A 57,100-nucleotide genomic window follows, 5' to 3' on the forward strand; every position below is an offset into this window, starting at 1 on the left:
TGTCGATCAGCGCCCTGCCCTTCGCGCTCGACGGGCCGAAGGGGTTGATGTCGCCGGCGGCGATGCCTTCCAACAGCTTGTCGTACAGGACATAGCCATGCGTGTCGCGGTCCTTGACGACGTTGACGCTGTGGTTCAGGCCCACGTCGTAGTCCCAACCGCCCACGGTGCCGGTGGCGCCCACCACGAAGCGCTGGCTCTCGCTCGTCAGCTCGCTGGTGCGCATGCCCGCCTCGTTCAGGCGCATGCGCAATTCCAGTTCGCGCCCCGTCTGGTTGCCGTCTTCGTCGACGATGCTGTCCAGTCCCGTATTGGCCAGCTGCGGCACCTTGCTGTAATCGAGATAGCCGGTCACGCGCGCCGACGAGCCCACGTAATAGCTGCGCGAGCGGCTCAGCGCCACCTCCGCATACAGCTGGTGGTCGTTGTTCAGTTTCAGCACGCCGCGCGTGAGCAGGTTCTGCTTGTCCGTCTTCGGATACAGCTCCGTGTCGCCCATGTAGTCGTAGGTGCAGGCATCGACGCCGCCCGTGCCCGCCGGCAGGTACAGATTGGCCGGCGGCGCGCAATTCGGGATCGACAGATTGATCTGCCGGTTGGTGATGGGCCGGCCATTGAGCAGGAAGCCGTTATCCTGCAAATAGTCGCGCTGCTCGCCGGACAGGCGGATATTCGCCGGGCTGGTAAAGCTCGACAGCAAATGCCCGAGCCGCTGCGGCACCTGCAGGTTCGGAATGAACTTGCGCTGCGAGGTGCTCAGGCGGTCGGTTTTTTGCAGGTCGACGACGGCAAAGATATTGTAGCCATCCGTGGCCAGGTCGCCCGTACCGGCCGTGATGCTGGCCGTGCGCTTGCCGGCGCCGCCTTCATCGGTGGCGCTGCCATACGCGTTCAGCTCCACGCCCTGGTAATCCTTGCGCGTGATGAAATTGATGACGCCGCCGATGGCGTCCGTGCCGTACAGGGCCGAGGCACCGTCGAGCAGCACCTCCACGCGCTGCAGGGCCGCGGCGGGAATGTTATTCAGGTCCACGCCCGCGTCGTCGCCGGGCGAGGCGAAGTTGGCCATGCGCCGGCCATTGAGCAGCACCAGGGTCGACGAAGTGCCCACGCCGCGCAGGTTGGCGCTGTTGAAGCCGCGCTGGTCGCCGCCCACGTTGATGCTGGCGCCATCCGTCAGGCCGCCCACGTTGGCCGAGACGCGCGCCATCAGCTCGGCCGCCGTCGTCACGCCCGCCTTCTCGATATCGGCGCGCGTGATGACCTGCACCGGCAGCGCCGTTTCCGACTCCAGCCGCTTGATGGCCGAGCCGGTGATTTCCACGCGCTGCATCTTCTTCTGCGCCGGTTCCGCGTCCGTCCCCTGCTCCTGCGCCAGCGCCCCCGCACCCAGCATGCCCAGCGCCGCCGTGACGCCCATGGCCCCGACGGCCAGGCGCACGGCATGCGCCAGCACCGATACACGTGGCAGTGCGCGACTGCCGTCCTGTTTTTCTGCTTGCATTCCAACTCTCCCAGATGGTGTTAACCCTGATTTTTATAATGACTGCTTTTTATGCACTGCCTTGCGCTGCTTGACTGCTGTTTTCCGGGGTCCCTGCACTCCATGCTCGCCGCCGTACAGGTAGGCGGCGATCACCTCGCTCAGGCGGGCGGCTTTTTCAACGTTGTCCTTGTTCGACACCATCAGCGCCACGGCCAGCGCCTCGATCATGGCCAGCGCCGTGCTGGCGCTGCTGGGCAGGACGGGATGCGTGCTTTGCGCGTACAGCGCATGGTCGGCCAGGTCGGCCAGGGGGGAAGCGGGAGAGTCGGTGAGCGCCACGATGCAGGCGCCGCGGTCGCGCGCGAAGCTGGCCAGGCCGATGCAATCGAGCGTATAGCGGGGAAACGAGATCACCACCAGCACGTCGTGCACGGTCAGGTTGACCAGGTGGCCAGCCGCCACTTCCGAGCCGCCGATGCCCACCACTTCCACCACGTGCGGGCAAAATGGCTGCAAATGCTGCACCAGCATGCCGGCCAGGTTGGCCGACAGGCCAAAGCCCATCACATACACCACCTTGGCGCGCGTCAGGCGGCGCACCACGGCATGCATGTCGGGCAGCGACAGCGCGCCCGAGGTGGCGGCGATATTCGCGGCCGCATATTCCAGGCTTTGCGTGATGGGCGAGGTGGCGCGCGCGCGCCGCTCTATCGTATGGCGCAGTTTGTCGACCGGCTGCAACAGCGCCTGCAGGGTTTCCGCCATGGCGCTGCGCATGGCCGAATAATTTTTCTGGCCGATGTCGCGCGCGAAGCGGCTGATGGTGGCCGTCGACACCTGGCAGTTGTCGGCCAGTTCCTCGATGCCCAGCGCGATGACGCGCATCTGGTTGCGCAGCAGGTAGTCGGCGATCTGGCGCTGCGACGCCGAGCCGCTGCCCAGCACATGCATCAGGGCCTGTCCCAGCGGCGATTGCGCAAACGCGGCGTCCGGCGACGATGGCGCGGCAGGCGCTGACGTGCGCGGCGTACGGGTAGTGCTGCGGGCAGGACTGGCGGAGGTTTTCATATCACTGGCGGCCTGGGCTTTTCATGTGCGGCGGATCGTCGTCAAGGCGCGACAAATCAACGCCTGAACCCACTTTACGCATATCAAAAAGAAAACTCAACAAATTTTTGTAAAAGGATTTTCATTGATTTACTTCGTGAAAATAATGCTACATAATCGACCGAAATCCATCAACCGCGCCCCGTTTTGGGGCGAATCCCCATGCAAGTACAACAGCATCCCATCTCCACGCCACACGCCAGCGTGTCCTGCCAACTGAGCAGTTTTCATTTCGGCGGCGCGGCGGCCAATAGCCGCAGCGGCAAGAAGGTGTATATCCAGGCGGCCCTGCACGCGGACGAGGTGCCGGGCATGCTGGTGTCGCAATTCCTGCGCCGCGAACTGCTGCTGCTGGAGGCGGCGGGCAAGGTGCACGGCGAAATCATCCTGGTGCCGGCCGCCAATCCGCTCGGCCTGGCGCAAGCCATCCACGGCGCGCCGTTCGGCCGCTTCGACCTGACCACCGGCATCAACTTCAACCGCGCCTACCGCCACGTGGCCGACGAACTGAAAACCACGCTCGATGGCAAGCTGGGACAGGATGCGCGAGCCAACGTGGCCCTGATACGCGAGCATGCACGCGACGCCGTCGCCGCCTGGCAGCCGGGCACGGATGCGGAAACGCTGAAAAAAACCTTGCTGGGCATGGCCATCGACGCCGACATCGTGCTCGACCTGCATTGCGACAACGAAGCGGCCCTGCATATCTATACGGGCACGCCGCTGGCGGCGCAGATCGCGCCCCTGTCGGCGCTGTTGGGCGCGCGCGCCGTGCTGCTGGAACTGGCGGCCGGCGAAGAGCCGTTCGATGAAGCCTGCAGCCGCCTGTGGTGGGATCTCGACGCGCATTTCAAAGGCCGCTTCCCGATTCCCGCCGCCTGCCTGTCAACCACCGTCGAACTGCGCGGCGAAGTGGAAGTGAGCTATGCCCTGGCCGAACGCGACGCCGCCGCCCTGCTGCGCTTCCTCGCCATCGAGGGCGTGCTGGAGATCGATGGCGCCGGCGACGACCTGCCCGCGCCGCAATGCGAGCCGACGCCGCTGGCCGGCGTGGAACCGATCCTCGCGCCGCATCACGGCGTGCTGGTGTACCTGCGCGACATGGGCGACGTGCTGGCCGCCGGCGATGCGCTGGCCGACCTGATCGATCCCGTCAGCGGCGAAACGACGACGTTGCGCTGCACGGTCGCGGGTGTCTTCTTCGCGCGCAGCGCCCACCGCCACGTCCTGCGCGGCATGAATGTCGGCAAGGTCGCCGGCAGCGTCGCCTTCCGCGGCGGCAGCCTGCTCAGCCAATAGAGAACACTAGCCCCATGAGAAAATTCAAGCTCCCCAATACCTTCGTCCTGCTGTGCGGCATCCTGGCCATGATCGCCCTGGCCACCTGGCTGGTGCCGGGCGGGAAATTCGACACCCAGCTGGTGAATGGCAAGCAGCTGATCATTCCCGGCACCTTCCACTACGTCGACAACAAGCCGCAGGGCCTGGCCGCGCTGATGATGGCGCCCATCAAGGGCTTCGTCGACGCCAGCCTGATCATCGGCTTCGTGCTGATCGTCGGCGGCGCCTTCGCCGTGCTGCAAAAAACCGAAGCCTTCGATGCGCTGATCAAGGCCATCGCCAAGGCGCACACCAGTTCGCGCTTCGTGCGCGCGGCCATCATCCCCGTCTTCTTCACCATGTTTTCGCTGGGCGGCGCCACCTTCGGCATGAACGAGGAGGCGATTCCCTTCATCCTCATCTTCGTGCCATTGGCCCTGGCGCTGGGCTATGACACCATCACCGGCGTGTCGATTCCCTTCATCGGCTCGCAGGTGGGGTTTTCCGCCGCCTTTTTGAACCCGTTCAACGTCGGCATCGCGCAAGGCATCGCCGGCGTGCCGATCTTTTCCGGCATCGGCTACCGCCTCATCGTCTGGGCCATCGCCACGGCGGTCAGCATCGTCTTCTTGATGTGGTACGCGGCGCGCATCAAGCGCCACCCGGAAAAAAGCCCGACCTACCTGCTCGACATCGAAAAGCGCCGCGAACATACGCTGGAGCTGGACAGCTTCGCTGGCATGACGCGCACGCACCGCGCCGTGCTGTGGATCTTCCTGGGCACCTTGCTGACCATGGTCGTCGGTGTCGTCAAGTACGACTGGTTCATCGATGAAATCGCCGCCCTGTTCCTGCTCATGGCCATCGTCGTCGGCCTGGTCGGCCGGCTCGACATGGACAGCCTGGTGGCCGCCTTCGTGCAAGGCGCGCGCGACATGGTCAGCGTCGGGCTGGTCATCGCCCTGGCGCGCGGCACCATGATCCTGGCGCGCGACGCGCAGATCATCGACACCATGCTGCATGCGCTGACACCGCTGGTGGCATCGTCGAGCCCCGTCTTCGCCGCGCAAAAAATGTTCTTCATGCAGTCGGTGATCAACTTCTTCATCCACTCGGGCAGCGGCCAGGCGGCGCTGACCATGCCCATCATGGCGCCGCTGGCCGACCTGGTGGGCGTGACGCGCCAGACGGCCATCCTGGCCTTCCAGTTCGGCGAATTCACCACGCCGATGATCCCCACGTCCGGCATCACCGTGGGCGTGCTGGCGCTGGCGCGCGTGCCCTGGATCACCTGGGCCAAGTGGATGATCCCGCTGCAGCTGATCTACCTGGTGCTGGCATTGCTGCTCTTGATTCCGCCCTGCCTGATGCACTGGCAATAAAAAAAAGCCACGGCGACGCCTGTTCTCCGTGGCTTTTTCTTATTTGCGGTACGCTTGCCCGTAATGTCCTTCGACGCGGCCCCGTGCCCAGTCGGCCATCAGATCGTAATATCCTGGCGTGATGACGGTGGGCTTGCGCGTGCCGTCCGGCGCCTGCTCGTAGCTGCGCATGCCGTGATCGGCCTGCGGGAAGAGATAGACGGAGATGGCCTGGCCCTTGCCGCGCAATGCCGCCAGGCGCGCCACCGTGATGGCTGGCGGCGCCTGGCGGTCGTCTTCCGCCAATGCCCACAACTGCGGCACCGTGACATGACTCAATACCTGCATGGGCTCTTGCGACCAGTCGACACCGAGCTGGTCGAAGCGCGGTACGCCATGCTTGCGCAACTCTTCGACGGGCATCCCCAAAAGCACGCCCGTATAGCCGCCCTTGATGAGAGAAAACCAGGGTTCCCTGGCAAACTGCTGCTGGAACGCCGCCAGTTCATCCAGGCCATCGTGGTAAGCGGATTTCACCAGCCTTGCCGTGATATCCGTCGCGCTGCGGGCCTTGTCGATGATGTCCTCGCCATAGCCGCGGTCGCGCAATTCCATCTCCACCTGCGCCGCATCCTGCTGCGCGATATCGACAGCCAGGCCATAGCCGATGCCAATAAAATCCGCCTTGGCCCGCGCCTGCGCCAACGGGACAATCCAGCCGCCCTGGCTCACGCCAACGAGGCCGAGACGGCCGTAGCGTCCTTGCGCCAGCCGCCTGGCTTCGTGCGAGGCTGCCACCAGGTCGTCGGCCAGGCGCGGGAAATTCTGCGTATATTCGCCCTCGGACAGTCCACTACCGCGCTTGTCATACACGAACACCGACACGCCCCGTCCAACCATCTGGTATGGATCGCGCGCGCGGTCTATCCAGCCAGTGCCCTCGGAGCCATGCGCATACACGACCAGCGGCGTGTGCTGGTCCGCGCCCGGCGCCTCGATCAGCCGGCCCGCGAGCATCACGCCGCCGGATGCAAAGCGCGTATCCGATTCCGCCAGCGCCACCTTGGGCCAGCGCTGCGTGGCTCTGACCATCACGGCGTCCTTGCCACACACCAGCAGCGCGCCGGCATCCTGGGTATTCCCAACCGTCCCGTCGCTGAAGGTGTAGCTGTAGCCTTTCCCTCCTTTGGTGAGGGCGACGAAGGCCGTCTGGTCCTGGCGGAAAATACCGGTCTCGCACGGGGCGGCGCCAAAGGCACCGGGCGCGGCCTGTCCCTGCGCCAGCGAGGATTCGCCGGGCAGCGGTGCGCCAGTCGCCGTGAGCGACAAGGCAAGCAATGGCAAGAGAAAATAAGCGTTCATGGAGTACGGGTCCAGGGTTGGTATTGCGCAGTGAAGCGAATCACGCCAATGGTGCACGCCGATAACGTGCGGGGACAGTGCCGCGCCGGGGGAACCCTACGTCTCGCCCGGGCTGAAAAGAACCGGGGGCGCCGCCCGTTCTGCCTGTCCGTGATGCGGTGTTGCTGTTTGCTGCCGATGCTTCTTGAACTGCCGGCAATGCCATTGCCGCGCTTACAGGGCGGCCTTTTCCGCGGCGCTCAGGCGCTTGGCGCTGACATACACGGTGTGCATGGTGGCCTGGTCGGCGGGAGCGACGAGGGCGGCCGATGCGGCAGGCGCGGCGCGGAACTTCGGTACGGCGGCCGTGGCCAGGCTGGTGGCGGCGGCGATGGCGATGATGGCGACGAAGATGGCTTCCATGTTTTTGGCGATGTTCATGATGATGTCCTTTGGGTTGAAGTGGTGTCTGCTGTTTGTCCTGCGATGATGGAACTTTAGGCAAATCGCCTCTTCCCTGCCATCGGATTGCGACAAAACGCACGATTTGCGGGACAGAATACAAAAGCGCAGGATGGAACGCAGAAGAACGCCCGGCCAGCCGCATTTGACGCCTGCAAGCCCCATTCCACGCCATTTCGCCGCCTTGCCGCCCCCTAAAAGCCCTACCGCGGGCCAACCTTGTTTATAATCGCCGTACACTAAAGGACTTCTTTCATGACTGATCAATTCTCCAAAAAGGGCGAAGCCTGGTCGGCCCGGTTTTCCGAACCGGTCTCGGACCTCGTCAAGCGCTACACAGCTTCTGTATTTTTTGACAAGCGCCTGGCGCTGTTCGACATCGAAGGTTCGCTGGCCCATGCGGAAATGCTGCATGCGCAAGCCATCATCAGCCCGGCCGATTACGCGGAAATCGTCCGCGGCATGGCGCAAATTTCGCAGGAAATCGCCAGCGGCCAGTTCGAATGGCTGCTGGACCTGGAAGACGTCCACCTGAATATCGAAAAACGCCTGACCGAACTGGTCGGCGATGCGGGCAAGCGCCTGCACACGGGCCGTTCGCGCAACGACCAGGTGGCCACCGACATCCGCCTGTACGTGCGTGCCGCCATCGACGACATCACCGCCCTGCTGGGCACCCTGCGCAGCGCGCTGACGGACCTGGCCGAGCAGCACGCCGACACCATCATGCCGGGCTTTACCCACATGCAGGTGGCGCAGCCGATCACCTTCGGCCACCATATGCTGGCCTACGTCGAGATGTTTGGCCGCGACGCCGAGCGCATGGCGGACTGCCGCAAGCGCGTCAACCGCCTGCCGCTGGGCGCCGCCGCGCTGGCCGGCACCACCTTCCCGATCGACCGCCTGCGCGTGGCCAAGACGCTGGGCTTCGACGACGTCTGCCATAACTCGCTCGACGCCGTCTCGGACCGCGATTTCGCCATCGAATTCTGCGCCGCCTCCGCCGTGCTGATGATGCACGTGTCGCGCATGGCCGAAGAACTGGTGATCTGGATGAGCCCTCGCATCGGCTTCATCGACATCGCCGACCGCTTCTGCACCGGCTCGTCGATCATGCCGCAAAAGAAAAACCCGGACGTGCCGGAACTGGCGCGTGGCAAGACCGGCCGCGTCTACGGCCATCTGATCGGCCTGTTGACCCTGATGAAAGGCCAGCCGCTGGCCTACAACAAGGACAACCAGGAAGACAAGGAGCCGCTGTTCGACACCGTCGACACCGTCATCGATACCCTGCGCATCTTCGCCGACATGGCTGGCGGCATCACGGTGAAACCGGAAGCCATGCGCGCCGCCGCCCTGCAAGGCTACGCCACGGCGACCGACCTGGCCGACTATCTGGTCAAGAAAGGCTTGCCGTTCCGCGACGCCCATGAAGCGGTGGCCCTGGCCGTGCGCGCCTGCGTCGATGCCGGTTGCGACCTGGCCGACCTGTCTTTGGCCCAGCTGCGCGCGTTCTCGCCACTGACGGACGAAGACGTGTTCGCGGTGCTGACACTGGAAGGCTCCGTGGCCGCGCGCGACCACGTGGGCGGCACCGCGCCAAACCAGGTGCGCGCCGCGATCGCCCGCGTGCGCACGCAGCTGGAAAAATAAACGGGATCTCCCCGTCAGCGCCCCGCGGCAGCGATGCCGCGGGGCGTTTTTTATTGCGCGACGATTTTCGACAGCACGGAAAACGCCGCCCCCGTCTGCGACGCTTCCAGCAGCAAGGTCAGCTCCGTGTAGGTGCAGATGATGTTGATCAGGTTGATGCGCTCCCAGGCCAGGCGCTTGAGGATGGCGTGATACACGCCCGGCGTGTAGCAGGTTTCGGCGGCCAGGTGCAGGGTCACGGCCGTCACCCGTTCCAGGCGCGCCAGTTCCTGCTCGCTGCCGAACACCTCGTCCACCAGCGCGTGCAGGCTGCGGCTGCAGATCACCATCACCTCGTTGACGCCGCGCGTGATGGTGATGAAGGTGCCCCGCTGCGGCGCGGCCAGCGCCAGCAGTTGCCGCTGGCAGGCATAGGTCTGGTCGGAATAGCGGTAGGTAAATACCATCAATTCGCTGCGCGTGGACAGTTCTCCCGCGCGGTGCGCCAGCACGATCTCGCCGCTCTTCTGCTGCGGCATGCGTTCGGCCAGCCGGCGCAGCGCCATCACCACGGCGGCCTGTCCCACGGGTTTCCACATATCGGTCTGCAGCTGCGGCTGCAGTTGGCGCGCCAGCTCCGACAGGTTGAGCAAGCCGCGTCCCAGGCCCTCGCTGAGAAAGGCCGATTCCATCACGATCCGTTCCACTTTAGTCGCTATCGAAAGCATAGTTCTGTGGGCCGGTGATTCCGGTGCACGCACCAGGAGCCGGCAACCCTTCCTGAAAAAAAAGACGCACTGCGCCCACGGCCACGCCTGGAGGCGCGGCCGCTCACCTTGAAAAAAACCCTTGCGGGGGACGTTCCGGGCGATGGCAGCTAGGAAGGCGGATGCAGCATCAGCGCCGCTCCAGAGGGAAAGTGGCTGAAACCAACAGCAGAAAACAGTACTGACGTCATGTGAGACTCCTGATTTTTCTTCCCGATGCGCTGCATGAACGCGGTCATTGCCGCGTGCGCTTTTTTTGTCTTCGCGCGTACCGCTTGAGGCAACGCGCAGACCTAGTGTAGATCGCAACATTTAAAAAATGCAACAGTGTTTTGCCAACTGGGCAGGCAAGCAGAGGGAGTAGTCCAAAACCAAAGTTGCGACTTGCGGCAGATCAAACGATCTCTTCATAAATTGCCGATAAATGTTCAATTTTTAACAAAAAACAGCAGCGTGACCCATTTCTTGAAAATTTTGACATGGCGATATCGACAAGTTTAGTGTCGCTCTACCCGGCGTCATCCAGCACAAAAAACGGCAGGCTATCCGCCCGCCGCCAGGCCCGCCGGGGTGGCCATCAGACAATCGCGGCCAGCTCATTCACCATTTTCCTAACCGATACCATGGAGCAGAAATGAATTTACGTTTGACGATAGTTGCCGCATCCATCGCCGCCCTGCCGCTGATGGCCACCACGGCCGATGCCGCCACGCCGCTGCCACACACCCTGATGGCCGCCCCGGTCAGCCTGGCGTCGCCACAAGAGACAGCCAGCCTGGTCAACAAATTGGCGGCGCAGGCGCGCAGCCGCGGCCTGAACGCCGACCATGGCTTCGCCGTCGGCGCCCAGCATCCGGGCGTCAGCGGCACGCGCGTCAGCCGCGTGCAGCACACTTACAAGGGCTTGCCCGTCTTCGGTTCCGAGACGGTGGTGGTCAGCAACAGCGCCGGCGACATCGTCAGCGAATCGGTCTCGGACCGCGCTTCCGGCCTCGGTAGCGGCGGCGTCAACTCCGTCACGCGCAGTGCCACCACCGATATCGACACCACGCCCGCCATCAGCGCGGCCGCCGCCATCGCCGCCGCCGTGGACAACATCGGCGTGCGCGCCATCGACCACGTGCCGCCGCAGGCACAACTGCTGATCTACCCGGTCATGAAAACCGTGCGCGTGGCTGGCGCCGAAAACAAATCGGAAGCGGCCCTGAACGCCCTCGACGTGCAGGACGTCGTCGACCACTACGAGCTGGCCTACCTGGTGCAGACACGCATGATCAGCGGCAGCAAGCCCGTGTACTACGACACCGTCGTCAGCGCCAAGGATGGCCGCATCCTGCGCCAGTGGAAAGCCCTGAAGACCGTGGCCGGCATCGGCAACAGCCAGTACAACGGCCAGGTACCGCTGAACACCACGCTGACGGGCAGCACCTACACCATGAAGGACCCCAGCCGCGGCACGGGCGGCAGCTTCGGCGGCATGGCCATCACGAATGCCAACCACGGCACCACCTCGGGCAGCGTGTACAGCAGCACCAGCAATACCTGGGGCGATGGCCAGCAATACATCAGCGGCGGCAGCACCACCAACGCGAATGGCCAGACGGCGGCCGTGAACGCCATGTGGGGCCTGATGAACACCTACGACACGCACAAGAACGTGCTGGGCTGGTCCAGCCTGGACGGCAACAACACGGCCACCCACATCGCCGCCCACGTCAACACGGCGTACGACAACGCCTACTACGACAACAGCTGCAAGTGCATGTACATCGGCGACGGCGGCAGCTCGTTCAACAACCTCGGCTCCATCGACGTGATCGGCCATGAAATGGGCCACGGCATCACGGACGCCACCTCGGGCCTGATCTACTCGCAGGAATCGGGCGGCTTGAACGAATCGAGCTCCGACATCGCCGGCGAAATGGTGGAAGCGTATGCGCGCGCCGGCGGCACGGGCACCACGATTCCCAACACGGGCAACGATTGGATGACGGGCAAGGAAATCGCCAAGAATGGCCAGCCGCTGCGCTGGCTGTACAAGCCGAGCAAGGATGGCAGCAGCCCGAATGCGTGGAGCAGCACCATCAAGAACCTCGACGTCCACTACAGCAGCGGCCCGAACAACCGCATGTTCTACTTCCTGTCGCAAGGCTCGAACGCCACGTCCAGCAGCGACTACTACAGCTCCTACCTGAACAAAAGCCCGCTGGCCATGACCGGCATCGGCAGCGACAAGGCTTACCGCATCTGGTTCAAGGCAGCCACCACCAAGTTCACCTCGTCGACCAACTACGCCGACGCGCGCAACAAGGTGCTGGCCTCCGCCGAAGAACTGTATGGCGTGGGCAGCGCCGAGGCCACCGCCGTCAAGCGCGCCTATGCGGCCATCAACGTGGGCACCGACGTCGATGAAACCACCACGGGCGGCGCGGTGAGCATCACCAGCCAGCCAGCCAGCATCACCGTCGCACCGGGCGCCACCGCCTCGTTCGCCGTCGGTGCGGGCGGCGGCACGGCGCCATACACCTACACGTGGTACCGCAACGGCGCCGTGATCAGCGGCGCCACCGCGCCGACCTACAGCTTCACCACCGTGGCGGCCGACAGCGGCGCCGTCTTCAAGGCCACGGTGACGGATTCCTCGTCGCCCGCCGTGACGGCGACGTCGAACAACGCCACCCTGACGGTGGGCACCAGCTCGGCCACGGAAAGAGTGACGAATGGTGGCTTCGAATCCGGCGCCACGGGCTGGAGCGGCACGACGGGCGCCATCGGCACCTTCACGGGACAAGTCGCGTATGAGGGCACGAAGTACGCCTGGCTGGGCGGCAATGGCGTCACGGCCAGCGAATCGCTGACGCAAAGCGTGGCCATTCCGGCCGCCGCCACCTCCGCCAGCCTGACGTTCGCGCTGCATATCGACACGGCCGAAACCGGCACCACCGTCTACGACAAGCTGGTGGTCACCGTGAAGAACAGCGCCGGCACCGTGCTGGGCACTTTGGCCACCTACTCGAACGCGAACAAGGCGGCCGGCTACCAGATCCGCACGTTTGACCTGATCGCCTACAAGGGCCAGACCGTGCAGATCTCGTTTGCCGCCACCGAGGACGCCTCGCTGCAAACCTCGTTCGTGATCGACAAGGTCAGCCTGGTCACGCAGTAAGCGGGCAAATAGGTAAACACGTGCGGGCCAGCCATCGATGCCAAGGCCGGTCCGCACGCGCAGCACGCCACGATTGATTTTCTTGCAATTCCAGTCTACCCTGAGGCAGTGATTGCACCTTGCTGCCGGTACCCGCGACGAATTGAACTTTTTTAGATTGTTCCAGACCGATGCCTACTTCGACCTTGTCCGCACGCGCCGTCCCCTCCATCGACCACGCCATTATCACGCCCATCGCCATGCTCGCCTGACGCGGCCATGCAGTTCCACCTCCAGGTACAGGGCCCGGCGGGCAGCCAGGCGCTGGCCATCGACGCCGCCAGCGAGGCCGAGGCGATCCGCGCGGCCGTGCGCGGCGGCTGGCGCGTGCTGGCCGTCGACGATGGCGCCGCGCCGGACGCGGGCGCCGTGGTCCGCCCCGGCAAGCAGGGCCTGCCCCTGCTGCAATTCAGCCAGGAGCTGCTGGCCCTGCTCGAAGCGGGCCTGAACCTGGGCGAGGCGATGGCCACCCTGCACAACAAGGAAACGCGCACGGGCGCCAAGGCGACCCTGGCCGCCATCGTGCTCACCCTGCAGCAGGGGCAAAGCTTTTCCGACACCCTGGCCGGTTTCCCCGACATCTTCCCCGACATTTACATCGCCACCGTGCACGCGGCCGAACGCTCGGGCAACCTGCCCGAGGCGCTGGCGCGCTTCGTCGGCTACCAGCTGCAGTTCGACGCCATCCGCAAAAAGCTCATTTCCGCCGCCATCTACCCGTGCATGCTGCTCGTTGTCGGCGGCCTGGTCACGCTCTTCCTGCTCGGCTACGTGGTGCCGAAGTTCAGCGTCGTGTACGAAAGCTCGGGCCGCGAGATTCCGTGGATGTCGCAGATGCTGCTGGGCTTTGGCCAGACCCTGGCCGCCCATCCGCTGCTGTGCGCCAGCGCCCTGGCCGCCGCCGTCGGCGCCGTCGTCTTCGGCGTCGCCAATGCCGGCGCGCGCCAGGCCCTGGTGCTGCGCCTCTTGCGCCTGCCCGTGCTGGCGGACAAGGCGGCGGAATTTCGCCTGGCGCGCTTCTACCGCGCCCTGAGCCTGCTGCTGCATGCGGGCATCCCGCTGCACAAGGCGCTGGCCATGGTCGCGCCCATGCTGCTGCCGGCGCAGCAGGAGCAGCTGGCGCAGGCGCGCCGCGCGGTGCAGGAAGGCATGCCGTTTTCCACCGCGCTGGAAGCGGCCGACATGGCCACGCCGGTGGCGCAATCGCTGCTGAAGGTGGGAGAAAACACGGGCCGCCTGGGCGACATGCTGGAACGCTCGGCCAAGTTCCACGACGAGGAATTCGCCCGCTGGGTGGACTGGGCCTCGCGCCTGCTCGAACCGCTCCTGATGACCATCATCGGCGTCGTCATCGGCGGCGTGGTGGTGCTGATGTACATGCCGATCTTTGAACTGGCGGGGAGCTTATCTTGACGGTCTTACCATGAGGAGCTTGCCATGAACGCGCGCGAAGACGAACGGGCCGTGCTCGATGCGGCCATGCTGCGCCAGGCCCACGCCGGCGCGCTGGCGCAGGGCCGCCCGCAAATGGCCGTGCTGCAGGAAACGGCGGCCCTGCCGCCCGACGTCTTCGTGCGCCAGCTGGCCGCCCTGTTCCGCTATCCGGCGTGGACGATGGCCGCGCTGCAGGCCGCGCTGCCCGCCTTTGCCCAGCTGCCCTACACCGATTGCGCCCAGCGCGACTGCGTGCTGCTGCAACCTGGCGTTCCCGGCGCGCCGCCCGTGCTGGTGATCGGCAATCCGTTTGCCGAGGACTTGCTGCAGTGGGCCGACTTCGCCCTGCGCACGCCGTTCACGGTGGCGCTGGCGCACCCGGACGACCTGGCCGCCTATCTGCTGCAGCAGGAAAGCGTGCAGCAGGCGATGCAGGAAATGCAGCATGGCGATGACTTGCCGGGGCTCGACCAGAGCATCGAGGACATCTCGCTCATCCGCATCAGCGAAGACAGCAGCCCCGTGGTGAAACTGGTGAACTCCACCATCTACGACGCGCTGAAATTTCAGGCCAGCGACATCCACCTCGAATGCGACGTGGCCAGCCTGGTCATCAAGTACCGCGTCGACGGCGTGCTGGTGCAGGCGGGCCAGGTGCAGGGACTGGCGATGGCCGAACAGATCATCTCGCGCATCAAGGTGATGGCCGACCTCGACATCGCCGAGCGGCGCATCCCGCAGGACGGCCGCTTCAAGGTGCGCGTGAAGGGGGCGGAGATCGATTTCCGCGTCTCCATCATGCCGAACATCTTTGGCGAGGACGCCGTGCTGCGCCTGCTGGACCGGCGCGCGCTGACGGAAGCGGCGCAGGCGCTGCGCCTGGAAAGCCTGGGCCTGAACGAGGACGCCATCGAACAGATCCGCCGCCTGGCCGCCAAGCCGCACGGCATGCTGCTGGTAACGGGCCCCACGGGCTCGGGCAAGACCACCACCCTGTACGCGGCCATCACGGAAATCAACACGGGACGCGACAAGATCGTCACCATCGAGGACCCCGTCGAATACCGCTTGCCGCGCGTGCTGCAGATCCCCGTCAATGAAAAGAAGGGACTGACGTTCGCGCGCGGCCTGCGCTCCATCCTGCGCCACGATCCCGACAAGATCATGATCGGCGAAATCCGCGACGACGAGACGGCGCAGATCGCCGTGCAGGCGGCGCTCACGGGCCACCTGGTGTTTACCACCGTGCACGCGAATAACGTCTTCGATGTGGTCGGCCGCTTTTTGCACATGGGCGTGGACGCGTACAGCTTTACGGCGGCACTGAACGGCATCGTGGCGCAGCGCCTGCTGCGCCTCAATTGCGCCCATTGCGCCGTCGACGCCAGCGCCGAGGTGCTGGCCGATGCGCAGCAATTGCGCGACAGCGGCCTGGCCCTGCACCAGGTGCAGGACTGGCAATTCATGGCCGGCAAGGGCTGCGGCCACTGCCGCGGCACCGGCTACAAGGGCCGCAAGGCCGTCGCCGAGGTGCTGATGCTCAGCGACGCGATGCGCGAACTGATCTGCACGCGCGCGCCCCTGAGCCAGATGAAGGAAGAAGCGGCGCGCAACGGCTTTCGCCTGGCGCGCGAAGCGGGCCTGGACCTGGTGCGGCGCGGCGAAACCACCTTAGCGGAGCTCAATCGTGTCACTTATTGAACGTGTTGCCGGCACCACCGTGTGCCTGCACCTGGCGCCGCAGGCGCTCCACGGCGTGCAGCGCCGCGCCGGCCGTCCCATCGCGGACAGCGCCTTCCACCTGCCCATTGCGAATCCCGACGCCAGCTGGGACGTGGCGCTGGCCAGCCTGCGCGGCTGGCTGGAGCAAGACAGCGGCAAAAAGCTCCCGCTGGCCGTCAGCCTGGCCAGCCGCTGGTGCGCCCTGCTGATGGTGCCATGGAGCGGCGCCCTGCTGGAGAAAGGCAGCGCGCAGCGCTTCCTGCACAGCCAGTTCGGCGCCGTGTATGGCGAGGGCGCGCGCGCCTGGCGCCTGGCCGCCGACGACGCGCCCTATGGCCAGCCGCGCCTGGCCTGCGGCATCGACGCGGCCCTGCTGCAGGGCGTGCAGGAGGCGGCCGCCGCACAGGGCCGGCGCTGCCTGTCCATCGAACCGATCGCCGGGCCGGCGTGGCGCAGCATCGCCGTGGGCAAGCCTGCCGGCAGCAAGCCTGCCGCCTTCGCCCTGGTGGAAGCGGGCCGGCTGCTGCTGGCCACCAGCAGCGGCGGGCGCATCACGGCCCTGCACAGCCAGTCCTGCGACACGGCCTGGGGCGAGGAACTGGAACGGGCCTGGCGGCGCTGGAACCTGCGCGCGCCGCAGCTCGACGCCATCGAACGCGTGGCGCTGATCGACTTGAGCGGCGCGCCGCAGGCGAACGTGCCCGAACGCTTCGCGCCCATCGCCGTGGCCGGCCCCGCCCACCTGATGCGGGAGGCCGCATGGGCCTGAGCCGCCTGGAATTCCTGCCGCCCGGCGCCGCGCAGACGTTCAAGGGCTGGCGCCTGGCGCTGTGCCTGACGGGCACCTTGCTGCTGCTGCCGGCGGCCGTGTACTGGCTGGTGCAGGCGCAGGAAACGCGGCGCCTGGAAACGCAGCTGGCGCAGCTGCAGCCCGCGCGTCCCGTGCGCGCCCCCCTCTCGGCAAGCCAGCAGCGCGAACGCGACCTCGAACTGAAACAGGTGGCTATCGCCGTACGCCAGCTCAACCTGCCCGTCACGCGCCTGATCAAGACGGTGCAGGCGCCGCGCGACGTGCGCGTGGCCCTGCTGGGGCTGGACCTGAATGCGCAGCAGGGACAGGATGGCGCCAGCGCCCTGAAAATCGCCGCCGAAGCGGAAACGCCGCAGGACATGCTCAACTACCTGGCCTTCCTGAACCAGCAACCCATGTTCAGTTCCGTGTATCTGCTCAAGCACGAGATGAATATGAACACTCCCGAACACCCTTACCGTTTTCAGCTGGAGGCGCAATGGCGGCAATAAAACCCGTGCTGAAAGTCGCTACGCGCGCGATGCGTCCGCGCCTGCAACTGCGCCTGCCGCCGCGCCTGCAGTGGGAAGCGCGGCGCCTGTGGCGTACCCTGGGCTGGCCCAGCGCCATCGGCGCGGCCTGCCTGGCGCTGGCCGCCATCGCCGTGCAGCAGGGCGACGCGCTGGCGGGACGCCAGCAGCCATTGCGCGCGCAACTGGCCGTGATGGCGAAACAGGCGGCGCTGCCGCCGGCACCCGTCACCCTCGATGCGGATGCCGACAGCCTGGCCGCCTTCCACGCCTACCTGCCCGCGCACGACAGCATTCCCGAGCAGCTGAAAACCTTGCTGGAAGTGGCGCAACAGAGCGGCGTCACGCTGGCCAAGGCCGACTACAAGCCGCAGGAAGACGGCAACACGGCCTTTTTGCGCTACCAGATCACCCTGCCGGTAAAAGCCGAATACGCGCAGCTGCAAGCCTTTATTGTCGACGCCCTGCAGGCGCTGCCCACCCTGACCCTCGACTCCGTGCTGTTCAAGCGCGAGCAGATCGAGGCGGGCGAGATCGATGCGCGCATCCAGTTCATCCTGCTGGTGAAAAAGCCGGAGGTGCGTCCATGAAAAAAGCCGTACTGGGGACGGCTGCCGTGGCCACCCTGCTGGCCGCGCTCTTCGCGCCCGAGGATGAAGGCAGCATCGTGGGACCGGCCACGGCCACGCCGCGCCAGGTGGAACGGGTGGCGGTCGCGCCCCTCGTCGCCGCCGCTGCCGCTGCGCCAGCCAATCGCGCGCTGGCCATCGAACCGCGCCGGGGGCTCGATGACGAGGAGGCGGCCATCCTGTTCGCCAAGCAAAGCTGGCAGCCGGAGACGCCGAAAAAAATCATGCTCGACCAGCAGGCGGCCCAGGCCACGCGCACGGTCGCCACCGTCGACGCGAACGCGCCGCCACCGCTGCCCTTTCAATTCCTCGGCCGTTTCGTCGACGAAGGCAAGGCCGCCTATTTCCTGCAGGCGGGCGAACGCAACGTGGTGGCGCGGCCCGGCGACATGCTCGAAGAGCGCTACCGCTTCGACGGCGTGGTGCAGGGTTCCCTGCAATTTACCTATCTGCCGCTCAACCTGAAACAGACACTCGCCGTAGGGGACCTCAATTGAAACGACGCGCACCACGTACGATCTTCACCCTGCTGCCCATGCTGTCCCTGCTGGCTGGCTGCGCCGGCAACCAGGCCTACAACGATGGCCAGGCCATGCTGGGCGCGGGCCGCACGGAACAGGGCCTGGCCCTGCTGGAACAGGCGGCGCAGGCCGAACCGACGAATGCGAAGTACCGCATCGCCGTCACCAACGGCAGGATGCGCGCCCTGAACAAGCTGAATGGTGCTGCCGAGGCGCTGCGCCAGCAAGGCAATTTGCCTGAAGCGCAGGCGCTGTACCGGCAAGCGCTGGCGCTGGACCCCAGCGACGACGTGGCGCAGCGGGGCCTGGCCGGCGTGGCGCAGGACGAGCGCCACCGCAAGCTGGTGCAGGAGGCGCAGGCCAGCTACCAGCGCGGCGGCGAAGCGAATGTCGCGCAGGCGCAGGAAGCCTTGCGCCAGGTGCTGCAGGAGCGTCCCGCGCAGCGCGAGGCGCTGGCCCTGAAAGGCCGCATCGGCGACGAGCAGGCGAAGACCCGGCCGGCCGGCGGCAAGCTGGCGGCCGCCTACAGGAAACCCGTCACCCTCGAATTTCGCGATGCGCCGCTGCGCTCCGTATTCGACTTCATCAGCAAGGTCTCGGGCCTGAACTTCGTCTTCGACAAGGAGGTCGACCCGGCCCTGCGCGCCACCATCTCCGTGCGCGACACCAGCATCGAGGAAGCCATCGCCATGCTGCTGGGCGCGAACCAGCTGGAACAGAGCGTCACCAGCGACAAGTCGATCACGATTTACCCGAACACGCCGCAAAAGGTGAAGGATTACCAGCAGCTGGTGGTACGCACCTTCTTCCTCGCCAATGCGGACGTCAAGACGGTGGCGTTCTCCATCAAGACCCTGCTCAAGGCCAAGGACGTCGTCACCGATGAACGGCTGGGCATCATCATGCTGCGCGATACGCCGGAAATGGTGCGCATGGCCGAGCGCATCATCAACGTGCAGGACCTGGCCGACCCGGAAGTGATGCTGGAAGTGGAAGTGCTGGAGGTCAAGCGCACGCGCCTGATGGAACTGGGCGTGCGCTGGCCCGACCAGGCCAGCCTGACCCTGGCCGGCAGCGGCACTGGCCTGGGCGGCCTGAAGGTGGCCGACCTGCGCCGCATCAATGGCGAGAATATCAACCTGGGCATCGGCGGCGTGACCCTCAACGCCAACAAGACGGACAGCGACAGCAATATCCTGGCCAACCCGCGCATCCGCGTGCGTAACAAGGAAAAGGCGAAGATCCTCATCGGCGACCGCGTGCCCGTGATCACCGTCACGACGAACAACGGCGTCAGTTCCGACAGCGTCAACTACATCGACGTGGGCCTGAAACTCGACGTCGAGCCGAACGTCTACCTGGATGACGAAGTGGCCATCAAGATCAACCTGGAAGTGTCGAACGTCGTCAAGGAAGTCATCAGCAAGACGGGCACGCAGGCTTACCAGATCGGCACGCGCAGCGCCTCCACCGTACTGCGGCTGAAGGATGGCGAAACGCAGGTGCTGGCGGGCCTGATCAGCGACGAGGACCGGGGCACGGCCAACAAGGTGCCGGGCGTGGGCGAACTGCCCGTGCTGAACCGTTTATTTGGCAGCCAGAAGGACGACGCCATGCGCAGCGAGATCGTGCTGTCGATCACGCCGCGCCTGCTGCGCAGCATCCGCCGCCCGGACCTGCTGACGGCCGAATTCAATTCCGGCACCGAGGCGGCCGTGGGCGGGCGTGGCAGCGTGGGCGGCGCGCCCGAGGCCATCGCCGCGCCAGAACAGCCGCCGGCACGCGCCGGCTCGCCCATGACGGGCGGCGACGAGGCACCCGCCGGTGACAAGCCGGCCGCCAGCGATAAGGCCACGGTGAAAGGCGGCCAGTGAAACAACAAGGCTTTACCTTCATCGAACTGATGATCACCCTGGCGATCATGGCGACCCTGGCCACGGTGGCCGTGCCGATGGCGCAGGTGGCCTTGCAACGCTCCAAGGAACAGGCCTTGCGCAGCGCCCTGATCGAGATCCGCGAGGCGATCGACGCCTACAAGCGCGCCTCGGACAATGGCCGCATCAAGCTGTCGCTGGGCGCCTCCGGCTATCCGAAGAAGCTCGATGAACTGGTCGAGGGCGTGCCCGACCAGCGCAGCCCGTCGAAGCAGAATATTTATTTTCTACGCCGCCTGCCGCGCGACCCGTTCCAGCCCAGGGAAGCCGGCAGCGCGGCCGACAGCTGGAGCAAGCGCGCGTATGCCTCGCCGCCCGACAATCCCAGCGAAGGCGAAGACGTGTTCGACGTCGCCTCGCGCTCGACCAGGGCGGGCCTGAACGGCGTGCCGCTGAATCAATGGTGAACGCCATGCCGACAACAAGACTGCGCCGTGGCTTTACCCTGGTCGAACTGCTGGTGGTGCTGGCCATCATCTCGCTGCTGCTGACGATCGCCATTCCCCGCTATTTCGGTTCGGTGGAAAAGTCCAAGGAAGTGGCCCTGAAGGAAAACCTGCAGGTGCTCAGGAGCGGCCTGGATAAATACTATGCCGACAAGGGAGAATATCCGGCCGCGCTGGCCGACCTGGTCACGCACCACTACTTCCGCAGCGTGCCGCTCGATCCCGTCACGGAGTCCAGCGCCACCTGGCAATTGGTCCCTTCGCCGAACGGCGAGATCAGCGGCGTGGCCGACGTGCGCAGCGGCGCCAAGGGCAAGACGCGCGAGGGCATCCCGTTTGAGCAACTCTGATTTTCAACGCGGCGCACGGGGTTTCGCGTATATCTGGACCCTGCTGCTGGTGGCCTTCATGGGCGTGGGCCTGGTCGTGGCCAGCGAACTGTTTGCCACGGCCGCGCGGCGCGAGAAGGAGCGCGAACTGCTGTTCATCGGCCATGAATTCCGCAATGCGCTGGGCCGCTACTACGACAGCACGCCGGGCGACGGCCGGCCCCGCTATCCCTTGACCCTGCAGGAACTGCTGCGCGACCCGCGCTTTGCCAACGCCCGGCGCCATCTGCGCCGCGTGTATGCGGACCCCGTCACGGGCAAGGCGGAATGGGGGCTGCTGCGGCAGGAAGGGCGCATCGTCGGCATCCATTCGCTGTCGCCGCAGCTGCCCATCAAGCAGGACAACTTCCTCGACGAAGACGCCGGCCTGCGCCGCAAGCAGCGCTACGCGGACTGGCACTTCACGTATCCGCACGACCTGGTGCTGGCCCCGCCCGATGCCGCCGGCGGCGCGCCCGGCCTCAAGCCGAAAGGCGCGAACTGATATCATGCGGCATTCAGCAACACGCATCGGCATCACGCATCGAACAAGGAGCAGGCATGAGCATAGGTGGCACTTCCATCGAACAGGCATTGGCATCGCTGTCGGACATGACGTCCGGCATGGTCGCCATCGGCAAGGATGAACACGCGCAGCGTATCGCCAGGGCGCAGGCATGCATGCGCCAGCAGGGCATCGCCGCGATCTACCTGAACGCAGGCGCCAACCTCACCTATTTCACGGGCACCAAATGGTATGCCAGCGAACGCATGGTGGGCGCCATCCTGCCAGCCAGCGGCGACATCGAATACATCGCTCCCGCGTTCGAGGAAAGCACGCTGACGGGCTTCATGGTCATCGCAGGCCGTGTCAATTGCTGGGAAGAGCATGAAAGCCCGTACCAGCTGTTCGTCGACGTGCTGGCGCGCATGGGGATCGCCCAGGACGCGAATCAACCGCCGCGCGTGGGCATCTGCGAAAGCGCGGCCTTCTTCATCTACGACGGCATCAAGCCACTGGCCCCCGGCTATGCGCTGGAAAACGCGCGCACCGTTACGGCGTACTGCCGCAGCCGCAAGTCCGCTGCGGAAATCGCCCTGATGCAGCGCGTGATGGACATGACCCTGGCCGTGCACGTGGCCACGGCCAGCATGCTGCATGAAGGCATCACGACGGTGGAAGTGGAGGAATTCATCCAGCGCGCGCACCGCAAGGTGGGCGCACCGCGCTCGTACTTCTGCATCGTGCTGTTCGGCGAAGCGACCGCCTATCCGCACGGCGTCAATTACGTGCAGACCCTCAAGGCGGGCGACACGGTGCTGATCGACACGGGCTGCCAGGTGATGAACTACATCTCCGACATCACGCGCACCTATGTGTTTGGCGCCATCAGCGAGCGCCAGCGCGCCGTGTGGAACAGCGAAAAGGCCGCGCAGGCCGCCGCATTCGCGGCCGCCCAACTGGGCGTGCCGTGCGGCGACGTGGACCGCGCCGCCCGCGTGTCGCTCGAAGCGGACGGCTTCGGCCCCGGCTACAAGCTGCCCGGCCTGCCGCACCGCACGGGCCACGGCATCGGCCTCGATATCCACGAGTGGCCTTACCTGGTGGGCAACGACACCACGCCGCTGGACGTCGGCATGTGCTTCTCGAACGAGCCGATGATCTGTATCCCCGGCGAATTCGGCATCCGCCACGAAGACCATTTTTATATGACGGCAGACGGGCCGCGCTGGTTCACGCAGCCGGCGCACAGCATCGACGACCCGTTCGGCTTGCAGGCGTAGCTTGACGCCCTTGTGTTCGATTACGCTGCGCTGATCCAAGCTACGCCGAATCGAACCTGCGCCGCTCACGGAGATTGGGGTCAGACCCGACGGGTCTGACCCCGGAATTACCCCTGCGCCAGCTTGAACACGGCCAGCGCCGCCCCCAGCTGCACGGCCTGCTCCTGCAGCGATTCGGCGGCCGCCGATGCCTCTTCCACCAGCGCGGAATTTTGCTGCGTCATCTGGTCCATGCTGCCGATGGCCACGCCGATATCGCCGATGCCGGCGCTTTGCGCCTGGCTGGCGGCGCTGATCTCGGCCATGATGTCGGCCACCTTTTTCACGGAGTCGACGATCTGGCCCATGGTCAGCCCCGCCTCGTCGACCAGCTTCGAACCGACACCCACCTTGGCCACCGAATCGCCGATCAGTTGCTTGATCTCGCGCGCGGCGGCGGCGCTGCGCTGCGCCAGGCTGCGCACCTCGGACGCCACCACGGCAAAGCCGCGCCCCTGCTCACCGGCGCGCGCCGCTTCCACGGCCGCATTCAGGGCCAGGATATTCGTCTGGAAGGCGATGCCGTCGATGACGCCGATGATGTCGACGATGCGCTTTGACGAAGCATTGATCTCGCCCATGGTGGTGACCACCTGGCTGACCACCTGCCCGCCCTTCACGGCCACCGACGACGCCGACACCACCAGTTCGTGCGCCTGGCCCGCGTTGGCGGCGTTATCGCGCACGGTGGAGGTCAGGCTGTCCATGCTGCGCGCCGTCTGATCCAGGCTGCCCGCCTGCGATTCCGTGCGTGCCGCCAGGTCCGCATTGCCCTGCGTGATTTCCGCGCTGGCCACCTGGATGGTTTCGGCCGAGGCCTTGATGCCGGACACCATGCCGGCCAGCCGGCCGCGCATCTCTTTCAGCGCCGCCAGCAGGCTGGCCTGGTCGCCCGCCTCCGTGGCGATCGCCATCGAGAGGTCGCCATCGGCCACGGCGCGGGCGATCTGGCGCGCGTATTCGGGCTCGCCGCCCAGCTGCTGCCAGATGGCGCGCACGACGAAATGCGACACGGCCACCAGGCAGACGATGACGGCCAGCGCCACGGCAATGCTGGTATTGAGCGCATTGCGCACATTCGCCGCGCTGCGTTCGATGCCCTGCCTGAACTGCGCCTGCGCCTGCTCGTTGGTCTTCGCCAGGTCGCCGTTGAGCAGCGCCAGGGCGCCCTGCATGCGCGCCACCGTCGCCTGCGGGTCGCCCTCTTCCATTTCCAGCATGATGCGCGCCGCGCCCAGGGCGGGCGCATAGTAGGCGTCGAATTCCCTGGCCAGCCGCAGGCCATGCTCGCGCTGCCCGGGTATGGCCGCAAAGGCGGCCAGCTTGGCGCGCAGCTTGACGGCCTGGCCGTCGACCTGGGCGATGCGTTCCTTGTCCCCCTCGCTGACGGCATCGCGCAAGGCGTCGCCGACGGCCGCCACGTCGAGGGTCAATGACTTGGCCATGTCGAGCACCGGGTAGTCGGCGCTTTCGGTGGCGTGGATGGAATTGAGCGCGGCCGTGGACAGATAGGCGCTGATGGCCAGGCCCAGTCCGAAAATCACGGCCGAGACGACAGGCAGTGCCCATATCTTGCGTTTGATGCTCATTGCTGTCTCCTGATTTTTATGGGTAGGTGCACGGCCGCGTGCCCTTACGGCGTCGTCAGCACCACTTTGACGCTGGCGTCGACGGCGCTCTTCTCGATATAGCCGATGGCTTTCGGATCGGCGGCGACAGCCTTCTTCACATCGGCGCTATTCGCCATTTCCTTGGGCAAGGTGGCCTTGCCCGTGAAGACCAGCTTGGACCACAGGGCCTTGGCTTGCGACGGTTCCTTGTCCGTCACCTTCTTGTAGAACTCGGCGCGCACGGGGGCGCTTTCCGGCTGGTCGATCGGTGTCATGGCCGTCGATTTCCCGAGAAAGAACTGCGCCACCTGTTCATTCGTCATGGCGCCGGCGGCGCTCTTCGGATTGACCACCACAACCACTTCGGCCATGGCGGGAACGGCGCTCGACAAGGCCAGCAAGCCAGCCGCAAAAATAAAGGGGTTCATGCGGCGCTCCTTAGAAAACAAAATCGATGGCGGCGGCGGCCACCGTCACGGGACCGTGGAAGCCCGGCTTGGCTTGCACGAACAGGCCGGGGCCATTTTTCGGCTGGATGCGGTCGATCTGCACTTTCAATGCCGCCGAACGGTGGAAGTCCCAGCGCACGCCGATGCTGTGCGTCGATTGCTCCAGCTGGTTGCGCATATAGGCCAGGGTGTCGACGCCGGCCGACAGGGCGCGCAGGGTCGGCGTGCAGGCGGCGGGGTAGCCGGCCGGGCAGGCTGCCGGCACGGTGTTATTCACGCGCCCGTCGGCCTTCAGGCTGGCGTAGCTGTAGTACGGCAAAAAGGCGCCCATGCGGTAGCCGCCCATCACGTACCACGAAGTGCTGTCGCTGACATAGCTGTCCGTCTTGCGCTTCGCATATTCGGACTGCAGCAGCACGCTGTTCCAGTCCAGGCCCAGGCCCACGGACGTGAACGACGCCTTCTTGTCCTGCACTTCCAGCGCATCGGCCAGGGCGCCCAGCTGGGCGATCTTGTAGCCGCTGCCGGCCGCGCGCAGGCTGCCCATCAGGGTGTTCAGGCTGGGCGAGTCGTCAATGCTCAGTTTCGTTTCGGCGCGGCCGAAGCGCACGGTGAGGGGACCATGCTCGGCCACCACGTTGAGGGCGACGATGGACTTGCCTTCCACGTGCACGGTCGAATCGGGACCCGTGGCCAGGGTGGCCTTGGTGCGGCCCAGCGCCAGCTGCGTGGTGACGCTGGTGTCGCCCGCGCTGAACTGGTACGTGCCATCGATACCGTCGATGCTGTTCAGGGGCACCTGCGAATACATCTCGCCGGGCGGGCGCAGCATGGTGTTGGCGTAACCCACGTTGCGGTAATCGGAAATCATGAAGACGGGCAGTCCCATGCGGCCGACGCGCACGCTGAAGCTGTCCGACACCTTGGCCTTGGCGAAGGCCCACGCCAGTTCGGCGCCGAAATCATTTTCGCCATCCTTGCGCGCCAGGCCCTGCACGGTGGCCGACAGCCAGGCATTGACGGTGACGTTCGCCTGCACACCCAGGTTGGAATCGACGCCCGTGCGTGCCGTGCGGCCCGCGCCGCTGGCCTGGTTCGGGCGCGCAAACTGCGCGTTGTCCGTGTCGGCCACGGTCAACGCGGCCGTGCCGTAACCGCTGATCTTGACGGCGGGGCCGTCGACTTCTTCCGCATAAGCGTGGCTGATGGCCAAGGGCATGGCCAGCAGGAAAATCAGGACGTGTTTATTCATAGTAATTAAATACCCGTAGCGGTGAACAGTAATCGTGGAGTGGACTCGAGGTCGATGGTTCACCAGCCGTGACAGGCCGGGTCCGTTTTTTTCGCGCCGCCATTGCCTGGCTGATATGGACAGGCGTGCATGGCGGCGTGACCAGTGAGCAAAACCATGCTACAGAGAAAAGGTTTTACTTTGGAAAGTTTTCTGGTGGCAATGTGCCATTTGGCCCATTTTGAAGGAAAAAGCACGCGTTCTAGAGGGATTTATCTAAATAGCACGCTGCGCAAAACCACACTTTCGCCATACTTTTCATACACGGATGGATAGTTCAGCCGGTAAGAAAACCTGGCGCCCTGCCAGGCGCGCCAGGGTGATTCCAAGGCCTTCAGACGCACGCCGGCGGCGCCGGCAAGGGGCCGAACAGTGCCTCCAATGACAGGCCGATGGCCAGCAAACGGCTGTCGCTGCCCAGCGGCCCGTCGATCTCCATCCCCACCGGCAACCCTGCAGCCGTCATGCCCGCCGGCAAGGACAAACCGGGAATGCCCGCATTGCTGGCCGGGTCCGTATTGCGGATCAGGGTCGTAAACGCGTCACCAGGCGCACCGTCCGCCACCGCGATGCGCGATGAACCGTGTACGCCATCGATGGCCACGGCGCACACGGGCGTCGTCGGAAAAAAAATGGCATCCAGGCGGTGCCGCGCAAAATAGTCGCGGTAAAGCGCCTGCAAACGGGGCCGCTGCACCTGCACGGCATCGGGATACGCGGCGCCAAACGCGTCGCCCAGGATGGCGCCAAACGCGTGCCGCACATCCGGGCTGGCCACCTGCGCGGCGATATCGTCCAGCGTGAGCTGCGCGCCGCTGGCGGCCAGGTAGGCGGGGATCGCCTGGCGCGGCTCGTGCAGCGCCAGCGGGAACGACACCTTGCCGTTCGCCTCCATCACGTCCTGCATGCCGAGTTCGACCAGCACCACGCCCGCCTGCGCCAGCGTCTCCCTGGCTTGCGCCATGACGGCCGTCACGTCGGCATCCAGCGGCTGCCAGAAAGCGGCCGGCACGCCGAAACGCAAACCGGCCAGCGGCTCCGGCGACGGCACGGGAAGGCCGGACAGCACGCTGTCGAGCAGGGCCACGTCGGCCACCGTGCGCGCCATCGGGCCCACCGTGTCGCGCGTGTGGCTGATGGGGACCGTGCCGCTGGAATCGTAGCGGCGCTGACTGCCGCCATCGCCGACGGACGGGCGCAGGCCGACGATGCCGCACAGGGCGGCCGGCACCCGCGTGGAGCCGCCCGTATCCGTGCCCAGCCCTGCCGGCGCAATGCGCGCGGCGAGCGCCGCCGCCGTGCCGCCGGAAGAACCGCCGGGGATGCGCGCGCTGTCATACGGGTTTTTCACGTGGCCGGCGAAGCTGGAAAAATTCGTGCTGGTGGCGCCAAACGCCAGTTCATGCAGGTTCGCCTTGCCCAGGATAATGGCGCCCGCGTCCAGCAGGCGCTGCACGCTGGGCGCGTTCGTGGCCGGGCGCCAGTCGCGCAAGGCCGGCGTGCCGGCGGTCGTCGGCATGCCGCGCGCATCGATATTGTCCTTGACAACGATGGGCAAGCCGGCCAGCGGCGGCAAGGCGTGGCCCGCCGCGCGCGCCGCATCGACACGCGCGGCGGCATCCAGCGCCGCCTCCGCATTCAAGGTGATCAGGCTGTTCAAGCCAGCCTGCGCGCGGGCCTGCGCCAGCAAGGTATGCATGTAGTCGGCGGCGCCCAGGCTGCCGTTGGCGATGGCGGCCACGGCATCGCTGGCGCTCAGGGCCAGCTGCGCCTGCGCGGCGAGGGAAGGTTGATCGTCTGCCTTGCTCATGATGTCTCTCCAAAAAAAATGCGCCACCCACGCATACATCGCAGGCGGCGCCGGTCAAACCTGTCCTGCCCAAATGGCTTACTCGCGCTTGGAGACCAGGGTCAGGATATCATAGCTGGCCACCAGTTCCTCGTTCTGGTTCGTCACCTGCACGTCCCACGCGACCACGCCCTGGCCCACGCCAAACACGTCCTTGCGGTTGCGGTCGACCTTGCGCTTGCACGTCAGGCGCGCGCGGATGGTGTCGCCGATGGCCACCGGCGCGACGAAGCGCAGGTTGTCCAGTCCATAGTTGGCCAGCACGGGGCCCACACCGGGCGACACGAACAGGCCGGCGGCGGCCGACAGCACGAAGTAGCCGTGGGCGATGCGCTTGCCGAACTGCGATTCCTTGGCGGCGATTTCATCGAAGTGCATGTAGAAGAAGTCGCCCGAGATGCCGCCAAAGGCGACGATGTCGGCCTCGCTGACGGTGCGGCGGTGCGTCAGCAGCGAGTCGCCCGTCTTCAAGTCCTCGAAATGCTTGCGGAACGGGTGGATCGGGCTTTCGTTGACGTCCGCGCCGCGCACGTATTCGCCCGTGATGGCCGCCAGCATGGTCGGCGAGCCTTGCACGGCCGCCCGTTGCAGGTAATGGCGCACGGCGCGCACGCCGCCCAGCTCTTCGCCGCCGCCCGCGCGGCCAGGGCCGCCATGCTTCAGCTGCGGCAGGGGCGAGCCATGGCCCGTCGAATCGACGGAAGCCACGCGCTCGAGCACGTGCACGCGGCCATGCGTGGCCGCCACTTGCGGCACCACGCGCGCGGCGATCTTCGGATCGCGCGTCACCAGGGTGCTCACCAGGCTGCCCTTGCCGCGCGCGGCCAGGGCCAGCGCCTCGTCGATATCGTTGTAGCCCATCATGGTGCTGACGGGGCCGAACGCTTCCACGTCATGCACGGCGTCGTTGCCGAACGCATCGCGGCACAGCAGCAGGGTAGGCGAGAAGAAGCTGCCGTCCTGCGCGCCATCGCCCAGGGGATTGAAACCGTCGGCCGCGCCGAACACCACCTCGTTACCCTGCGACAGCGTGGCGACACGCTCGGCCACGTCGTTCTGCTGCTCTTTCGAGGCCAGCGCGCCCATGCGCACGCCTTCGATGGACGGGTCGCCCACCACCACCTTGGCCAGGCGCTCGCGCAGGCGCGTGCCGACGGCGTCCATCAGGTGCTCGGGCACGATGATGCGGCGGATGGCCGTGCACTTCTGGCCCGACTTGCCCGTCATTTCGCGCACGACTTCCTTCACGAACAGGTCGAATTCCACGTCGTCGGGCGTGACATCCGGCGCCAGGATGGCGCAGTTGAGCGAATCGGCTTCGCCGTTGAACGGCACCGACTGGGCGATCAGGTTCGGGTTCGTGCGCAGCTTGGCGGCCGTGGCGGCCGACCCTGTAAAGGTGACGAAATCCTGGCCATTCAGGCGGTCCAGCAAGTCGCCCGTGGAGCCGATCACCAGTTGCAGGCTGCCGGCCGGCAGCAGGCCCGATTCATGCATCATGCGCACGACGGCCTGCGTCAGATAGCTCGTCGCCGTGGCCGGCTTGGCGATGCAGGGCATGGCCGCCAGGAAGCTGGGCGCGAATTTTTCCAGCAAGCCCCAGATGGGGAAGTTGAAGGCGTTGATGTGCACGGCCAGGCCGCCGCGCGGCACCAGGATATGGGTACCGGCGAAACCGCCCTTCTTGCCCAGCGCGATGGCCGGGCCTTCATGCAGCACGTTCGACGACGGCAACTCGTTGCTGCCCATGCTGGCGTAGGCGAACAGGGTGCCCGTGCCGCCTTCGATATCGACCCAGCTGTCGGCGCGCGTGGCGCCCGACAGGTGCGAGATCGCATACAGCTCTTCCTTGCGCTCGACCAGGTACAGGGCCAGCGCCTTCAGGCGCGCGGCGCGCTGCTGGAAATCGAGCGCCATCAGGCCCGGCACGCCCGTCTTGCGCGCATACGTGACGGCTTCGTCGAAGTCGATCTTTTCCGCATGCGTGTGATAGATGACGCGGTTGTTCAAGGCGCTGTGCAGGGGCACGGCGGCGCTTTCGCCCAGCCAGCGGCCGGCGATCAGGCTTTGCAGGGTGGATATGTGAGCCATGTGATTTCTCCGTTAGGGGGCAGACCCGTCGGGGGAACGGATGCCAATGGCATCTATTCCGATCCTGAAAGGACTGACCCCAGCATTTAAAGGGTTAAAGGTTATTGCGCCGCGGCGTTCTTGTGCAGGTGCAGCGGCAATGCGGATTCAAAATTCAGGCGCTGGCGGTTCGCCTCGACTTGCGTCAGGGCCTCCACTTCGCGCATTGTCTGCATGGAGCGCACGGCCAGTTCGTGGTACTGGCCCGTGCCCGAGCTTTTCCATTGGATTTCATCATCGGTCAGCGCGCGGATGACCTTGGCGGGCGTGCCCACCACCATGCTGCGCGGCGCGACGAGCATGCCCGCCTTGACGAAACTCATGGCGGCGACGATGGATTCCTCGCCGATGACGGCGTTGTCCATCACCACCGCGTTCATGCCGACGAGTGCATTGCGGCCGATGCGGCAGCCGTGCAGCACGGCGCCGTGGCCGATATGGCCGTCGACTTCGACCACCGTGTCGCAGCCGGGGAAGCCGTGCATGACGCAGGTATCCTGCAGGTTCGCCCCCTCTTCCAGGATCAATCGGCCGAAGTCGCCGCGGATCGAGGCCAGCGGGCCGATATAGCAGCGCGGACCGACGATCACGTCGCCGATCAGCACGGCCGACGGATGCACGTAGGCGCTGGGGTGGACGACGGGGGTGACGCCGTTGATTTCGTAGACTTTGACCATGTTGTTCTCCTATTCATGCATTGAGGGGACGCTTCCCTGCCCCCCAAACCTTGCACTGCCGGGGTCGGACCCTGAGGGTCCGACCCCAGTATTTGCCCTTCGGGTTACATACCCAGATACGCGCTTTGCACCTGCTCGTTATGCAGCAATTCGGGCCCGGGCCCGGACAAGGTGATGGCGCCCGTCTCGATCACATAGCCCACGTCGGCGATCGACAGGGCCGCGTGCGCGTTCTGCTCGACGAGGAAGATGGTGATGCCCTGGTCGCGCAGTTCGGCCACGATGCGGAAAATTTCCGCGATCAGGAGCGGCGCCAGGCCCATGCTGGGCTCATCGAGCAGCAGCAGTTGCGGGCGGCCCATCAGCGCGCGCGCCATGGCCAGCATCTGCTGCTGCCCGCCAGACAAGGTCCCGGCCAGCAGCAGGCGCTTTTCCTTCAAAATCGGGAACAGGCCGTACATGCGCTCCATGTCGCCCGCCACGTCCTGCGCCGGGCGTGTAAACGCGCCCAGGCGCAGGTTGTCTTCCACCGTCATGGGGCCGAACACCTGCCGCCCTTCCGGCACCTGGCAAATGCCGCTGCGCACGCGCTTGTCGGCGCTCATGCGGCTCACATCCTGGCCGGCGAAGGCGATGCTGCCGGCGCTGATCGGCTGCACGCCGGAGATGGCCCGCAGCAGGGTCGTCTTGCCGGCGCCGTTCGCGCCCACCAGCGCCACCAGCTGGCCCTGGCGCACCTGCAGGTCGATGCCGTGCAGGGCCTGGATGCGGCCGTAATGGCTGGTCAGGCCGGCGATATCGAGCACCAGCGGCGTTTGAGGTTTTTCCATCTTCATCATGCCGCCACTCCCAGATACGCCGCCACCACGTCGGGATTGGCGCGCACTTCGGCGGCGGTCCCTTCGGCCAGCTTCTTGCCATAGTCGAGCACCAGGATATGGTCCGACAGATTCATCACCAGTTTCATGTCATGCTCCACCAGCACCACCGTCACGCCAGACTGCGCCACCTTGCGGATCAGGGTTTCGATCTCGCCCGTCTCCGTGTGGTTCAGGCCCGCCGCCGGTTCGTCGAGCAGCAGCACCTTCGGCTTGGCCGCCAGCGCGCGGGCGATTTCCAGGCGTTTCAATGCGCCATACGACATCTGACCCGCCTCGTCGCCGATGTGGCGGCCGACGCCGACAAATTCCATCAGACCCGCCGCCTCGTCGCGGCAGGCCGCGTCCGCGCGGCGCACGGACGGCAGGCGCAGCATGGAGGCGAACAGGTTCTGGTTCAGGCGCAGGTGCGCGCCCACCATCACATTGTCGATGGCCGTCATGTTCATGCACACTTGCAGGTTCTGGAAGGTGCGGCTCATGCCGCGCCGCGCCAGCGCATCGGGCGGCATGGCGGCCACGTTCTCGCCATTGAGCAAAATCTCGCCCTTGCTCGGCGTGTAGACGCCCGTGATCAGGTTGAACAGGGTCGTCTTGCCGGCGCCGTTCGGCCCGATCACGGAATGGATATTGCCTTCCTTGACAGTAAAACTCACGTCCTGCACGGCGTGTACGCCGCCGAAGCTCTTGCTCAGGTTCTTAATCGTCAGCATCTCACACCTCCTGTGCCGGTTTGGCCGGCGCCTTGGGCGCGCTTGGCGTGCTTGCCCGCTTGCGCGAACGGCTGGCCAGGCTGGGCACCAGGCCCTTGGGCATGAAGATCATGGTGGCCATCAGGATCACGCCAAACACCACCGTTTCCCAGCCCTCAAAGCTGGACAGCAGTTGCGGCAAAATCGTCAGCAAGGCCGCGCCGATGATGGAGCCGAAGATCGACGCCATGCCGCCCACCACCACCATCGTCACCAGCTCGATCGAGTGGAAAAAGCCGGCCAGGTTGGGCGTGATGAAACCGATGTAATGGGCGCTGATGCTGCCCGCGATGCTGGCAATGACGGCCGACAGCACGAACACGCGCACCTTGAAGCGCGTCGTGTCGACACCCACCACGCGGGCCGCCACTTCTGAACCGTGGATGGCCTGCAGCGCGCGGCCGACGGGCGAATCGATCAGGTTCAGGGCCAGCCACGTCACCAGCAACAGCAGCACGGCGCACACCAGGTACCACGATTTTTCACCGGCGATTTCCAGCCCGGCGACACTGAAGGCCGAGACGCCGATGCCGTCCGGGCCGCCCGTCCATTGCGTCTCGTTGTTGATGACGATGGAAATGATGATGCCCAGGCCCAGGGTCGCCATGGCCAAGGTATGGCCCTTGAGCTTCAAGACGGGACGCGCCAGCAGCAAGGCCAGCAAGCCCGTGGCGACGGCCCCGGCGGCCAGGGCAGCCAGCGGCGGCCAGCCATAGTGCGTGGTCAGCACGGCCGACGCATACGCGCCCAGGCCATAGAAGCCCGCGTGGCCCAGGCTGATCTGGCCCGTGTAGCCCATCAGCAGGTTCAGGCCGATGACGACGATGGCGTTCAGGGCGATGCGGATCGCCACGTCATAGTAAAACGCGTTGCTGAGGAACAGGGGCAGGATGGCCAGCACCAGCGCCAGCACCAGCAGCCCGCCGTGGCGCGAGCGTGTCAGGAAGTTGCTCATACACGCTCCGAATTTTTAGCGCCAAACAAGCCTTGCGGCAGGAAGAACAGGATCAATAGAATCAGTACGAACGGTACCGCATCCTTGTAGGCCGAGGAGATATAGCCGGCCGTCATGGCTTCGGCGATGCCGAGGATCAGGCCACCGGCAATCGCGCCCGCGCCGCCACCGAGGCCGCCGAGGACGGCGGCGACAAAGCCTTTCAGGCCCAGCATGATGCCGGCGTCATACGAGGTGTACGTGATCGGGGCGACGAGGATGCCGCCCGCCGCGCCCAGCAGGGCCGACAGGCCGAACGAGAACAGCAGCACCTTGCGCGTGTTGATGCCCACCAGTTGCGCGGCCAGCTTGTTGTGCGAGGTGGCCAGCATGGCCTTGCCCATCAGGGTGCGGCCGAAGAACCAGCCCAGCACCAGCACGATGACGACCGTCACGCCCAGCACCCACAGGCTTTGCGGCAGCAGGCTGGCGCCTAAAAATTCGATCGGCGCATCGCCGGAAAAGGCCGGCAGAGAATGCGTATCCTTGCCCAGCCAGATTTGCACCAGGCCGCGCAGCACGAGGGATGCGCCGATGGTGATGATCAACAGGGTGATGACCTGTGCGTTCTGCGCCGGTTCGATCACGGTTTTTTCCATCAACAGGCCCACCAGGCCGGTGGCGATGACGGCCAGGATGATGGCCAGCGGCAGCGGCACGCCGGCGGCCGACATCACGGCGGCCAGCATCCCGCCCAGCATGATGAACTCGCCCTGGGCGAAGTTGATCACGCCGCTGGTGTTGTAGATGATGGTAAAGCCCAGCGCCGCCAGCGCGTAGGCGGAACCGACCGTCATCCCCGAATACAAAAATTGCAGAAATTGAGCGACTTCCATGGTGTCTCCATTATGTTCGGCGATGCGCGGGCCGCCTTCGAGGGCGGCCTCGCGCAGCTACTTCAGGCTTGCATCATTTCGACAATTGCCATTCGCCGTTCTTCACTTCGACCATGCGGAACGCCGACAGGTCCAGGCCCATGTGGTCCTTCGCCGACATGTTGAACACGCCCGTGGTGCCCACAAAGCCCTTGGTCGACTCCAGCGCCGCGCGCACTTTTTCGCGGTCCGTGCCGCCGGCGCGCTTGATGGCGTCGACAGACAGGTTCAGGGCGTCGAGCGCATAGCCGCCGAAGGTCGACGGATCGATCTTGTAGCGTTCCTTGTACGTCTTGTCGTAGCCGACGACGACGGCCTTCTGCGCGTCGCTGTCGGGCAGCATGGCGCCGATCAAGAGAGCCGGCGTCGGCAGGCGCACGCCTTCGGCGGACTTGCCCGACAATTTCAGATACTCGTCCGAGGCCACGCCGTGCGACTGGTACAGCGGCAGCGCGGCCATGCCCAGCTGGCCGTAGTTCTTGGTGACGACGGCCGGGCCCTGGCCCAGGCCGAAGACGAACACGGCCTGCACGCCCTTGGTATTCTTGATGCGCGTCAGCTGCGCCGTGATGTCCGTGTCCTTCGGACCGTAGGTTTCATCGGCCACCAGGGTGATGCCGTATTTGGAGGCGACGATCTGCGATTCCTTGCGGCCCGAGGCGCCGAAGCCGCTCGTTTCCGACAGCAGGCCCACCTTGCTGATGCCGCGCTTCTTCATGTCCTCGAACACCTTCTCGGCCGCCATGCGGTCCGTGTGCGGCGTCTTGAAAACCCATTTCTTGACCGGATCGATGATCACCACGGCGCCCGCCAGCGAAATGAAGGGCATGCTGGCGCGGTCGACCAAAGGCGCCATCGCCATCGTCGCACCGGTGGTGGTGCCGCCGATCAGCACGTCGACCTTGTCCGACTCGATCAGGCGTTTCGTGAAACCGTTGGCCTTGGCCGCGTCGCTGCCGTCGTCGTAATGCACGAGTTCCAGCTTGCGTCCCAGGACGCCGCCGGCCGCGTTGATCTTCTCGATATACAGCTGCAGGGTTTTCAGCTCCGGATCGCCCAGGAAGGCGGCAGGGCCCGTGACGGACAGCACGGAGCCGATCTTGATGTTATCGGCCGCATACGCGCCCGCGGCGGACATGGCCAGCACGCCGGCGATCAGGGTTTTCTTGAAGATATTGGCAATCATTGTGGTCTCCACCAGGTTGGCACTACGGTCAAATTGGATGGTGCTATCTTGCACCTTGGTTTTTTATTATTTAACTATCTACTGCTTTGATACGCGTTCAATCACCACGGCGATCCCCTGCCCCACGCCGATGCACATGGTGCACAGCGCATAGCGCCCGCCCGTGCGTTCCAGCTGGTTCAGCGCCGCCATCACCAGGCGCGCGCCCGATGCGCCCAGCGGGTGGCCGATGGCGATCGCGCCGCCATTCGGGTTCACGTGGGCGGCATCGTCAGCCAGGCCCAGGTCGCGCGTGACGGCCAGCGCCTGCGCGGCAAACGCCTCATTGAGTTCGATCACGTCCATCTGCTCGATGGTGAGGCCGGTCTGCGCCAGCACCTTGCGCGAGGCTGGCGACGGGCCAAAGCCCATGATGCGCGGCGCCAGGCCGGCCGTGGCCATGCCCAGCACTTTTGCGCGCGGCGTCAGTTTATATTTGTCCACGGCGGCGGCGGAAGCCAGCAGGATGGCGCAGGCGCCATCATTCAAGCCCGAGGCATTGCCGGCCGTGACGCTGCCATCGGGCTTCACCACGCCTTTCAGTTTGGCCAGCATTTCCAGCGAGGTGTCCGGGCGCGGATGCTCGTCGCTGGTGACCATCTTCGGCTCGCCTTTTTTTTGCGGCACGGCGACAGGCACGATTTCGCGCTCGAACACGCCGGCCGCGTGGGCGGCGGCCCAGCGCTGCTGGCTGCGCAAGGCCAGGGCATCCTGGTCGGCGCGGCTGATGCCAAATTCCACGGCCACGTTTTCCGCCGTTTCCGGCATGGTGTCGATGCCGTACTGCGCCTTCATCTTGCCGTTCACGAAACGCCAGCCCAGGGTCGTGTCTTCGATTTTCGCCGCGCGCGAGAAGGCGCTGTCGGCCTTGCCCATCACGAAAGGCGCGCGCGTCATGCTTTCCACGCCGCCGGCGATGATCAGTTCCGCCTCGCCCGCCTTGATGGAGCGGGCAGCGAGACCCACGGCGTCCAGGCTGGAGCCGCACAGGCGGTTGATGGTATTGGCTGGCACGTCGGCCGGCAAGCCGGCCAGCAGCGCGGCCATGCGGCCCACGTTGCGGTTGTCCTCGCCCGCCTGGTTGGCGCAGCCATAGAACACATCGTCGATGGCGGACCAGTCGACGGAGGGATTGCGGGCGATCAGCGCGGCGATCGGCAGCGCGCCCAGGTCGTCGGCGCGCACGCTGGAGAGCGCGCCGCCATAGCGGCCGAAGGGAGTGCGTACGGCGTCACAGATAAAGGCTTCGTTCATGTTTGCTTCCTTGTTCGGGCTATCAGGAGAAAATCTTCGGGCGCTGGTCGATCACGCGGCGGGCCTTGCCCGTCAGGGTGCGTTCAATGCCGGATGCGGCCACCAGGCGCACGCGCGTGCTCACGCCCACGTGCGTCTTGATGCGGTGTTCCAGCTCGCGCGCCAGGGCGTCCGTCTCGCTGGCCGAGATGGTGGATGTCAGATCGATGCGCAGTTCGGCCACCACTTCGAGCTTGTCCAGGTGGCCGTCGCGCGTGACCACCAGCTGGTATTGCGGCGACAGGCGCGGCATCTTGAGGATCAGTTCCTCGATCTGCGTGGGGAAGACGTTCACGCCGCGGATGATCAGCATGTCGTCCGAACGGCCCGTGATCTTGCCGATGCGGCGCATCGAGCGTGAGGTCGGTGGCAGCAAGCGGGTCAGGTCGCGCGTGCGGTAGCGGATGATGGGCAGCGCCTCCTTCGACAGCGACGTAAACACCAGTTCGCCCTCTTCGCCGTCCGGCAGCACTTCGCCTGTTTCCGGATCGATGATCTCCGGGTAAAAATGGTCTTCCCAGATGACGGGGCCGTCCTTGCTCTCGATGCATTCGGACGCCACGCCAGGGCCCATCACTTCGGACAGGCCGTAGATGTCGACCGCGTCGATGCCGGCGCGCGCCTCGATTTCCGAACGCATGGCGTCCGTCCACGGTTCGGCGCCGAAGATGCCCACTTTCAGCGACGATTCCGCCGGGTCCAGGCCCTGACGCGTGAATTCCTCGATGATGTTGAGCATGTAGGACGGCGTGACCATGATGATCGATGGCTTGAAATCCTGGATCAGCTGCACCTGCTTTTCCGTCTGGCCGCCGGACATCGGAATGACCGTGCAGCCCAGGCGCTCGGCGCCGTAGTGCGCGCCCAGGCCGCCCGTAAACAGGCCGTAGCCATAGGAGATATGCACCATGTCGCCGGCGCGGCCGCCGCCCGCGCGGATCGAGCGCGCCACCACGTTGGCCCAGGTGTCGATGTCGTTCTGCGTGTAGCCAACCACCGTGGCCTTGCCCGTGGTGCCGCTCGATGCGTGGATGCGCACCACCTGCTCGCGCGGCACGGCGAACAGGCCGAACGGGTAATTGTCGCGCAAGACCTTTTTATCGGTGAACGGGAATTTCGACAGGTCGGACAGGGATTTGAGGTCGTCCGGATGCACGCCCGCTTCATCAAAAGCGGCGCGGTAATGGGGCACGTTGTCATACGCGTGCTTGAGCGACCATTGCATGCGTTCGAGCTGCAGTGCCTGCAGTTCATCCTTGCTGGCGCGCTCGATCGGCTCGAGGTCATTCGGTGCTGGGGTTCTCTGGACCATCTCTGTCTCCTGATTCGGTTCTATCACTATGTAAATCGTTCCGGCAGTTCAAGCCTGCTCTTGTATCTTTAATTGCTGATGACTTCACCCGCCACGCGGATCGACTTGCCACGGAAGAGCGCGATGGCGCGGCCTTCCTGGTTGCTGACCTTGACGTCATAGACGCCGCTCTTGCCCGCCAGCGCCTGTTCGACGGCGTGCGCCGTCAGCACGTCGCCCTCACGGCCCGGCGCCAGGTAGTCGATGGTGCAGCCGGCGCCCACGGTATTCATGTTGTAGCTGTTGCAGGCAAAGGCGAAGGCGCTGTCGGCCAGGGCAAAAATGAAACCGCCATGGCAGGTCTGGTGGCCATTGAGCATGTCGGCGCGCACCGTCATGGTCATGCACGCATGGCCGGGGCCCACGGCGGCCAGGGCGATGCCCATGGCGGCGGTGGCGTTGTCGCGCGACAGCATGGAGGCGGCGGCCGCTTCGGCCAGCGCTTGCGCGCTCAGCTTGTGGTTCTTGTCTGACATATCATTCGGCATGAAAGCTTGCTCCATTGGCGAGTTTGCGGCGCAGCAGCGGCGAGACCCGGTAGCGATCTTCGCCGTAGCCCTGCGCCAGGTGGTGCAGCACGGTGACGATGTGGGGGATGCCCACCTGGTCGGCCCAGGCCAGCGGCCCGCGCGGATAATTGACGCCCTTCTGCATGGCGATATCGACGGCGGCCACCGTGCACACGCCCTGGTTGACGGCGTCGGCCGCCTCGTTGGCCAGCATGGCCACCGTGCGCATGACGGCCAGGCCAGGCACGTCGTCCAGGCGCGTGACGATGAAGCCGGCCGCCTGGAACAGGCCGACGACGGCCGCGTAGGCGGCGTCGCCGCACTGGTCAGCGCGGGCCACGGCGATGCGTTTGGCACCGGCGTAATCGAGCGCCAGGTCGAACAGCACCGTGTCCGGATGCTGGTTGTCGTGCGCGCGCTGGGTGGCGCTGCGCCCATCGGTCAGATAGATCGCGGCACCGTTGCAATGCAGGGCTGGCGCCTCGTCATGCGCCTGGCCTTCCTGCATGACGCGGCGGCTGACGGTGATGCCGGCCTGCTCCAGGCGCTGCACCAGGCTGCGGATGATGCCGCTGTGGCCCCGCCCGTCGCCGCCGATGGCGGCCGACAGGGCGACGAATTCCGGCTTCAGCTGCGCGCCTTCCGCCTGCGCGACAGGGGCAGGCGCACCTTCGCCATAGGGGTAAAAACCGCGGCCCGATTTGCGGCCGAGGAATCCCGCGTTGACCATTTCCTGCTGCAGCACCGACGGCGTGAAGCGCGGGTCGTTGAAATAGGCACCGAACACGGACTGGGTGACGGAGAAATTCACGTCGTGGCCGATCAGGTCCATCAGTTCGAATGGGCCCATGCGGAAACCGCCCGCGTCGCGCAGCACGGCATCGATGGTGGCGGCATCGCCCGCCTGTTCATTCAGCAAGCGCCAGCCTTCCGCATAGAAGGGACGGGCGACCCGGTTGACGATGAAGCCTGGCGTCGATTTCGCATGCACGGGATTCTTGCCCCAGGCGATCGAGGTGTCGTAGACGGTGGCGGCGACCTGCTCGCTGGTGGCCAGCCCACTGATCACTTCCACCAGCGCCATCAGGGGCACGGGATTAAAGAAATGCATGCCGACCAGGCGTTCCGGGCGGCGCAGCTTGGCGGCGATGGCCGTCACGGAGATCGACGAGGTATTCGTCGCCAGGATGCAGTCGTCGGCCACCAAGGCTTCGAGTTCGGCGAACAGGCCGCGCTTGACGTCGAGGTTTTCCACGATGGCTTCCACCACCAGGGCGCAATCGCTGACATCGGCCAGGCTGCCGGCCGCCTGCAGGCGCGCCGTGGCGGCGGCCGCTTCGTCAACGCTCATGCGACCCTTTTCGGCCAGCTTCGCATACATCTTGCCGATATCGAGCAAAGCCTTGCTGACGGCTTCCGCGCGCGTGTCGTACAGCTTGACTCGGTAGCCGGCGGCGGCGGCCACCTGCGCGATGCCGGCGCCCATGGCGCCGCTGCCGATGACGGCGACGATACTGTTGTTGTCCAAAGCTGCCATATCAGTGTCCCTTGAATTGCGGTGCGCGCTTTTCCATGAAGGCGGCGACGCCTTCGCGGTAATCGTCGCTGTTACCGAGATCGCTCATCATGCGCGCTTCCAGCGCCAGCTGCTGCGGCAGGGTATTCGCACCGCTGGCGGCCAGCGCCTGCTTGGCGTAGGCCAGGCCCTTGGTCGGCGCCGTGGAAAAGTGCACGGCCAGCTTGCGGGTTTCCTCGGCCAGCTGGGCATCCTCGACGCATTTCCAGATCAGGCCCCAGTCTTCCGCTTTTTCGGCCGTCAGTTTTTCACCCAGCATGGCCAGGCCCATGGCGCGCGCGGAACCGATCAGACGCGGCAGGAAGAAGGTGCCGCCCGTGTCCGGGATCAGGCCCAGCTTGCAGAACACTTCCACGAAGCTGGCCGACTTGCCGGCGATGACGATGTCGCAGGCCAGCGCCAGGTTGGCGCCCGCGCCGGCGGCCACGCCGTTGACGGCGCAGATCACGGGCATAGCCAGGGCTTTCAAGGCCAGCACCAGCGGCGCATAGTTTTTTTCCACCGATTCGCCCAGATCCACGCCCTGCGAACCTGGCTCCACGGCGCGGTCGGACAGATCCTGGCCCGCGCAAAAGCCGCGGCCCGCGCCCGTCAGCACGAAGACGCGCACGCTGCTGTCGGCGTTGACCTTTGAGATGGCGTCGCGCACTTCCTCGTGCATGGCTTGCGTAAAGCTATTGAGCTTGTCGGGACGGTTCAGGGTCAGCGTGGCGATGCCCTGCTCGATGGTGAAGAGGATGTTTTGATAGGTCATGGCGTCTCGCTATTTTTATTTATTGGCCCGCAGCGGAAATCTGGGGTCAGACCCGGCGGGTCTGACCCCGGCAGTGGCAGTTGGGTTATTCGGCTTGGTCAAAGTCCACCACGACTTTGTCAGTAACCGGAAAACTCTGGCAACTGAGCACAAAGCCGCGCGCCACTTCGTAGTCTTCCAGCGCGTAGTTGACGTCCATTTCGACTTTGCCGTCGAGGATCTTGCAGCGGCAGGTGGAGCATACGCCGCCCTTGCACGAGTAGCGCATGTCGATGCCTTGGCGCAGACCCGCGTCGAGGATGGATTCCTTGTCCTTGTCCATCGTGAAGGTGGTGTGGTTGCCGTCCATGATGACGGTCACTTCCGTTTCCTGCACGGCATCGGCCGCCAGCTGGGCGCGCGGCTTGTGGGCGTTTTTCGGGATGCTGGCGGCGAACAGTTCGATCTTGATGTTCTGCTTGGGCATGCCGGCCGCCTGCAGGGCGGCGGACACGCCCAGCATCATGTCTTCCGGGCCGCAAATAAACGCGTTGTCGTAGTCTTCGACCTTGATCCAGTGCTGCAGGAACTGTTCGCATTTTTCCTGCGTGATGCGGCCGTTGAACAATTCGATGTCCTGCTGCTCGCGGCTCATCACGTAGACGAGATTCAGGCGCTCCAGGTACACATCCTTCAAATCCGTCAATTCTTCCTTGAAGATGACGGAGGACGAGGCGCGGTTGCCATAGAACAGGGTGAAGCGGCTCAGGGGCTCCGCCAGCAAGGTCGTCTTGATGATCGAGAGGATGGGCGTGATGCCGCTGCCGGCGGCGAATGCCAGGTAGTGCTTGCGGTTGACGCAGTCGAGCGGCACATTGAAGTGGCCCATGGGCGGCATCACGTCGATGGTGGCGCCGGCTTTCAAGGTGTCATTCGCCCAGGTGGAAAAGGCGCCGCCCGGCGTGCGCTTGATGGCCACGCGCAGGCTGCCGTCCTGCACCGCGGAACAGATGGAATACGAGCGGCGCACGTCTTCGGCATTGATGTGGGCGCGCAGGGTCAGGTGCTGGCCCTGCTGGAAGCGGAACTGCTGCTGCAGCTCCGCCGGCACGTCGAACGTGACGGCGATGGTGTCGCGCGTTTCGTTGCGCACGTTGGCCACGGACAGCGGATAAAATTTACTCATGCTTCATCTCCAGTTTCTTCGGAACGTGTGCCTGGTTTTTTTAGTGGCACTTGAAGTAATCAAACGGTTCGCGGCAATCGATGCATTTGTACAGGGCCTTGCACGGCGTGGAGCCGAACTGGCTGGTCAGCTGCGTATGCGTCGAACCGCAGTTCGGGCAGATCACGTCCAGCTTGGGCATCGGTTGCCGTTTCACTCCACCACGCAAGCCGCTGATGTCGATCACCTGCTGCTGCGGCGGGGCGATGCCATAGCCTTTCAGCTTGGCCTTGCCCGTCTCGCTCATCCAGTCCGTGGTCCAGGCGGGCGACAGCTGGCTCACCAGAGTCACCTTGGCCACGCCATGGCTGCGCAAGGCCTCCGTGACGGCGTCGGCGATCACCTGCATGGCCGGGCAGCCCGAATACGTGGGCGTGATCGTCACGGTGCAGGCGTCGCCCGCCGTGACGTCGACGGCGCGCACGATGCCCAGGTCCACCACCGAAATGACGGGAATTTCCGGGTCGGGCACGTCGCCCAGCCAGGCCCATACCTGGGCGGCATCCAGCGCGGCGGCGCCAGCGGCCGTGTTCATTACCACTCCGCCCCGGGATAGGCGCGCTGCAGGAACTGCATCTCGGCCAGGATAAAGCCCAGGTGTTCCGTATGCGTGCCCTGCTTGCCGCCCTTTTGCATCCAGGCGTCGGGCGCCGGCATGGTCAATGTCGCTTCGGCGAAGATCTCGGCCACGTGTTCGAGGAAGGCCTGGCGCAGGATATCCGATGGCGGCGCGATGCCGGCGGCGACCATGGCCTGGTCGACGGCGTCGTACTTGAACATCTCGCCCGTATACATCCACAGCTTGTCGGCGGCGGCCTGCGTCTTCGCGTGGCTGTCCGCCGTGCCGTCGCCGAGGCGCACGACCAGGTCGCCGCTGCGGCGCAGGTGGTACGTGACTTCCTTGATCGATTTTTGCGCCACTTCGACGATGCGCGCATCAGTCGATTTCGCCAATTCCAGCAGCTGGAAGTAGTGCCAGCTATCGAAAAAGAACTGGCGCATCATGGTGTCGGCATAATTGCCGTTCGGCTGCTCGACCAGCAGGCAGTTCTTGAAATCGTGGGCGTCGCGCAAAAAGGCGATGTCGTCCTCGTCGCGGCCCGCGTTTTCCAGTTCGGCCGCATAGCTGAACCACAGGCGCGTCTGGCCCAGCAAATCGAGCGCCACGTTGGTCAGCGCCATGTCTTCTTCCAGCGCCGGCCCCTTGCCGCACAGCTGCGACAGCTGCTGGCTGAGGATCAGGGCGTTGTCGCCCAGGCGCAAAAGGTAGTTGACCTTGTCATCCATTGCAGGCGCTCCCATCACAGGTTCTTGACTTCTTCCGGCATCGGGAAGAAGGTGGGATGGCGGTACACCTTGCTGTTCGACGGTTCGAACAGGGCGCCCTTGTCGCCGGGGCTGCTGGCGACGATATCGGCCGCGCGCACCACCCAGATGCTCACGCCTTCATTGCGGCGCGTATAGACGTCGCGCGCATGGTTGACCGCCATGGTGGCGTCGGAAGCGTGCAGGCTGCCCACATGCTTGTGCGCCAGGCCGTGCTGGCTGCGGATGAAAACTTCCCACAATGGCCATTCTTTGCTCATGTTGCTCTCCCCTATCTGTCTTGTCTGTTTACGCTGCCGCTTTGTTAGCGGCTTGCTTGTCTGCATACGCGACCAATGCATCGCGGAACCACGCGCCGTCTTCATACGCCTTCACGCGCGTTTGCAAACGCTCGCGGTTGCACGGGCCATTGCCCTTCAGGACATTGTTGAACTCGGACCAGTCGATCTCGCCGAATTCATAGTGGCCCGTTTCGGCGTTGAATGTCAGGTCGGGATCGGGCACGGTCAGGCCCAGGTATTCGATTTGCGGCACGGTCTGGTCGACCATGCGCTGGCGCAATTCGTCATTCGAGAACAGCTTGATGCGCCATTGCGCCGACTGGGCGCTGTTGACGGAGGCGGCGTCGGACGGGCCGAACATCATCAAGGATGGCCACCACCAGCGGTTCAAGGCATCCTGCGCCATGGCTTTCTGCGCCGGTGTGCCCTTGCACAGCGACATCATGATGTCGTAGCCCTGGCGCGCATGGAACGATTCTTCCTTGCAGACGCGGATCATGGCGCGCGCATACGGGCCATACGAGCAGCGGCACAGGGGAATCTGGTTGATGATGGCGGAACCGTCGACCAGCCAGCCGATGGCGCCCATGTCGGCCCACGACAGGGTGGGATAGTTGAAGATGCTGGAATACTTGGCTTTGCCCGAGTGCAAGGCGGCCAGCAAGTCATCGCGCGACACGCCCAGGGTTTCCGCGGCGCTATACAGATACAGGCCATGGCCTGCTTCATCCTGGATCTTCGCCAGCAGGATCGATTTGCGTTTCAGGGTCGGGGCGCGCGTGACCCAGTTACCTTCTGGCAACTGGCCAACGATTTCCGAGTGCGCGTGCTGCGAAATCTGGCGGATCAAGGTCTTGCGGTAGGCGTCCGGCATCCAGTCCTTGGCCTCGATCTTGATGCCTTCGTCGATGCGCGCCTGGAAAGCGCGTTCTTCCTGGCCCATGTCGTCGATGGAGCGGACATTCTTGAGGCCGGTTTCAACCATTTGTGCGTACATGATGTGTCTCCCATGTCGGTGATGTGCGCAGCAGCGCAGCGCGATGAACAGATAATACGATACAAAAAACGATTTGCATACACTTGATGTGAATCATTTTAAAATTTCGTATCTTGTGCCGCTTTTTTGTGCGTATGATATTGCTTATGAGAAAACACCCAGCGGACGCCACCAGCGTCCCGGCAAATTATTGCCGCGCTACCCGCGCAGCCAAGTAAACTGCTGCTTTTATTGAATCGACCGCAACACGGCCAGACCGGAACCACATGAAGAACACCCGCTGCACGGCATGGATAGCCGATTTCCTGGAAAGCGACCCACCGCGCTCGAAGTCCCTGGTGATGACGATTTTTGGCGACGCCATCGTGCCGCGCGGCGGCGCCATCTGGCTGGGCAGCCTGATCGAACTGCTGGCGCCGTTCGGGGTGAATGACCGGCTATTGCGCACCAGCGTGTTCCGCCTGGCGCAGGAAGGCTGGCTCAGCTCGCAAAGGGATGGCCGCCGCAGCGCCTACACGATCCGTCCGGAGGCGCTGGCCCGCTTCGAGCGCGCCTACCGCCGCATCTACGCGCCGCTGGTGGTGCACTGGGATGGCAGCTGGACCCTGGTGATCGGCCCGGCCGGCAGCATCGGCGCGGCCGAGCGTGGCGCGCTGCGCAAGGAATTATTGTGGGCCGGCTATGGCTTGATTTCTCCCGGCATCTTCGGCCACCCGGCCAGCAATGCGGAAACGCTGGAAGACATCCTCGCGCGCAACGAGGTACAGGGCAAGCTGTATGTCTGCCACACAACCGAGTTGCCGGGCGTCAGCACGCGTCCGCTGCGCGACATGGTGGGCGAATGCTGGGATCTGTCGGAAGTGATGGCCGGCTACGAAAAATTCATCGCCAGCTTCCAGCCCCTGTTGACCGTGTTGCAGGAAGAACCCGTGTTCGATGCGGAGCAGGCGTTCGTCATCCGCTCGCTGCTGACGCACGCCTACCGCCGCGTGCAGTTGCACGACCCGCAACTGCCTGTCGAACTGCTGCCCGAACCGTGGCCGGGCACGCAGGCCTACGCCCTGGCCCGCGACCTGTACCGCATCACGTATGCGGCGGCCGAGGAACACATCCTGGCCACCCTGCGGCGCGAGGACGAGCACGCGCCGGACGTGGAGCCGTGGTTCTACGAGCGTTTTGGCGGACTTAATACCTGAACCCAACGGCGTAGTACCGGGGTCGGACCCTTGAGGGTCCGACCCCAGCCTTTGCGTTTAGGGTAAGAGACTAAACCCACCTCAAGCTACTGTTTCACCACCACTTGCTTGGCGCCTGCCAGCAAATCCTGCCCCAGCTTTTCCAGCGCGTTGACCTGCACCAGCATGGTGTCGAGGATGGCGACATTGAAGGTGAATTCGGCCGGCGTGGTATAGCCGGGGAAACGTATGATGCGCAGCAATTCCTGCAAGGTGGTGCCCTTGCCCAGGTGCGCCAGAGCGTCGCTGAGGGCGCTGACTTTTTTTTCCAGCTCGCGTATGTGGTTGCCGTTGTCGTCCATGATGCTCTCCCCGTGTTCAAGCTATCACGTTAGCAAAGCATGCCCTGCGTCGTTTGCGCCAGCACAAAGGCGCGGCTAAAACGGGTATCATCGCGCCATTGCACACGATGCAAAACCCATACGTTTTTATCAGGAACACTCATGACCATTAAAATCAGCCAGCAATTCGACGCCGGCGCGATCGAGGTGCTGCGCGCCGACGATGCCCACTCCATCGAGCTGAACATCCGCAAGGATTCCCACGCCGACATCACGCAGTGGTTTTACTTCCGCCTGCAGGGCGCGCAAGGCGAGGCGTGCACGATCCGCTTCATGAACGCGGGCAAGTCGGCCTATCCGGACGGCTGGAAGGATTACCAGGCGGTGGCCAGCTATGACCGCGAAACGTGGTTCCGCGTGCCGACCAGCTACGACGGCACGGTGATGACCATCGAACACACGCCGGAAGAGGAAAGCGTGTACTACGCCTACTTCGAGCCGTACCCATGGGACCGCCACCTGGCCCTGATCGACAGCGCGCAAGCGTCGCCGCTGGTGCGCCTGCTGGACCTGGGCAGCACCGTCGAAGGCCGCGACATGAACCTGCTGGTCGTCGGCGACGCCGATGCGGAGAAAAAAGTCTGGGTCATCGCGCGCCAGCATCCCGGTGAAACGATGGCGGAATGGTTTGTCGAAGGCATGCTCGAAGCGCTGCTGGACCAGGCCAACCCGTTTGCCCGCCAGTGCCTGCAGGACGCCGTTTTCTATGTGGTGCCGAACATGAACCCGGACGGTTCCGTGCATGGCAACCTGCGCACCAACGCGGCCGGCGCCAACCTGAACCGCGAATGGATGACGCCGACGATGGAGCGCAGCCCGGAAGTGTTCCTGGTGAAACAGAAGATGCATGAAATCGGCTGCGACCTGTTCCTCGACGTGCATGGCGACGAAGGTTTGCCGTATGTCTTCGTTGCTGGCAGCGATGCGCTGGAAAACTTCACGCCGGCGCAAAAGGCCGAGCAAGACCGCTTCATCGCCGACTTCAAGGTAGCCAGCCCCGACTTCCAGGATGTGTACGGCTATGAAGACGGCCCGTTCACGCCGGAAGTGCTGACCATGGGTTCGCCGCACATCACGCACGCCTTCGGCTGCCTGTCGCTGACGCTGGAACTGCCATTCAAGGACAACGCCAACGATCCCGACCCGCAAACGGGCTGGAGCGGTGCCCGCAGCGCCGCCCTGGGCGCGGCCGTGCTGCAACCGATCCTGGCGACCCTGCGCGCCTGATCCGCGCATGACACCGGCCCATCACGCATGACGTGACGAGCCGCGCCGGCGGCGCCCTGCCGCCGGCTGTTTCCCGGCAAGTTTGCCTGCCTGCTTCTTGCGCAGCGCAACATCATAAAGCGTTGCCATGCCGCCCATTGCTGCCTATACTGGCCCCAGCATTCCTGTGTTCCCCCTTGCCAACAACCCATCCAGCCTATGACCAGCCAAGACCAGCCCGGCGCCGTGGCGCACTTTTTCAGGACCCAGTTTGCACACGTGTGCATATGTGCCGTTGCCAGCCTGCATGGCGCCCTGTGCCTGGCGGCGGAACTCAGCCCGGCCGCGCAGCTGGGGCGACAGATTTTTTTCGATGCCAGCCTGTCGGCGTCGGGCAGACTCTCCTGCGCCAGCTGCCACGACCCCGCCCATGCCTACGCGCCTGGCAACGGACTGGCCGTGCAACTGGGCGGCGCCGATGGCAACATGGCCGGCTACCGTGCCACGCCCTCCTTGCGCTACCTGGAACACACGCCAGCTTTCCGCTTTGACGAGGAAGGCGCGCCCAACGGTGGCATCAACCGCGACGGCCGCGCCGCCAGCCTGGCGGAACAGGCCGAGCGGCCCTTCCTGGCGCCGCACGAAATGGCCAACGCCAGCACGGACGAGGTGGTCGAAAAGCTCGGCCGCAGCCCCTATGCGGCGCAGTTCCGCCAGGTATTTGGCGACGCCATCTTTGCCAAGCCGCAACAGGCATTCCGCCGCCTGACCCATGCCTTGCAGCAGTATCAGCAGGAGGAGCCGGACTTCCACCGCTACGACTCCAAGTATGACCTCTACCTGGCCAACAAGGTTCCGCTGGACCTGGCGGAATTACGGGGGCTGGCCCTGTTCAACGATGAGCGCAAGGGCAATTGCGCCGCCTGCCATCCCAGCGTGCGGGGAGAACGGGGCGCGCCGCCGTTATTCACGGATTTCAGCTATGACAACCTGGGCGTGCCACGCAATGCGCGCATCCCCGCCACCGCCGATGCGGCGTATTTCGACCTGGGCTTGTGCGGCCCCGACCGCACCGACCTGGCCGGCAAAGGCGCGCTGTGCGGCGCCTTCAAGGTGCCCAGCCTGCGCAATGTCGCCACGCGCCAGGTATTTTTCCATAACGGCGTGTTCGACAAGCTGACGGATGCCCTGCGTTTCTACGTGCGGCGCGATACGCATCCGCAAGAATGGTATCCGCGCGACAAGCGGGGGAAAGTGCAGAAATTCAACGACGTACCGGCCCGCTATCGCGCCAACGTCAACACCACGGAGGCGCCATTCGACCGCAGGCGCGGCATGGCGCCCGCCCTGACGGCGGGCGAAATCGAGGATATGGTGAAATTCCTGGCGACCCTGACGGATGGCTACCAGGTGCAGCAATGATGCCAGGGGGCACGCCATCGCTGGCGCGCCCCACCGTCTCACCGGCAGTCAGCCGCGTGCGACGTCATGCAAGGCCTCCACCAGCCGGTCCAGGTGCGACTCCGGCGTAAAGATGCCCGGCGTCACGCGCACGCAGGCACCCGACGCGAGGCCATCGCGCGGCACGGCAAAGATGCCGTGCCGCTGCACCAGCTGTTTCGACAAGGCATAACTGTCGGCCACGCTGCTCTTGCCCTTCAACCGGAACGAGGCGATGGCGCTCGTCAAACGCGGATCGCTGGACGCCAGCACCTCGATGCCATCGATGGCGCGCGCCGCGTCCACCCAGCGGTTGCGCAGCAACCGCAGCCGCGCCTGCTTGTTGGCCACGCCGATCTGCGCATGCAATTCCAGCGCCTTCGGCAAGCTCAGGTAGGCGGCGAAGTTGAGCGTGCCCGTGTGCACGCGCGTACGGATATCGTCGCCGATCTTTTCGCCCAGCCAGGGATCGATATCGGCCACCCTGCCCCGCTTGATGTAGGCGGCGCCCACGCCCACGGGCGCGCCTATCCATTTGTGCAGGTTGATGCCGGCAAAATCGGCCTGCAGGTCCGGGATCGTCATGTCCAGCTGGCCAAAGCCGTGTGCCGTATCGACGATCACATCGATGCCCCGTGCGCGCGCCAGGCGGCTGATGTCCGCCACGGGCAAGACCATGCCGTTGCGGTGGTTGACGTGCGTGAGCAGCATCAGCTTCAGCTTCGGATGGCGCGCCATGGCGGTGGTATAGGCCGCGATGACATTCTCATGCGTAAATGGTTCCGGCATGGCGATGTTGACGACCTCGGCGCCGCGCCGCTGCTGCAGCCAGCGCGTGACGGTGATCATGTTGTCGTAGTCGATATCCGCGTACAGCACCGTGTCGCCGGGCCGCAGGCGGTTGTAGCCGGCGAGCAGCACTTGCAGCGCTTCCGTGGCGCCCCGCGTCAACACGATTTCATCGGTGGCCACGCCCAGCGCCCTGGCCGCCGCCGCGCGCGCCGCCTCGAAGTCGGCGGGAAAGCGCATGCGCGCATACCAGGCGTTGTCGCGGTTGACCATCGCCAGTTGCTGCTCGTAATGCGCCAGCACGGGCCGGGCCATCGAACCCCAGAAGGCATTGTCGAGCTGCAGCACGTCCGTGGGCTGATCGTACTGCGCGGCCACCGCCTGCCAGTAGGCCTGGTTGCTGGCGAGTATTTCTGGCGTGGCGCCGGACGGCACCGCCGGCAATGGCAGCGCCTGCACTGCATCGGCCGCACCGGTGGCCCCTGCCGAGAAAGGCAGCGCCGCCGCCAGCGATCCCGCGCGCAGCAAGGCGCGGCGTTGTGGATTCATGTTCAACATAGTCCCCTAGAATTTCACTTTGTATTCGACGTACAGGTTGCGGCCGTCCGTATCGTACGGCGCGTTGCGCGAATAGATCAGACCGCGGCTGGCCTGGAAGGTTGCCTCGTCAGGATATTTGTCCAGCACGTTGTCGACGCCGGCGCGGATCGATTGCCTGTCGCTGATCTTGTAGCTGACGGCCAGGTCGAGAAATTGCATGGCGCCGAAGCGCTGGAAGATATCGCCCGTGGCATTGCCGGAATTGTCCGTCCAGGCGCCGTAGTAGCGCACGCGGGCCAGGGTATTCCAGTTGCCCAGATCATAGTTGCCGCTGATGGTGGCTTTCTGGCGCGGCAAGCGTTCCTCGAAGACCTGGCGCTGAGCCGGGTTCGTCACCAGGCTGGAATTGCCGCCATCAACTTTGGTCGTGTTGTAGTTGTAGGCCAGGGTCAGGTTCAGCTTGCCGTCGCCGATGCGGCTCAGGTGGCTGCCGACGACATCGATGCCGCGCGTGGTGGTGTCGAAGTCATTCGTGAAATAGCTGACCGAGGTGTAGCGCAGCGGATTCGCCACGCCGGCCGGCACGGCAAACGCGGCGGACGTGCTGAAGCGGTCGCTGACCTTGATGTCATACACGTCGACGGAACCGGAGAAGCCGGCCGGCGTCTTCCACGTAAAACCCAGCGACAGGTTTTTCGATTTTTCCGGCTTCAAGGCCTTGGCGCCCAGCAGCATGGCCAGCGGATCGTTGTTGGCCAAGCGGCCACTGGTAAACAGCAGCAGGGTCTTGGTGTCGAGACCTTGATTCGTGCTGTTGGTATTCGACTGGCCTGGCGTTGGCGCGCGGAAACCGGTCGAGTAGGAGCCGCGCAAGGCCATGTCTTCGCTCAGCGCGTAGCGGGCCGACAGCTTGCCGTTGACGGTGCTGCCAAACTCGGAGAAATGTTCATAGCGGGCCGCCCCGCCCAGGCTCAAAGCCTTGCTGACGGGCACTTCCACGTCCAGGTAGGCGGCATAGCTGTCCTGGCCCCAGCTGCCGGCCTGGCGGTCGCTGAAACCGGGGGCGCCGTTCGCGTTCGCATCGAGGCCGATGGCCGCGCCAGGGCCCACCAGGTAGGAGGCCGCATCGCCCGCCTTCACGCCATAGGTTTCATTGCGCGCCTCGGCGCCGAAGGCGATGTTGACCGGTTGCGGCAGGGACGCCACGGGCAATTCATAGTTGAAGTTGGCGTTGAGGATCTTTTCCGTCTGCGACAACTGGCCCAGGTAGAACGCCGTCGGGCTGCCCGGTCCCATCGAGGCATTGATGGAATTGGCCAGCTTGTAATCGATGCGGTTGCGGCCCCAGGAGGCGCTCACGTCCCAGCCGAAGCGGTCGTTGACATGGCCGCGCACGCCCGCCACCACCTGGGCATCATCCTGCTCGTTCGAATAGCTGGGGCTGAAGCCGAGCGGATAGATGCTGCGCAAGTCCCAGCCGGGGAACAGGCTGCTGGTCTTGTACGCGCCCGTGCTGGTGTCCGGATTGCGCCAGTTGAAATCCGAGGTGCCGTCGCTGCGGCTGAACAGGCCGAAGCCATACAGTTCCGTCGTGTCGGACAGGGCCATGCTGGCATTGAAGCCCACGCGCTTGCTGTCGAGTTCAGGCTGGCCCCAGCGCTGCACGGGATTCGGCACCTTCAGTTCCGGATGCGCTTGCTGGAAGGCGATCGCGTCGGCGCGCTGGCGCGTGCGCGAGGTGGGATCGGACTGGGCCAGGGCGCCGAAAAGCGTCGCCTTGCCCGTCTCGCCAAAGGCAAAGCCCGTCTTGAGGTTGACTTCATTGCCCTTGCCATCGCCTGCCGAATATTGCGAGTGGTGCACGGCGATTTCCGTGCCCACCGTGTCGTCGAGAATGATGTTGATGACGCCGGCGATCGCGTCGGAACCGTACTGCGCCGAGGCGCCATCGCGCAGCACTTCGATGCGCTTGATGGCGGAGACGGGAATCTGCGCCAGGTCCGGCGCCTGCGCGCCGCGCGCGCCCAGCAGGGCGCTGCGATGGAAGCGCTTGCCATTGACCAGCACCAGGGTCTGGTCCGGCGACAGGCCGCGCAAGGTTGCCGGGCGCACGAAGACTTGCCCGTCGGCCATCGGCAAACGCTGGACCACATACGAGGGAACCAGTTGCGCCAGCACGTCGTTCAAGTCCGACGATTCGACGGCGCCGATATCGTCGCGGTTGAACACATCCACGGGCGCCATGGTATCGAATTGCGTGCGGTTGCTGCCGCGCGTGCCCGTGACGATCACGGCTTGCGGGGCGTCAAGGGAGTCGCCGGCGGATGCGGGAGCGGCGGGCGCCTCGCCATGGGCTTGGGCAGGATTGGCGAACACGGCGGTCATGGCACACATCAGGGCCACCGCGCGGGCGATGCGGGTACGGGAACAGGTCATGGGGAAAGTCGCTTGGCAGGTTGGATCAACAACGACGCGTCACTGCAAGACTCGCATCTTGCATGAAATATCACGAAGTTCGGCTTACTTACATTAAAAGCATCTAATTTGCGCAGATAACGTCCGATGGCCACATCATACGAAGGCAATATTTCACCCGTATGACGTGCTGATCACTGCGGGACAATACCGCAGGCACATTGCCGAAGGGACAGGGCCAAGCGGCACGCTGCCTCACCCAGGCATCCTGGATTTCATTCAGGCGTACAGAGCCGCATGGCAGCGGTTTCAGAGGAGACATGCAGCGAAGCAAGAGACAATTCGATAGATTTCCTACAATCAACACTCCCTATAATGCGGCGGCGCAACGACACGCATTCTTGTCGCTATATTAGGTTGTGAAGATGAAGAAACAGACCATATTGTGCGCTCTTGTCAGCTTGCTCGCCGCTTGCGGTGGCGGCGGTGGCGGCGGTGGTAACGGCGGCAATGGCAGCAGTCCGGATCCTAAACCGGTGGTGCCACCCGCACCGGTGCTGGCATCCATCAATGCAGCTGATGCATTAAAGAAATTCCTGGGCAGCGATCTGACCATGACGAATCTGGAATCCAATGATGGCTATCTGGGAATGGCAACCTTGATCGTCAGTCAGGAATTCGGACAGCCTGCGCCATTCGTGACCAATGGCGTATCGCAGCAAGCAGCGTCCGTCAAAGTCATTTCACTGTTGCGTAGTAATGCCAGCGGCAAGCTGCTATACCGAAACACCTGGAAACTGCACCTGGACGCGAATATGCAGCCCATCGGTATGGCACTCGGCTATGCCGATGCCGGCTACAAGGCATGCATGTCCGTCACAAGCAGCAATACCTTGCCCACTCTCAGCAATGCGTCCGGCACGTATTTTTCGGGTGTCCAAACGTCGGCGTATGTCGAGGGTTTCAAGGCGGGAAAATACGCGAATTACTGCGATCCAAGCGCCACGACGCTCACCAACGTAGAGTGGTCAGTTGCCGCGGGTGCGCCGAATCCCTATTTCTGCCTGAGCATGCCTGGCAGCATGTCCACGGCCAAGACGAGAATGTGCATACCGGTCGATGCGGCGGGCACGCAGAATAATTCCGCATGGATTCGACTCTACAACCCGGATGGCAGTGTCGCCATCGACTACAAGAACACGGCCCTGAATAAGCCGATTGAACAGCTGGGCACCGCCGTCGATGCCAACAATTATTGGTACGGCGCCGTTTGGCGTCCGCTGGACGGCTATGTCTACCAGCGCTACCAGGACAGCAAATTTGCATCCGAGCAAGCGTGCAGGGACCAGACCACGATTAACTGGAAAGCCACTTGGGACGCCACGAATATTGCGTGGATGTGCGTCAACGTCAAATCGACGTAAGACGGTAAAGTAGTATCCCCCATCCTGCCTGCAACCATGCCGGCAGGATGGGGCGACTCAGGGCAGGTTTCAACCGCCCGCCACCACCATGCTCTCGATGAGGATGGACCCGGTCTGCTTGGTGCCACGGCGCAACACGTCGGCGCCGACTGCAACGATGTTGCGCAGCATGTCCTTCATGTTGCCGGCGATGGTGATTTCTTCCACCGGATACTGGATCACGCCGTTTTCCACCCAGAAACCAGAGGCGCCGCGCGAATAGTCGCCCGTCACGTAGTTGGTTCCTTGTCCCATCAGTTCCGTCACCAGCAAGCCCGTGCCCAGCTTTTTCAGCATGGCAACGAAATCATCGGTGGCGGCCGTCTCGGTCGAGGTCAGGTACAGATTGTGCGAGCCGCCCGCGTTGCCCGTGGTCTGCATGCCCAGCTTGCGCGCCGTGTAAGTCGACAGGAAATAGCCTTGCACCACGCCATCTTTCACCACGTCGCGGCTGACGGTTTTCACGCCCTCCTCGTCGAACGGCGCCGAACCGACGCCGCCGATCACGTGCGGGTCTTCGAAGATCTGCACGTGCGACGGCAGCACCTGCGTGCCCAAGGAATCCAGCAGGAAAGTGGACTTGCGGTACAGGGCGCCGCCCGACGTCGCTTGCACATAGGTACCCAGCAAACCGGCGGCCAAGGGCGCCTCGAACAGCACGGGACAGGTGCGCGTGCCCAGCTTGCGCGCGTTCAGGCGCGACAGGGCGCGCTCGGCGGCGTAGCGACCGATGGCTTCCGGACTGGACATTTTGGACGCATCGCGCACGGACGAATACCAGTCGTCGCGCTGCATCTTCGCGCCCTTGCCGGCGATGGGCGCCACGGACAGGGTGTGGCGCGAAAACGGATAGCCGCCGATGAAGCCGCGCGAATTGGCGGAAACAAAGTGCGATTGCTGCACGTGCACGCCCGCGCCTTCGCTGTTGGTGATGCGCGGATCGACGGCAAAGGCGGCCGCTTCGGCGCGCTGGGCCAGCACGACGGCTTCCTCGGCGGAAATGCGCCATGGATAAAACAGTTGCAGGTCGCGGGGCGCCATTTCCAGCAACTCGGCGTCGGCCAGGCCCGCGCAATCGTCCTCGGCCGTGAAGCGGGCGATGTTGTAGGCGGCGTCCACCGTGGCGCGCAGGGCCGACGGGGAAAAGTCGGAGGTGCTGGCATTGCCGCGTTTCTTGCCGACAAACACGGTCACGCCCATGCCCTTGTCCTTGTTTTGCTCGATCGTCTCGATCTTGCCTTTTCGGACAGACACGGACAAGCCGCCCCCTTCGCTGACTTCGACGGCGGCATCGGTGCCGCCCGCTTCCCGCGCAAAAGACAACACATCACGGGCCAGTTGCTGCAATTGCTCTTGACTATGGGTAAATACGGAGTCGTTCATGCGCTGTTTTCTTCGGAAAGCCGCTAAAACGGTTATCATAGCAGTCGTTTACAGTTTACAGGAGCGGTCCACAAGTCCTCTCCCGCCTTATATATCATGCCAAATCCAAACCGGGGAGCTTGCGGCTTCCAATCCACCGAATTCGAACAGGAATATGAACGTCCTTCGAAGTCGGAACTCAAGCGCCAGATGACCGTCCTGCAAAAGCTGGGCGAAGAACTTGTCAATGAGGCACGTGACCGCGTCAAGCGCGTCCCGATGCCGGAAGACGTGCGCGACGCCATTCTCGAGTGCCAGCAGATCAAGGATCACGAAGGCCGCCGCCGCCAGCTGCAATACGTGGGCAAGAAAATGCGCACCCTGGACGAGGAAGAAGTGGCCGCCATCCAGCGCACCATCGATAGCTGGAAAGGCTTGTCGAAAGCCGACACGGCGAACATGCACGCGATGGAACGCCGCCGCGACAAGCTCTTGACGGACGACAAGGCATTGACCGTCTTGTTGTCGGAAAACCCGGAACTGGACGTGCAGCACCTGCGCACCCTGATCCGCAATGCCCGCAAGGAGCAGGCCGAGAACAAGCCGCCGAAAGCCTACCGTGAAATCTTCCAGATCTTGAAAGAGATCGCCAAGAAGAACAACAGCGGCAAGAAAGACGCCGATGAAGATGACGTTGAAGGCGACGAAGACGAATAAACCCCAGCCAAAGACTGGGGTCGTACCCTGAGGGTACGACCCCGGCTTTTGCACTTGGGTTGGCAAAAACCGGGATCATCCCGGTTTTTTTACGACATAGACAGGTGCCCCATGACCACTCTCGAAGACGAATTGATTATCGGCCTCGTGTCGATTTCGGACCGCGCCAGCGGCGGCGTGTATGAAGACCAGGGTATCCCGGCCCTGGAAAGCTGGCTGGCCGCCGCCATCCGCACGCCGTTCCGCCTGGAAAAGCGCTTGATCCCGGACGAGCGTTCGCAGATCGAAAACACCCTGATCGACATGGTCGACCTGAACCATTGCCACCTGATCCTGACGACGGGCGGCACGGGGCCGGCGCGGCGCGATGTGACGCCCGATGCCACCCTGTCGGTCGGGAGCAAGGAAATGCCCGGTTTCGGCGAACAGATGCGCCAGATCAGCCTGCAATTCGTGCCGACGGCGATTCTGTCGCGCCAGGTGGCCGTGATCCGCGAGACGCCCGAGCGCGCTTGCCTGATCATGAACCTGCCGGGCCAGCCGAAAGCCATCAAGGAAACCCTGGAGGGCTTGAAAGACGCCGACGGCGTGCAACTGGTGAACGGCATCTTTGCCGCCGTGCCGTATTGCATCGACCTCATCGGTGGCCCCTACATGGAAACCGACCCGGCCATCTGCAAGGCCTTCCGTCC

51 protein-coding genes (2 of these 51 running past the window's edge) are annotated in these 57,100 nt (G+C 64.6%); 21 read left to right on the plus strand and 30 right to left on the minus strand.

Going from position 1 to position 57,100, the window contains the following annotated elements; genetic code table 11:
- Positions 1 to 1,504 carry the 5' portion of a TonB-dependent receptor gene (locus BM193_RS13410; RefSeq protein WP_092796496.1) on the minus strand. Its footprint begins 1,292 nt before the window's first position, so the window shows 1,504 of its 2,796 coding nt (coding positions 1-1,504); the start codon lies at positions 1,502 to 1,504; its stop codon lies beyond the left edge, outside the window.
- 33 nt (positions 1,505 to 1,537) lie between these two features.
- Positions 1,538 to 2,554 (minus strand): MurR/RpiR family transcriptional regulator, encoded by a 1,017-nt coding sequence (locus BM193_RS13415; protein WP_254786112.1) that lies wholly within the window; start codon positions 2,552 to 2,554, stop codon positions 1,538 to 1,540.
- A 201-nt stretch (positions 2,555 to 2,755) separates the two neighbouring features.
- On the opposite strand from BM193_RS13415, the gene BM193_RS13420 reads away from it, so the two are divergent.
- Positions 2,756 to 3,892, plus strand: a complete 1,137-nt coding sequence (locus BM193_RS13420) for a succinylglutamate desuccinylase/aspartoacylase family protein (protein ID WP_092796498.1) — start codon at positions 2,756 to 2,758, stop codon at positions 3,890 to 3,892.
- 14 nt (positions 3,893 to 3,906) lie between these two features.
- The gene (locus BM193_RS13425) at positions 3,907 to 5,295 is read left to right on the plus strand and encodes a YfcC family protein (protein ID WP_092796500.1); all 1,389 of its coding nucleotides are present in this window, start codon (positions 3,907 to 3,909) and stop codon (positions 5,293 to 5,295) included.
- A 39-nt stretch (positions 5,296 to 5,334) separates the two neighbouring features.
- On the opposite strand, the gene BM193_RS13430 is transcribed toward BM193_RS13425, so the two are convergent.
- Together BM193_RS13430 and BM193_RS13435 are read right to left on the minus strand one after the other, a co-directional pair.
- Positions 5,335 to 6,636, minus strand: a complete 1,302-nt coding sequence (locus BM193_RS13430; protein WP_092796502.1) for an alpha/beta hydrolase family protein — start codon at positions 6,634 to 6,636, stop codon at positions 5,335 to 5,337.
- A 213-nt stretch (positions 6,637 to 6,849) separates the two neighbouring features.
- Positions 6,850 to 7,056 carry a hypothetical protein gene (locus BM193_RS13435; protein WP_092796504.1) on the minus strand — a complete coding sequence of 69 codons (207 nt, stop codon included), beginning with the start codon at positions 7,054 to 7,056 and terminating at the stop codon, positions 6,850 to 6,852.
- A 276-nt stretch (positions 7,057 to 7,332) separates the two neighbouring features.
- On the opposite strand from BM193_RS13435, the gene argH reads away from it, so the two are divergent.
- Positions 7,333 to 8,730, plus strand: a complete 1,398-nt coding sequence (gene argH / locus BM193_RS13440; RefSeq protein ID WP_092796506.1) for an argininosuccinate lyase — start codon at positions 7,333 to 7,335, stop codon at positions 8,728 to 8,730.
- Between the two features lie 50 nt (positions 8,731 to 8,780).
- Here argH and BM193_RS13445 read toward each other — a convergent pair whose 3' ends face one another.
- Complete coding sequence (locus BM193_RS13445; RefSeq protein WP_254786164.1) at positions 8,781 to 9,401, minus strand: hypothetical protein; 621 nt, start codon at positions 9,399 to 9,401, stop codon at positions 8,781 to 8,783.
- Positions 9,402 to 10,110: 709 nt separating this feature from the next.
- Here BM193_RS13445 and BM193_RS13450 point away from each other — a divergent pair.
- The 12 genes from BM193_RS13450 (at position 10,111) to BM193_RS13505 (ending at position 22,840) form a co-directional block, all read left to right on the plus strand.
- Positions 10,111 to 12,642: a M4 family metallopeptidase gene (locus BM193_RS13450; protein ID WP_092796510.1), complete on the plus strand. Its 2,532-nt coding sequence runs from the start codon at positions 10,111 to 10,113 to the stop codon at positions 12,640 to 12,642.
- Between the two features lie 258 nt (positions 12,643 to 12,900).
- On the plus strand, positions 12,901 to 14,094 hold the full coding sequence (locus BM193_RS13455) for a type II secretion system F family protein (RefSeq protein WP_092796512.1): 1,194 nt from the start codon (positions 12,901 to 12,903) through the stop codon (positions 14,092 to 14,094).
- A gap of 24 nt (positions 14,095 to 14,118) precedes the next feature.
- A complete protein-coding gene (locus tag BM193_RS13460; protein ID WP_092796514.1) occupies positions 14,119 to 15,816 on the plus strand; it encodes a GspE/PulE family protein in 1,698 nt (565 codons plus the stop codon).
- On the plus strand, positions 15,803 to 16,606 hold the full coding sequence (locus BM193_RS13465; protein WP_139176045.1) for a hypothetical protein: 804 nt from the start codon (positions 15,803 to 15,805) through the stop codon (positions 16,604 to 16,606). Before BM193_RS13460 ends, BM193_RS13465 begins: the two co-directional genes overlap by 14 nt.
- Complete coding sequence (locus BM193_RS13470; RefSeq protein WP_092796518.1) at positions 16,597 to 17,139, plus strand: hypothetical protein; 543 nt, start codon at positions 16,597 to 16,599, stop codon at positions 17,137 to 17,139. The genes BM193_RS13465 and BM193_RS13470 overlap by 10 nt, the downstream gene beginning before the upstream one ends.
- On the plus strand, positions 17,127 to 17,747 hold the full coding sequence (gene pilO / locus BM193_RS13475; RefSeq protein WP_139176047.1) for a type 4a pilus biogenesis protein PilO: 621 nt from the start codon (positions 17,127 to 17,129) through the stop codon (positions 17,745 to 17,747). The genes BM193_RS13470 and pilO overlap by 13 nt, the downstream gene beginning before the upstream one ends.
- Positions 17,744 to 18,283, plus strand: coding sequence for a hypothetical protein (locus BM193_RS13480; RefSeq protein WP_092796520.1), 540 nt, complete (start codon positions 17,744 to 17,746; stop codon positions 18,281 to 18,283). Before pilO ends, BM193_RS13480 begins: the two co-directional genes overlap by 4 nt.
- The gene (locus BM193_RS13485) at positions 18,280 to 20,181 is read left to right on the plus strand and encodes a tetratricopeptide repeat protein (RefSeq protein WP_254786114.1); all 1,902 of its coding nucleotides are present in this window, start codon (positions 18,280 to 18,282) and stop codon (positions 20,179 to 20,181) included. Before BM193_RS13480 ends, BM193_RS13485 begins: the two co-directional genes overlap by 4 nt.
- Positions 20,178 to 20,648, plus strand: a complete 471-nt coding sequence (locus BM193_RS13490) for a type II secretion system protein (protein ID WP_302847636.1) — start codon at positions 20,178 to 20,180, stop codon at positions 20,646 to 20,648. Before BM193_RS13485 ends, BM193_RS13490 begins: the two co-directional genes overlap by 4 nt.
- A gap of 5 nt (positions 20,649 to 20,653) precedes the next feature.
- Positions 20,654 to 21,037 (plus strand): type IV pilin protein, encoded by a 384-nt coding sequence (locus BM193_RS13495; RefSeq protein WP_217638419.1) that lies wholly within the window; start codon positions 20,654 to 20,656, stop codon positions 21,035 to 21,037.
- The gene (locus BM193_RS13500; RefSeq protein WP_254786115.1) at positions 21,024 to 21,560 is read left to right on the plus strand and encodes a type II secretion system protein; all 537 of its coding nucleotides are present in this window, start codon (positions 21,024 to 21,026) and stop codon (positions 21,558 to 21,560) included. Before BM193_RS13495 ends, BM193_RS13500 begins: the two co-directional genes overlap by 14 nt.
- A 56-nt stretch (positions 21,561 to 21,616) precedes the next feature.
- Entirely contained in the window at positions 21,617 to 22,840 is a 1,224-nt protein-coding gene (locus BM193_RS13505; protein ID WP_092796526.1) for a M24 family metallopeptidase, read from the plus strand.
- Positions 22,841 to 22,947: 107 nt separating this feature from the next.
- On the opposite strand, the gene BM193_RS13510 is transcribed toward BM193_RS13505, so the two are convergent.
- From BM193_RS13510 to paaA, 21 genes are all read right to left on the minus strand, one after another.
- Positions 22,948 to 24,468: a methyl-accepting chemotaxis protein gene (locus tag BM193_RS13510; RefSeq protein ID WP_092796528.1), complete on the minus strand. Its 1,521-nt coding sequence runs from the start codon at positions 24,466 to 24,468 to the stop codon at positions 22,948 to 22,950.
- 44 nt (positions 24,469 to 24,512) lie between these two features.
- Complete coding sequence (locus BM193_RS13515) at positions 24,513 to 24,917, minus strand: type 2 periplasmic-binding domain-containing protein (RefSeq protein ID WP_092796530.1); 405 nt, start codon at positions 24,915 to 24,917, stop codon at positions 24,513 to 24,515.
- A 10-nt stretch (positions 24,918 to 24,927) separates the two neighbouring features.
- Complete coding sequence (locus BM193_RS13520) at positions 24,928 to 26,190, minus strand: hypothetical protein (RefSeq protein WP_092796532.1); 1,263 nt, start codon at positions 26,188 to 26,190, stop codon at positions 24,928 to 24,930.
- Between the two features lie 373 nt (positions 26,191 to 26,563).
- Complete coding sequence (gene iaaH / locus BM193_RS13525) at positions 26,564 to 28,039, minus strand: indoleacetamide hydrolase (protein WP_092797163.1); 1,476 nt, start codon at positions 28,037 to 28,039, stop codon at positions 26,564 to 26,566.
- 78 nt (positions 28,040 to 28,117) lie between these two features.
- Entirely contained in the window at positions 28,118 to 30,169 is a 2,052-nt protein-coding gene (paaZ, locus tag BM193_RS13530) for a phenylacetic acid degradation bifunctional protein PaaZ (protein ID WP_092796534.1), read from the minus strand.
- Between the two features lie 101 nt (positions 30,170 to 30,270).
- Positions 30,271 to 30,885 (minus strand): phenylacetic acid degradation protein PaaY, encoded by a 615-nt coding sequence (gene paaY / locus BM193_RS13535; protein WP_092796536.1) that lies wholly within the window; start codon positions 30,883 to 30,885, stop codon positions 30,271 to 30,273.
- Positions 30,886 to 30,989: 104 nt separating this feature from the next.
- On the minus strand, positions 30,990 to 31,721 hold the full coding sequence (locus BM193_RS13540) for an ABC transporter ATP-binding protein (protein WP_092796538.1): 732 nt from the start codon (positions 31,719 to 31,721) through the stop codon (positions 30,990 to 30,992).
- Positions 31,721 to 32,476 carry an ABC transporter ATP-binding protein gene (locus tag BM193_RS13545; protein WP_092796540.1) on the minus strand — a complete coding sequence of 252 codons (756 nt, stop codon included), beginning with the start codon at positions 32,474 to 32,476 and terminating at the stop codon, positions 31,721 to 31,723. The genes BM193_RS13540 and BM193_RS13545 overlap by 1 nt, the downstream gene beginning before the upstream one ends.
- Position 32,477: 1 nt before the next feature.
- Complete coding sequence (locus tag BM193_RS13550) at positions 32,478 to 33,470, minus strand: branched-chain amino acid ABC transporter permease (RefSeq protein WP_092796542.1); 993 nt, start codon at positions 33,468 to 33,470, stop codon at positions 32,478 to 32,480.
- Entirely contained in the window at positions 33,467 to 34,345 is an 879-nt protein-coding gene (locus tag BM193_RS13555) for a branched-chain amino acid ABC transporter permease (protein ID WP_046684305.1), read from the minus strand. The genes BM193_RS13550 and BM193_RS13555 overlap by 4 nt, the downstream gene beginning before the upstream one ends.
- A 73-nt stretch (positions 34,346 to 34,418) precedes the next feature.
- Positions 34,419 to 35,570, minus strand: a complete 1,152-nt coding sequence (locus BM193_RS13560; RefSeq protein ID WP_092796544.1) for an ABC transporter substrate-binding protein — start codon at positions 35,568 to 35,570, stop codon at positions 34,419 to 34,421.
- 78 nt (positions 35,571 to 35,648) lie between these two features.
- Complete coding sequence (pcaF, locus tag BM193_RS13565) at positions 35,649 to 36,863, minus strand: 3-oxoadipyl-CoA thiolase (RefSeq protein ID WP_092796546.1); 1,215 nt, start codon at positions 36,861 to 36,863, stop codon at positions 35,649 to 35,651.
- A 22-nt stretch (positions 36,864 to 36,885) separates the two neighbouring features.
- Entirely contained in the window at positions 36,886 to 38,214 is a 1,329-nt protein-coding gene (paaK, locus tag BM193_RS13570; RefSeq protein ID WP_092796548.1) for a phenylacetate--CoA ligase PaaK, read from the minus strand.
- 68 nt (positions 38,215 to 38,282) lie between these two features.
- Entirely contained in the window at positions 38,283 to 38,729 is a 447-nt protein-coding gene (gene paaI / locus BM193_RS13575) for a hydroxyphenylacetyl-CoA thioesterase PaaI (protein WP_254786117.1), read from the minus strand.
- Position 38,730: 1 nt separating this feature from the next.
- On the minus strand, positions 38,731 to 40,299 hold the full coding sequence (paaH, locus tag BM193_RS13580) for a 3-hydroxyacyl-CoA dehydrogenase PaaH (protein ID WP_092796552.1): 1,569 nt from the start codon (positions 40,297 to 40,299) through the stop codon (positions 38,731 to 38,733).
- A 1-nt stretch (position 40,300) separates the two neighbouring features.
- The gene (gene paaG / locus BM193_RS13585; RefSeq protein ID WP_092796554.1) at positions 40,301 to 41,092 is read right to left on the minus strand and encodes a 2-(1,2-epoxy-1,2-dihydrophenyl)acetyl-CoA isomerase PaaG; all 792 of its coding nucleotides are present in this window, start codon (positions 41,090 to 41,092) and stop codon (positions 40,301 to 40,303) included.
- An 85-nt stretch (positions 41,093 to 41,177) separates the two neighbouring features.
- Positions 41,178 to 42,257 carry a 1,2-phenylacetyl-CoA epoxidase subunit PaaE gene (paaE, locus tag BM193_RS13590; protein WP_092796556.1) on the minus strand — a complete coding sequence of 360 codons (1,080 nt, stop codon included), beginning with the start codon at positions 42,255 to 42,257 and terminating at the stop codon, positions 41,178 to 41,180.
- Between the two features lie 40 nt (positions 42,258 to 42,297).
- Positions 42,298 to 42,831 carry a 1,2-phenylacetyl-CoA epoxidase subunit PaaD gene (gene paaD / locus BM193_RS13595; protein WP_092796558.1) on the minus strand — a complete coding sequence of 178 codons (534 nt, stop codon included), beginning with the start codon at positions 42,829 to 42,831 and terminating at the stop codon, positions 42,298 to 42,300.
- Complete coding sequence (paaC, locus tag BM193_RS13600) at positions 42,831 to 43,598, minus strand: 1,2-phenylacetyl-CoA epoxidase subunit PaaC (protein ID WP_302847637.1); 768 nt, start codon at positions 43,596 to 43,598, stop codon at positions 42,831 to 42,833. Before paaC ends, paaD begins: the two co-directional genes overlap by 1 nt.
- A complete protein-coding gene (gene paaB, locus BM193_RS13605; protein ID WP_034746356.1) occupies positions 43,598 to 43,882 on the minus strand; it encodes a 1,2-phenylacetyl-CoA epoxidase subunit PaaB in 285 nt (94 codons plus the stop codon). The genes paaC and paaB overlap by 1 nt, the downstream gene beginning before the upstream one ends.
- Before the next feature lie 28 nt (positions 43,883 to 43,910).
- Positions 43,911 to 44,900: a 1,2-phenylacetyl-CoA epoxidase subunit PaaA gene (gene paaA, locus BM193_RS13610; RefSeq protein WP_092796562.1), complete on the minus strand. Its 990-nt coding sequence runs from the start codon at positions 44,898 to 44,900 to the stop codon at positions 43,911 to 43,913.
- A gap of 266 nt (positions 44,901 to 45,166) precedes the next feature.
- Between paaA and paaX the strand changes: the two genes are divergently transcribed.
- On the plus strand, positions 45,167 to 46,096 hold the full coding sequence (gene paaX, locus BM193_RS13615) for a phenylacetic acid degradation operon negative regulatory protein PaaX (RefSeq protein ID WP_092796564.1): 930 nt from the start codon (positions 45,167 to 45,169) through the stop codon (positions 46,094 to 46,096).
- 86 nt (positions 46,097 to 46,182) lie between these two features.
- On the opposite strand, the gene BM193_RS13620 is transcribed toward paaX, so the two are convergent.
- On the minus strand, positions 46,183 to 46,437 hold the full coding sequence (locus BM193_RS13620) for a hypothetical protein (protein WP_092796566.1): 255 nt from the start codon (positions 46,435 to 46,437) through the stop codon (positions 46,183 to 46,185).
- 141 nt (positions 46,438 to 46,578) lie between these two features.
- Between BM193_RS13620 and BM193_RS13625 the strand changes: the two genes are divergently transcribed.
- Both BM193_RS13625 and BM193_RS13630 read left to right on the plus strand, forming a co-directional pair.
- A complete protein-coding gene (locus BM193_RS13625; RefSeq protein ID WP_092796568.1) occupies positions 46,579 to 47,703 on the plus strand; it encodes a M14 family metallopeptidase in 1,125 nt (374 codons plus the stop codon).
- Positions 47,704 to 47,901: 198 nt separating this feature from the next.
- The gene (locus BM193_RS13630) at positions 47,902 to 49,104 is read left to right on the plus strand and encodes a cytochrome-c peroxidase (RefSeq protein ID WP_092796570.1); all 1,203 of its coding nucleotides are present in this window, start codon (positions 47,902 to 47,904) and stop codon (positions 49,102 to 49,104) included.
- A gap of 48 nt (positions 49,105 to 49,152) precedes the next feature.
- Here BM193_RS13630 and BM193_RS13635 read toward each other — a convergent pair whose 3' ends face one another.
- Together BM193_RS13635 and BM193_RS13640 are read right to left on the minus strand one after the other, a co-directional pair.
- Positions 49,153 to 50,460 (minus strand): aminotransferase class V-fold PLP-dependent enzyme, encoded by a 1,308-nt coding sequence (locus tag BM193_RS13635; RefSeq protein WP_092797165.1) that lies wholly within the window; start codon positions 50,458 to 50,460, stop codon positions 49,153 to 49,155.
- 15 nt (positions 50,461 to 50,475) lie between these two features.
- Positions 50,476 to 52,887, minus strand: a complete 2,412-nt coding sequence (locus BM193_RS13640; protein ID WP_217638420.1) for a TonB-dependent receptor plug domain-containing protein — start codon at positions 52,885 to 52,887, stop codon at positions 50,476 to 50,478.
- Positions 52,888 to 53,291: 404 nt separating this feature from the next.
- Between BM193_RS13640 and BM193_RS13645 the strand changes: the two genes are divergently transcribed.
- On the plus strand, positions 53,292 to 54,290 hold the full coding sequence (locus BM193_RS13645; RefSeq protein ID WP_139176049.1) for a hypothetical protein: 999 nt from the start codon (positions 53,292 to 53,294) through the stop codon (positions 54,288 to 54,290).
- A 69-nt stretch (positions 54,291 to 54,359) separates the two neighbouring features.
- Here BM193_RS13645 and pmbA read toward each other — a convergent pair whose 3' ends face one another.
- A complete protein-coding gene (gene pmbA / locus BM193_RS13650) occupies positions 54,360 to 55,712 on the minus strand; it encodes a metalloprotease PmbA (protein WP_092796574.1) in 1,353 nt (450 codons plus the stop codon).
- A gap of 96 nt (positions 55,713 to 55,808) precedes the next feature.
- On the opposite strand from pmbA, the gene yjgA reads away from it, so the two are divergent.
- The gene (yjgA, locus tag BM193_RS13655; protein ID WP_092796576.1) at positions 55,809 to 56,408 is read left to right on the plus strand and encodes a ribosome biogenesis factor YjgA; all 600 of its coding nucleotides are present in this window, start codon (positions 55,809 to 55,811) and stop codon (positions 56,406 to 56,408) included.
- Between the two features lie 111 nt (positions 56,409 to 56,519).
- On the plus strand, positions 56,520 to 57,100 hold the 5' portion of the coding sequence (mog, locus tag BM193_RS13660) for a molybdopterin adenylyltransferase (RefSeq protein ID WP_092796578.1). The gene runs 49 nt beyond the window's last position; 581 of the gene's 630 nt are visible here — the first part of the coding sequence; it begins with the start codon at positions 56,520 to 56,522; its stop codon lies off the right edge, out of view.

Source organism: Janthinobacterium sp. 344 (assembly GCF_900112025.1).
Taxonomy (GTDB): Bacteria; Pseudomonadota; Gammaproteobacteria; order Burkholderiales; family Burkholderiaceae_D; genus Janthinobacterium.

Excerpts from the sequence above, each read along its gene's own strand:
- BM193_RS13415 (WP_254786112.1), bottom strand. The coding sequence starts at position 2,554 with ATGAAAACCTCCGCCAGTCCTGCCCGCAGCACTACCCGTACGCCGCGC.
- BM193_RS13420 (WP_092796498.1), top strand. The coding sequence starts at position 2,756 with ATGCAAGTACAACAGCATCCCATCTCCACGCCACACGCCAGCGTGTCC.
- BM193_RS13425 (WP_092796500.1), top strand. The coding sequence starts at position 3,907 with ATGAGAAAATTCAAGCTCCCCAATACCTTCGTCCTGCTGTGCGGCATC.
- BM193_RS13430 (WP_092796502.1), bottom strand. The coding sequence starts at position 6,636 with ATGAACGCTTATTTTCTCTTGCCATTGCTTGCCTTGTCGCTCACGGCG.
- BM193_RS13435 (WP_092796504.1), bottom strand. The coding sequence starts at position 7,056 with ATGAACATCGCCAAAAACATGGAAGCCATCTTCGTCGCCATCATCGCC.
- argH (WP_092796506.1), top strand. The coding sequence starts at position 7,333 with ATGACTGATCAATTCTCCAAAAAGGGCGAAGCCTGGTCGGCCCGGTTT.
- BM193_RS13445 (WP_254786164.1), bottom strand. The coding sequence starts at position 9,401 with ATGGAATCGGCCTTTCTCAGCGAGGGCCTGGGACGCGGCTTGCTCAAC.
- BM193_RS13450 (WP_092796510.1), top strand. The coding sequence starts at position 10,111 with ATGAATTTACGTTTGACGATAGTTGCCGCATCCATCGCCGCCCTGCCG.
- BM193_RS13455 (WP_092796512.1), top strand. The coding sequence starts at position 12,901 with ATGCAGTTCCACCTCCAGGTACAGGGCCCGGCGGGCAGCCAGGCGCTG.
- BM193_RS13460 (WP_092796514.1), top strand. The coding sequence starts at position 14,119 with ATGAACGCGCGCGAAGACGAACGGGCCGTGCTCGATGCGGCCATGCTG.
- BM193_RS13470 (WP_092796518.1), top strand. The coding sequence starts at position 16,597 with ATGGGCCTGAGCCGCCTGGAATTCCTGCCGCCCGGCGCCGCGCAGACG.
- pilO (WP_139176047.1), top strand. The coding sequence starts at position 17,127 with ATGGCGGCAATAAAACCCGTGCTGAAAGTCGCTACGCGCGCGATGCGT.
- BM193_RS13480 (WP_092796520.1), top strand. The coding sequence starts at position 17,744 with ATGAAAAAAGCCGTACTGGGGACGGCTGCCGTGGCCACCCTGCTGGCC.
- BM193_RS13495 (WP_217638419.1), top strand. The coding sequence starts at position 20,654 with ATGCCGACAACAAGACTGCGCCGTGGCTTTACCCTGGTCGAACTGCTG.
- BM193_RS13505 (WP_092796526.1), top strand. The coding sequence starts at position 21,617 with ATGAGCATAGGTGGCACTTCCATCGAACAGGCATTGGCATCGCTGTCG.
- BM193_RS13510 (WP_092796528.1), bottom strand. The coding sequence starts at position 24,468 with ATGAGCATCAAACGCAAGATATGGGCACTGCCTGTCGTCTCGGCCGTG.
- BM193_RS13515 (WP_092796530.1), bottom strand. The coding sequence starts at position 24,917 with ATGAACCCCTTTATTTTTGCGGCTGGCTTGCTGGCCTTGTCGAGCGCC.
- BM193_RS13520 (WP_092796532.1), bottom strand. The coding sequence starts at position 26,190 with ATGAATAAACACGTCCTGATTTTCCTGCTGGCCATGCCCTTGGCCATC.
- iaaH (WP_092797163.1), bottom strand. The coding sequence starts at position 28,039 with ATGAGCAAGGCAGACGATCAACCTTCCCTCGCCGCGCAGGCGCAGCTG.
- paaZ (WP_092796534.1), bottom strand. The coding sequence starts at position 30,169 with ATGGCTCACATATCCACCCTGCAAAGCCTGATCGCCGGCCGCTGGCTG.
- paaY (WP_092796536.1), bottom strand. The coding sequence starts at position 30,885 with ATGGTCAAAGTCTACGAAATCAACGGCGTCACCCCCGTCGTCCACCCC.
- BM193_RS13540 (WP_092796538.1), bottom strand. The coding sequence starts at position 31,721 with ATGAAGATGGAAAAACCTCAAACGCCGCTGGTGCTCGATATCGCCGGC.
- BM193_RS13545 (WP_092796540.1), bottom strand. The coding sequence starts at position 32,476 with ATGCTGACGATTAAGAACCTGAGCAAGAGCTTCGGCGGCGTACACGCC.
- BM193_RS13550 (WP_092796542.1), bottom strand. The coding sequence starts at position 33,470 with ATGAGCAACTTCCTGACACGCTCGCGCCACGGCGGGCTGCTGGTGCTG.
- BM193_RS13555 (WP_046684305.1), bottom strand. The coding sequence starts at position 34,345 with ATGGAAGTCGCTCAATTTCTGCAATTTTTGTATTCGGGGATGACGGTC.
- BM193_RS13560 (WP_092796544.1), bottom strand. The coding sequence starts at position 35,570 with ATGATTGCCAATATCTTCAAGAAAACCCTGATCGCCGGCGTGCTGGCC.
- pcaF (WP_092796546.1), bottom strand. The coding sequence starts at position 36,863 with ATGAACGAAGCCTTTATCTGTGACGCCGTACGCACTCCCTTCGGCCGC.
- paaK (WP_092796548.1), bottom strand. The coding sequence starts at position 38,214 with ATGGTCCAGAGAACCCCAGCACCGAATGACCTCGAGCCGATCGAGCGC.
- paaI (WP_254786117.1), bottom strand. The coding sequence starts at position 38,729 with ATGTCAGACAAGAACCACAAGCTGAGCGCGCAAGCGCTGGCCGAAGCG.
- paaH (WP_092796552.1), bottom strand. The coding sequence starts at position 40,299 with ATGGCAGCTTTGGACAACAACAGTATCGTCGCCGTCATCGGCAGCGGC.
- paaG (WP_092796554.1), bottom strand. The coding sequence starts at position 41,092 with ATGACCTATCAAAACATCCTCTTCACCATCGAGCAGGGCATCGCCACG.
- paaE (WP_092796556.1), bottom strand. The coding sequence starts at position 42,257 with ATGAGTAAATTTTATCCGCTGTCCGTGGCCAACGTGCGCAACGAAACG.
- paaD (WP_092796558.1), bottom strand. The coding sequence starts at position 42,831 with ATGAACACGGCCGCTGGCGCCGCCGCGCTGGATGCCGCCCAGGTATGG.
- paaC (WP_302847637.1), bottom strand. The coding sequence starts at position 43,598 with ATGGGAGCGCCTGCAATGGATGACAAGGTCAACTACCTTTTGCGCCTG.
- paaB (WP_034746356.1), bottom strand. The coding sequence starts at position 43,882 with ATGAGCAAAGAATGGCCATTGTGGGAAGTTTTCATCCGCAGCCAGCAC.
- paaA (WP_092796562.1), bottom strand. The coding sequence starts at position 44,900 with ATGTACGCACAAATGGTTGAAACCGGCCTCAAGAATGTCCGCTCCATC.
- paaX (WP_092796564.1), top strand. The coding sequence starts at position 45,167 with ATGAAGAACACCCGCTGCACGGCATGGATAGCCGATTTCCTGGAAAGC.
- BM193_RS13620 (WP_092796566.1), bottom strand. The coding sequence starts at position 46,437 with ATGGACGACAACGGCAACCACATACGCGAGCTGGAAAAAAAAGTCAGC.
- BM193_RS13625 (WP_092796568.1), top strand. The coding sequence starts at position 46,579 with ATGACCATTAAAATCAGCCAGCAATTCGACGCCGGCGCGATCGAGGTG.
- BM193_RS13630 (WP_092796570.1), top strand. The coding sequence starts at position 47,902 with ATGACCAGCCAAGACCAGCCCGGCGCCGTGGCGCACTTTTTCAGGACC.
- BM193_RS13635 (WP_092797165.1), bottom strand. The coding sequence starts at position 50,460 with ATGAATCCACAACGCCGCGCCTTGCTGCGCGCGGGATCGCTGGCGGCG.
- BM193_RS13640 (WP_217638420.1), bottom strand. The coding sequence starts at position 52,887 with ATGACCTGTTCCCGTACCCGCATCGCCCGCGCGGTGGCCCTGATGTGT.
- BM193_RS13645 (WP_139176049.1), top strand. The coding sequence starts at position 53,292 with ATGAAGAAACAGACCATATTGTGCGCTCTTGTCAGCTTGCTCGCCGCT.
- pmbA (WP_092796574.1), bottom strand. The coding sequence starts at position 55,712 with ATGAACGACTCCGTATTTACCCATAGTCAAGAGCAATTGCAGCAACTG.
- yjgA (WP_092796576.1), top strand. The coding sequence starts at position 55,809 with ATGCCAAATCCAAACCGGGGAGCTTGCGGCTTCCAATCCACCGAATTC.